Source organism: Salinivibrio sp. YCSC6 (assembly GCF_004916735.1).
GTDB lineage: Bacteria > Pseudomonadota > Gammaproteobacteria > Enterobacterales > Vibrionaceae > Salinivibrio > Salinivibrio proteolyticus.
Genome location: NZ_CP039516.1, coordinates 1,556,783 through 1,612,783 on the forward strand (window position 1 = coordinate 1,556,783; position 56,001 = coordinate 1,612,783).

The following is a 56,001-nucleotide window of genomic DNA, read 5'->3' on the forward strand; positions in this document are numbered from 1 at the left end:
AGGGCGTGGGAGTGATGGCGGTGACCAGGACTAACTTTCCCGTTCGGTTGGGGGCAAGACGCTTTAAGCAATCGAGAGAGATTTTGGCTTTATAGCTACCTTGCGTTTTAAACTCTGAGTCAAGGAGGCCAGCTTGCTTGGCAATGGTAGATATGGGGGCGAGTGTGGTGTTACGACAGATCTCGACATCAGGTAGCATGAAACCCTCTCAATAGCGCACAATATGTTCAAAGCAAACGTTTGCGTGAGCATAATACCGCTAAAATGCATATTGTAAAGCGAAAGGACGCTTGCCGTAAGCGTCCTTTAACGTTTTTATCATGCCTTGCGCGTACGCTTTCGCGTGGGAGCGAATTAAGGGAGATTTAGGCGACTTTAAATTGCCCGACCAAGGTATCGAGATCTTGGCCAAGCGAGCTCAGCTCTTCCGCCGCATGTGACGATGCCTCACTGGAGGTCAACAAGCTAGCGACAATGTCGCGAATCGATACCAGATTGCGATGAATATCTTCTGTGACCGTGGTTTGTTCTGACGCCGCGCTAGCAATTTGCGAGGTCATATCGTTTACTTGCGAGAAAGCCGCGCTCACCGAGGTGATTCGCTCGCCAATTTCCGATGAAATCGTTGCCATGCTTTGGCACTCTTGATCACTGTCGGCAATGGTTTTGACGGCACTATCTACATGCACATGGAGACCATCAAGCATGTCACGGATCTCATGAGTGCTGGTTTGGGTACGACTGGCCAAGGTGCGCACTTCATCGGCCACCACCGCAAAGCCTCTGCCCTGCTCGCCCGCACGGGCGGCTTCAATCGCTGCATTTAGCGCCAGCAGATTGGTTTGTTCCGCAATTTCACCAATCACAGACAGTACCGAGGTAATTTTATCTGACTGGGCTTTAAGCTGATCCACTTGCTGACTCGACTCGCTCATTTTTGCCACCAACCGCTCAACCGACGCGATAGATTCATGCACTTGGGTTTGCGCGTTTTGCGCATCTTGGGTGGCAGACGTAGCGGCATCAGCAACCTGCGTGGTGTTTTGTGCTACTTCCTGCGCAGCAGAGCTCATCTCTGTCACCGCGGTTACCACTTGCTCGGTTTCGTTATCATGAGTTTGTAAGTGCTGGGCTACCGTCGCGGTCTGCCGCGCCATATCACTGGCAGTGCTATTCACTTGTGCGGTGACCTGAGCGACCCGTTGAATAGTTTGCTGCAGTTTGTCCACAAAGCGATTAAACGCATGACCAAGTTGGGCAATTTCATCATGGCTGTGCACATGCAAGCGCTGAGTGAGATCGCCCTCGCCACTGGCAATATCATTAAGCTTATCGAGCATATTTTTCACTGGTTCACCAATGCGCTGCGCAAACCAACTCACTAGCAGCACTGTGATAATCACCGTGCCCAACCCAAGCAAGGTTAAACGCCAGATCTGAGCATCCAATGCTTGCTCTGCTTCACTGCGATAAGCGGCTACCTCTCGCTCGATATCATCGGTATAGGCACCGGTACCAAGCAACCATCGACCATTATTGATCATCACCGCATAGCCAATTTTCTCAATCAGCTGGTCAGCGCCGGGCTTATCAAACATAAAATTGAAAAAGCCATCGCCTTGCTGTGCGGCCTCAAGCAGGCCTTGAATAACCTTGTTGCCTTTCGGATCGGTAAAATCAATCAGGTTTTTCCCTTCAAGGGCTGGTTTAACAGGGTGAAACATATTAATCCCCTGTTTGTTGTAGATAAAAAAGTAACCCGCTTCGCCAAATTTCACATCAGTAAGCGCCGTTTTCAGCGCCGCCAGACGTGCCTCACTGGTACCGGGATTGATGCGTTCTACAATGTTCTCGGCCACCTGAGTCACTTCTTCGAGTTGTTTTTTGCGCTCGTTGACTAATTTTTCCCGAAACGTGGCAATGTTCTCTTCTATTAGTGTCCGCTCGTTATGTGCCGTGATCGCACTCAAAATCAATATCGAGGCAATAAGCGGCACAATGGCAAGCAGCAGTATTTTTGTTTTAAACATCAGCTTCATTAGCATTTACCCTACAGACTAATTTTGTAAGCAAATGCTACTACTTAGCTAGACAGGATAAAACATAACCAGCTGTTTTCTATGAACTAAGCGACACTCAATTAGCGAAGCTGTGATACTGGTTGAAGTGTCATGTAACTGGTAGGAACCGTGTCATATCGTGGCGTGTATTTGACTCGTTCCCATGCGGGAACGAGCAAGACTAGTATTATTTAGACCATATTACTCTGTATCTGGGGAATCTCTTTCGTTGCGGAGCTTTAATCCAGCGCTTACTCGCCCACCGATCAAATTCTTTATGGCTCATACAGTGATATGGGCCGGTAGAAATGCAAGAGCGCTTTACCAACAGTCTATATTTTCGATTAACGCGATAACTTAGCCAGTCCTTGTTCGTCTGAATAACCTTTGGGTGCATGCCTGGCGAGATCTTGTGATCCAATATTTTTACCACCACCTCTTCAGCTTGATGGAGAAGTCGAGAAGAGGTTTTAGGCATAATGATTTGAACGCTAACACCATCACTTACAATTTCCTTTGTCATGCTCCCCTCCTTACTGATAACGTTGCGAAAATTTCTCGGCATCAAATCCGGTTTCCGCTAATGCAACATCAACAGGCGTGGTAAGCAATGAACGGCTTTTAAAGTAACCTTGCCCATCATTCCCATTTTGGAAAAATGCACCATCAGGACTGAGCATAAGGTACGAATTGGTCATTGAGTCGTTATCTTCAACCGACATGCAATGAGACATGGAACGATGTCGATCAACAAACGCCTGAAATTGTTGGTCCGTGATGGCTTGAACTGAATCAAACACAGGTAATACCCGCAGTACCTTCCATTTATGGGGCTGAATGCGTGCCATTAAAGTGGTGAAATCTTCTTCAATATTAAACGTATTGACGACGGTATTAACTTTGAGTTCGGTGTGAGGTGAGTAGTGTTTTACTTGGGTAAAAATTGATTCTAGTCGGTGGAAAGATAACGCATGACCCGCAGCTGTCTTGCGACCAATAATCTGCTGTCGCTCGAGGTCGCAAGCATCATAACTAATCCCCAGTAATTGGAGCTTGTGGCTATGCGCCTCAATAAATTGGTCTGTAATTAAATGGCCGTTCGTAATAATAGATGTATCAAAGCCTAACTCGATGGCATAATCCAATGCGTCAATAAAGCGTTGCTTTAAAAGCAAAGGCTCTCCACCTGCAAAATTTAATCTAACACGTTGATACTTCAACTCTTTCTTAATAGGATTTGGTGAAAAGAAGTACTGCGCTAGCTTGAAAAGCAGCGACCGCATATCGTCTATATTTCGGTGGATCTCATTAGGCTTTGCCCATTTTGCATAGCAGTAATGGCAGTCGTAATTGCACTTCTCAGTAATGTGGTAATTGATAACGAGTTGATTTGCTTTGTTCATAACACTACTCCTTCTGGGTGACAGAAGTAGTGTTGATTTGTGCAGTGCACAAAAAAGCTTTTTTTTACTCGGGTAAACTGTTTAGCAATGACGTAAAGCGCAGAGCCTCTTGATACTCTTGATTCACCCGACTCACCAGCGCAGCTAAACCGTGATCACGGTCCATCAAGGCACTATCGACTTGCTCGGCAAGTTGTGCCGCTTTTGTCAGATCTTGCTCGAACCAGTGAAAGAGAATTTGCTCTTTCAATGACAGTGACAACCGCTGATCTCTAAGCAATTGATAGAGCAGCCCTGAGTTATGCATCGCCATATCCGCATTGGGTAAGCGCTGATCGGGGAAGGGACTCGTTAAACGCTGTTCTCGCAATTTGAACCCACCATTTTGCATCTCACCGATAAACTGCTGCGCCGCCTGTGTTAAATGTGCAGTCGACTGAACAGATTGCGCGTTGAGCAAGATCTCTTCGCATAAGGTGGCGCTTTCGGTACGAGCGGAGGAATCATCAAATACTTTTTTGACGAATTTGGTGTCACTAAAAAAAGCATCTAACACCAGTGCGTTAAACAAGCAGTCTTGCCCTTGTGAGGTCAAATACGTTTTTCCGCGCTTGTTTATGCTTGCGTCACTAAACTCTTCTTTTCGCACCCACTCAGGCGTAGGCGGGATGACTTGGTTGCGCACGTAGCTGTTCGCTTTTAAGCGAAGGAGCTGGCTTCCTTCAACACCGAATAGACTTTTCACTGCTTCATTGGTATTCATTAACGACATACAGCATGCTCCAACAACCGCGTTTCAGAATAGGCATCATCAAGCGTCACAGAGGCGATTATCTCTGCGGCTCTATACACAGACTGTGTGCCATAACTGGTACACATATTGTCGGCATTCATGAGTGCTCCTAAGCAATATCCTGCACGAAAGCTTTCTTCCTTCGAAGTGGTGAGAAAGGCACCAAAATAGGGAGCATCTTTCTTGTCATAGATTTCGATATATTCTTGACAAGCGGAGATCAAAAAATCAGCACTGCCTGCTTTAGCATCCGAATGTATTAACGCGTAGCTGGGCTTAGCAACGCATAAAAGGCATAATACTAAATACCAAACGACTCTCATTCTGCAACTCCTTCGCGGTTGATTTCGCTCGTTTGGTATTTAGTTCTAGCAAGCGTGTTGATTCGATAATAGCTATAAAGGAAGGTAACTGCCATCGACAGATAAGACAATAAATCAACCAAAGGTAATCTAGCGTAGCGTTCCCAGTTAAAATGAAAGTATTGCTTATTTACTACAAACACAGCAATCACTAGTAAAAGCACACAAGCCTGATGCACCCACGGCGTGATAATTTTTCTTACGATTGGTACATCTATCTGCCAGCAACGCTTTATGTAATGATAAAAAAATACCACTAAGAAAACTAAAAACAGTGTCTCGATTAGATCGATCTCTGTGAAAGAAAAGGCGTATTCAAAAACCTCGAAAGGTGTCAACGCATAGGCGAATAGGCCTAATAAAAATAGCGTTAAGAGCCAAGCCCATTTCAAAAAGAATGCAATGCCGAACAGCAATCTGCCGATGATACTTGTGTTTTTCTTAACCATATTAATAAACATTCCTGTTTTTTATGCCTTCTTTCGTACCTGTGCGGAAACGAGAAATCAGCCGGCTTCGTACACAATAGCGACTGTATTGTTCGAGGCATCTTTTATGTTGCGGCTAAGTGTATATGTAGGCAATTTCCTACACCAGTTGTTAGATCACACTACAAATCGGATGATGGTATATTGAACAACCCGGGAACCTTATACCTTACTGGGTGGAAGCGTAAGAACAAACAATGTTGGAATGGCCAACCCCCCCCCCCCAACCAAACCATTCCTCGGTTTATACCGTACATTTATTGGCTGATAAGGAGACGGTGATGAAAAGTAGCAAGGTTCCTCATGGGCGGTATTCTCGGTTAGGAGCGCTGGCTTCCCTAGCGGGGCGTGTGGCGTCGAATGTGGCGTGGGAAGGTGCGAAGCAGTTTGCACAAGGCAATCGGCCGAGCCGTAAAGATTTGGTGATGTCGCCGGCTAATATTGCTTATGTAGCGGATAAACTGGCGGATTTGCGCGGCGCGGCAATGAAGGTCGGTCAGTTACTGTCAATGGATGCGGGAGATTTGATCCCACCCGAGCTCAGTGATTTATTGGCTCGATTACGCAATCATGCCACGCCTATGCCATCAACCCAACTTAACCAAGTACTCACCGAGCAGTGGGGGCCCGAATGGAAGCAAGCTTTTACCCACTTTCGTTTTTCGCCCATCGCGTCAGCGTCGATAGGTCAAGTGCACGAAGCCTATACTGATGCTGGTGACAAAGTGGCGGTGAAGGTTCAGTACCCGCGGATTAAAGACAGCATCGATAGCGACGTCGATAATGTGATTACCTTATTGCGCTTGAGTGGCCTGATCCCCAAAGAAGCGAATTACCAAGCCTTACTCGATGAAGCGAAGCAACAGCTGCATGATGAAGCCGATTATCGTAAAGAAGCGAATGCAATGATGCGCTTTAACGAGCGGCTGAATGCCCATACGGATTTAGTGGTGCCTAATATCCATTCAACCTTAACCACAGATCGCGTGTTGACCATGGATTTTATGGCGGGTGAACCGATTGAAACCCTAACAAAAGCCGAACCTGCCGTGCGTCATCGCGCGGTGAGTCAACTCTTTACCCTACTCTTTGAAGAGGTGTTTGTGTTTGGGGAAGTCCAAACAGATCCTAACTTCGCCAATTATTTATACCAACCAGAAAGTGGCCGTATCGTCTTGCTCGATTTTGGTGCCACCCGTCAGTACACCTCACGATTTACTGAGGGCTATCGCAAGTTGTTCTTAGCTGCCATTGAAAAAGATAACCCCGGCATTGACGCAGCGCTGACCCAAATTGGCTTTTTTGCCGAGGCGATCTTACCGGAGCAAAAAGCCAGTGTGCTTGAGCTTGTGAACACCGCCTGTGAGCCAATAGCGACGGACGCGCCCTTTAATTTTGGTCAAGCCGATTTAGCCACCCGTTTACGCAACCGTGGGATGGCGCTGAGTATGGAGCAAGGCTATTGGCATACGCCGCCGGCGGATGCGCTATTTTTGCATCGTAAAATTGCGGGGCTGTATTTGCTGGCCGCCAAATTGGATGTCACCTTAAATGTGCGAGCCTTGTTGATGCCTTACCTCACGGCAGAACGCGTAAAAACAGCGTAATCGTGTAAGCGAAATTAACCATTGTCTCGCAGCGCTTCACAGTAGGCGACTAAGTCTTCGGCCACCCAATGAGAGGCCACACTGCGTGCAGTGATAGCGGCATCTATCCGGCCCGTGTTGACGACCTCAAACCAGTGGGTCAGCATGGCTTCAAACCCTTTGCTGGCCTGCATGCCCGTCCAATCAGGGAGAGACAATTGCGCGACTTGATTGTCTTGCATGCGCTCACCGCGCGTAAATCCATCAAAGAAGTAACACTCGTTACGGTAGGCTGCGGCTATGGTTTCCTTGGTGGCGCCATATTGGCGATTCATGCTGGCTTCAAATAAGCTATTGTCGCGATGCCAACGAATGTCTAAACGCGCGAGCAGTCCTTCATCAAACTGGGCAAACACATCCAAATCATCAATGTTCATGTCACCGTGCAGGTTAATACTGTCAAGCGGGTGAATAAAGTCATCGAAAATGAATCGACGGGGCGCATCTGGCAGCGCATGACGATGCTTTTCCCATCGCAACGACAACAGGGGCGAGCCGAGTTCATCTTCTGGGCGCTGGCCGTTTAAATGGGCGTTTAACAACGGCAAATAACGGCGATTAAATCCTGCAAACAAAGGCGTATTATGCTTTTCAGCAAGGTTAAAGAGAGCTTCAACATCCGCCCCCGATTGGGCCACCGGTTTGTCGACAAACACGGGAATACCTGCGGCTAAGAACGGACGCACCAACGCCGGATGAGCATGAGTGGCAGCATGAATCATCACCCCATCCACGTTCAACGCCAATACTTCTTCGACATTGGCTGCTGTGTGCGCCACCCGATACTGCTGCGCCAATTCCGCTAGTGTATCGGCTTGGCGGCTGCACATGACCCAGTCAAGTTCGGGCCAACTTGCAAGCAGTGGCAGGTATGCTTTTTGGGCGATGTCACCCAATCCTATCGAGGCAATTCTCATGTTTTCTCCTTACCGCGCGACTTACGCTGAGGCTGGAAGTCGCTAGTAGAAATCAGTAACCTAGCAGCATTCTACAGAGTGTGACGAACTATGAATATTATTATCTCTTGGCTTGCCCAAGGCGGGGCTTGGCTAACCCCTTGGTTAAACGAGATCGCCATTGCGGTCACCGCATCTTTATTGGTGGTGTTTGGTAACGACATTAATCGTACCCTGCGTCGTTTACTGACCGGCCACAACTTTTTTGTCCGCACCTTGGTGTTTATTGGCATCAATGCATTTGGCTATGGCGCATTTATTGTGGCCGTCTCCCCTTGGCTCGCCGCGAAAATGCGCGCATGGCCTGATCAATGGCTGATGTGCGCTGTGGTAGGCGTCTTTGTGTTTGTTGGCTATTGGGCGCAACGTCAACGACAGATCTAATCCTAGACCCAATTCGCTGTTTAAAACATCGGCATCCATACTTACTGATCAATCTGGATGTCGATTCTCGGCGTATTGGCGAGAAAAAGGAGATCAACATGCAACGCGGACTGATGTGGTTTCGCCACGACCTTCGAATTCATGACAACCCTGCTCTCGCCAATCTTGCTTCGAGCTGTGACGAACTCACCTGTTTGTTCGTCATTGATCCACGCTGGTCACGCGCCGATCACTTCCAAAGTAAACATCTCGGCCCTCAGCGCGAAGCCTTTTTATGGCAAAGCCTTATCGAACTTCATCGTGCGCTCGACGTCATGGGACAAAAGCTCATTATTAGAACAGGCGCACCTTTGGAAGTGCTCGCCGACCTGTGTACTCAACATCAGATTGATGTTATTGGTGTCACCGATCACCCAGGCCCCTTTGAGCGCCAGCAAATAGATACCCTTGTTAGCCGGTTTCCACAACGTGTGGTGGTGTCTGATGCACATACGCTGTTTAGTCAGCATCAGTTACCCTTTGATTTACCGGATATTCCAGCCACCTTTACGCAATTTAGAAAAGCGGTCGAAAAGCGCGACATTCCGCCACGTCTACCGCTTGCCGTGCCAGAGTCCTTACCGCGTCCTATCGATGGCATAGTTACCGAGCCCGCACCTTTATCGGATCGCCGTATTGCACCATATCAAGGTGGAGAGATTGCTGGCCGCGCGCAACTGAATCATTACTTATGGGATACCCATCGTATTCAGCGCTACAAAGAGACGCGAAATGGTTTGGATGGTTGGGATTTTTCATCCCGTTTATCCGCATGGCTAGCCAATGGTTGTTTGTCTGTGCGTTGGGTCGCTGCAGAGCTGGACCGTTATGAGCGTAATGTGGAAAAAAATGAGTCTACCTATTGGCTCTATTTTGAGCTCCTGTGGCGGGAGTATTTCCAGTGGATGTTGTATCACTACGGAGCGCGCTTTTTCCGTTTTAAAGGCATTGCCGATAAACGTCCGCTCACCACGTTTTACGCCGAAGCCTTTATGGCATGGCGTGAAGGCAACACCGATTTCCCGATCGTCAACGCCGCCATGCGCCAGCTAAAACACACGGGATGGATGTCGAATCGGAGTCGTCAATTAGTCGCGAGCTGCTTGGTACATGAGCTCGGTGTGGACTGGCGTTACGGCGCAGCTTACTTTGAGCAGCAACTGATTGATTTCGATGTCGCCGCTAACTATGGTAATTGGCAATACCTCGCCGGTGTCGGTGCAGACCCGCGCGGCAGTCGTCGGTTTAATCTCGACAAGCAAACTGCACAATACGATCCTGAGGGGACGTTTATTGCTCGCTGGCTCGCCGATGAGGTTCCGTCACATTAGCGTTAGGGTTCAACTTGTGCGGCTTGGTCGGAAGCAGGCTGGTAGCTGTCGATAATGGCGATCACTTTATCGCTCACCCGACGAGAAAACAGCAATGCAATATGGGTGAGCGGAAAGACATCATGGCTGCTCATGCCTTCGATTTTGGTTTCTTCGACCAGCACAGTACCGTCGCAAACTTGGTTCTTTATCAGCAGCGATGCTGGGCCCCACGGGCAATTTCCAGCAATACTGTGCAAAGGCGGTAATCCCTGCCAGGGAATCACCTGATCGGGCAACAAAATAGATTGGCTCCGTTGGAACAGCCAGCCGCCCCACCCTAAATCATCAAACACCTTGGCGAGTGTTGCTCCTTGATGGGGGGTGCCGAGGGTAATCACCGCATGCACCGCATCAGCAGGGTTATCGTCTAATTGCGCACTCTGCTCTAAATAGCGACGAATAATCAGCCCGCCCATCGAGTGGCCGATTAAAATCGTGGGCTGATGATCAATAAACGCATTGATGCGACGAGCAATTTGCTCAAAGTCCGGATCTAGGGTGTTATAAGAAAGGTTGAGCACCTCATGTCCTTGCTTTTCTAGGCGTTCACTTAGCGGGATCAAAAAAACACCGTGCATGTACAGCCCATGAAGTGTCACTATTTTCATCCCATCTCCTTATTAAACCCTTACCGCTCATCATGTCGTGATAGACGAGTGGTGACATGCGAGATAATCCGCGTGCATTTACCATACCAAGCATAACGTGCTACTGCATGGATTCGTGACCCAAAAAAAACGCCCCACGTTGAAAACGCGAGGCGGTTAACAGACTGTTCTTGGCCTATCGGCTTAGAAAATCAAATGTGCAACACCAGCGATCACCGGTAAGGTCACCAAGGTACGCAAAATAAAGATCACAAACAGTTCCCAGATTTTGACTGGAATTTTACTGCCTAGCAGCAAAGCGCCAACTTCGGACATGTAAATCAGCTGCGTGACCGACATCGCTGCAATCACAAAGCGAGTCATTTCGCTATCAATTTCCGCGGCAAGAATGGCTGGGATGAACATATCCGCAAAACCAATCACCATGGTTTCTGATGCTTTCACCGCCTCAGGAATATGCAGTAGCTCAAGCAAAGGAACAAACGGTGCACCTAGTACGTTAAAGATACTGGTGTACTCAGCCACCATCAATGCCGCTGTACCAATCGCCATCACGACAGGGAGTACGCCCAGTACCATGTCAACTGCGTTTTGAGCTCCTTCTTTGAGTACGCTGTTCACCGAGCGAATTTTTTCAGCACGGTTAAGCGCGCACTGTAAGCCGTAGCTCAGCGTAGTATGACCTTCAGGCAACACTTCTTCGTTCGATTCGCGGGTTGAGCCGTCAATCAACTCGTCTTTTTTCCAGCAAAGTGGCGGAAGACGAGGAACAATAATCGCTGCAGCAATCCCCGCCAGACACACCGCCAAGTAGAACCAAGTAAACATGTGCATCAAGTCAACTTGGGCGATCACAACCAAGCTAAAGCTGATCGATACCGCTGAGAAGGTGGTACCGACAACCGCGGCTTCACGCTGCGTGTAAAAACCTTGCTCGTATTGCTTGCTCGTCATCAAAATACCGACACTGCCGTCGCCTAACCAAGATGCCGCACAGTCAACCGCTGAGCGGCCAGGCAAGCCAAATAATGGACGCATCACTTTGGTGAAAACGGCGCCTAACATCTCCAGCAGGCCAAAACTGGTCAGCAATGGCAACAGCAATCCAGCAAAAATAAACACAGACAGCAGGATAGGCAGCAGATCGTTAAGCACAAACGCGCCAGTAAGCTCACCCATGATCAGTTCAGAGCCGTAACCGAAGAAGGTCATGGCAACAAATACACCACCAATCACACGGGTGGCTAGCCAAATCGGTGAAACATTGAATAGGCCGTTGAGGAAACCGTGACGAGTAATAAAGCGGGGTTTTGTTAGCGTGACAATCAATGAGGTGACCGCACTGAAAACCACCAATGCGGTGACCACAGCGGTTGCCGAGCCGCCCAATAGATCAAGAACACTTCCGGCCATGACCGCAATGGGGATGGTGACACCGTCGCCGAAATTCACCGGCGTCATAAAGAGGAGTAAGCCAAGAAGCGATGGGATGGCGAACATCAGAATATTTCTCATCGAAGGCACCGTCGTCGAGAGAGAGTCAGTTTTTTGCATACGTCTGAATCCTGAATTTTTATTTGTGTCACAGTGATAAAACGACAAATTGTCGATTAATTATTCACTCACGGTGACTATCTGCAATCGAGATTACCGAATCATGCATGCGATGTAAATGTTTATTTAGTCATAAATACTGAATAAATACATCCATAGAGCACAACTGCTACGGCTCAATTGCGTTTTATAGTTCATCAAACCTTCATTTGTGAAAAGTTTGTTACACTATTTTATTGACCAAGATCAGATTCCGTTAGCAACTTGTAGGGTATAAGGTGGGCCAGCTCACAGATTATCGTAACCACGTTTTTGGATAACGGGTTGATATACACTGCGTATTGGTCCTGCTAACCGATTTTAAAGTCAATACGTGCATATTCTTTGATCAACCAGTCACCAAAGTCATTGAGGAGCATCATAACAGCACGTTTTTTTACAGGTTTGCGATCTAGCAGGATAAAAAGTCGCTCAATTGCTTGTTGTTTAGCAGGATAATGCCTAATAAACAATTCTGCACACTCAGGTAGAGATTCCGTCCACGTTCCTTCTTTATGCAATACCAAACCAAACGCACCACGAATTAAGGTATCGGCAATGCGCTGAGCTGCAGTCAGTTGCGTGTTCCATGTCGTGGCCGCTTGAATTTTATGCTTGGCACGTGCCAATTTACCGCTCAAATCAGGATTCATCGCTTTCGCTACTTCCCAACTCGCCTCGAAATGGCCAAAACTCTCGGAAAGATCTTGACCATACAGGCACATTGCACGATGTTTGAAAAAGAAGCCCCAGTGAAAGATTTCGGCCAAATCACGAACTTGTGACACTGTCACAGTGTCGATATGACAGCCATCGATGACTTTGCTATGGCTGGCTTTAATTCGCCATAACAAGGTATTCATGGCACTGGATTGGTCAAGCGTTAGTGGTTGGTGGCATACCACGGTTAAATGCAGGACAGACTCCCCCACTGTCGCACGACGCCAGACAATATCGCCGCTCACGTAGACACTGTGAAGCCGCTTACCGATCAAAGCACGAAGCTGTTTGATCGCTTTGACCATGACAGGGATAAATTCAGATTGTAGCGGCGAGCGCCGATCCGGCTCTGGTAAATAAGCCGTTTGAGATTGCAACTGAGTCACGACTTTCACACAAGGTTGAATGCGTGCGCTATTGTTGGTCATCTGCATGGACAAATCAACGCTCTACCACCGAATCTCACGCTGTATCAACGCGCTTGCTTAAATTGAATACAGGGCTCTGCGTAAAGTTAAGCATAATCCTTGCCAGCTGTCGCGTTGGATAATTGACGGGCTGAGAATTCGTAACCACCGTGGTATAGTCTGAGCACGCCCAGAACGAATAGAGAGCACCCAATGACGCAATCAGCGCTAATGAGCTTGGATGAAATCCTCGAAACCGCCTTTGAGATCTTCGCGGAGATGGCACCGGATAATTTGGAGTATGACGATTTGGCGGCATACGAATCCCATTTTGAGGAAGACGGCGGCGCCATCGTGGTTGAAGTCGGCAGCGATTGGCCTGAGCATGTCGGGCCCGACATCAACCTCGCCCACTGTGCGGAAGTACAAATTGGGATGGCAAAAGAAGGCGCCTTGGCCGATGTGTTTGTGCGTATGCTACTCAGCCGCGATCCGGAAGAAAAATTCTGCCACTTATTGTGGAAACGCAGCCCCACACAACTGCACTGATGGCAGACCTCACGTCTACGATTGACGTGACAGCTCGCCTTTCTCGACCGCTATGGTCTGGATGAGAAGTTAAAAACGGCAGCCCATGCTGCCGTTTGCATTTGTATCCTTAGTGGACCGGTGCCGAGGTAGGATCGTCCCCGTGTTGGTCCGCACGATAACTCATCATCAAGCCAATGCTCGCCAGTATGCCGAGAGCAAGCATCATTGAGCCCAGAGAAAGCTGACTCGCGACACCTAATCGACTGGCCGCTAGCGTCACAAGACCTGCAAGCAGGTTTTGAGCGCCCCCCAAGATAGCACCGGCTGTGCCCGCATGATAAGGAAATGGGCTCAGTGCCCCCGTACTGGCTGCAGGGAATAACACGCCTGCACCGGCAAAATAAACACAACCGCCGCCAATCAAGCTATACACCGAAACCTCGCCCATCAATCCTGATACAACAAGGATCCCTGCCCCCATTAATGCCATTACGCTACCCAGCGTCAATGTCGCGTAGTAGCCTATGGTATCGGCAAACCGACTAGATAGGCCCGAGCCCACTAAATAGGCAGGCAGTGGCGCTACAAAAAGGACACTGATCAGCGTCGGTGATAAATGTAATCCGTCAGACATAATCACCCCAGCGGCCGCTTCAAAGACCGACACGCCCGAGAAAACCGTGATCAAACACAGCAGGTAACCTCGAAAACGTCGCGAGCTCATGACATGGCGGTAACGACCGATAAAATTACCAGGCTGACGTGCCTCTTGCGGTAACGTTTCGGTAAAACGCAGCGCCATCACTGCATAGACCACGATCGCTAGCAGCAGCAAGAAAAAGTAACTCGCCCGCCAGTGCAATACCTCGGTAAGGTATCCTCCTAATAAAGGCGCCATTAATGGTGAGAAAATAAGCCCCATACTCACCAAACTGTTGGCACGGTGCAACTTCGCGCCAGAGAAACAATCTCGGGTTAAGGTTCGCGCCATGGCGCCACCACAGCCAATCCCAGCGCCTTGCACCACACTGCCCACTAAAAACCACGAATAGGAGTGCGCCAACAGCGTGATCCCTGTCCCGACCAAGAATATGGCAAGGCCGGCCAAAATAACGGGCTTACGCCCAATGCGGTCGGAGATGGGGCCATAAATAAACTGAGACAGCCCGTACGGGATCAAGTAGCACGCCATCACCGCCTGCAATAGCGTTGGTGATACCGAGAAATCTGCGGCCATCGCTGCAATCGATGGAACATACATGGTTTGAGTCATTTGACCCACCGCAGCCAGCATTACAATGAGCAGCAACAACTTACCCATAGGCATTGCCGAAGACATTCCTACACTCCTAAAAATGAATTATGCGAAATAATGATTTGATAAGTGGATGTTGCAAAGTTCTACGCTAGGCACACGAAAAACATCACAACCAAAGACAGCGCGATAATAGGCCTGAGCAGTGGGGAAAGCAATGGGCGTTTAGTCGCCGCAACACGATTCTTTATCATGATTGAGATTAGTTTTTCTAATCTCAAATCCAGCGTCTGACTTGTGCCCGATATTCAGCAAAAGCGTCGGGCCAATGCGCAGCGAGTCGCTGCTCTTCAGAGAAGATAAAGGTCATTGACAGGTAGGTCATATAGGCGGGAACCAAGCCCCAACACCAAAGAGAATTAAAGTAGAATCCAGCACTAACGATGATCAGTACCAACGCAAGATACATCGGATTGCGCGTATAGGCATAAATGCCGGTTGTGACTAAGGCTGATGGCTCTTTGATTGGATCAACGGTGGTGTGATGACGATGAAATGCCCACTTCGCCGCCACCAGCAGCCCGATGGCCAGAGCAAGCGGAAACCCAGCCCAATATGGCGAACCTAATCTGAACGGAAAAGAAAAATAGTGGTTGAGCAACACACCGAAACCCACGGTGAGTAACATCGCAATGGGTGGCAAAGGTGGGAAAATATACTGCCAAAATTGCGTTTTCATGACTCGTCCTTGAGTGAAAGCTTATATATCGCGCCGCACTGTATCGAAAAAGGGCAGTGACTGTCACTGCCCTTGCGTAAAGTTTGCGACTAAGCACAACTCACTACCGCTTAATCTTGCTCGATATTCAGACGATGTTTGCCATGCTCAATTTTGGCTTTTAAATAATTGCGATTGCCTTCTTTGAGGTGCGCTTTGGTGCCAATCACTTCTTTGAGATCAATACCGGCAGCTTGGAGTTCTTCGATCTTTTTCGGGTTGTTGGTCACTAACCGAATGCGATGAATATCCAAGGCTTTCAGCATTTGTGCGGCTTCAGTAAAGTCACGTAAATCGTCTGCAAAGCCAAGATGGTTATTGGCTTCGTAAGTGGTCATGCCTTGGCTTTGTAACTCATAAGCATCAAGCTTATTGTACAGGCCAATTCCACGCCCTTCTTGACGAAGATAGAGGATAATCCCGCCATCTTCCCCCATCTTTTGGATCGTTTCTTCGAGCTGCTCACCACAATCACACCGTGATGAATGGAATACATCGCCCGTTAGGCACTCAGAATGCATTCGCACTAGGGGAGTTGGATCGGTCACGTCCGCTTGTTTAAAAATAAGCGCAACGTGCTCCTGTCCAGACGCTAGTCCTTCAAAAGATAGAATTTCGGCAGGGATGTGGCTCCCTACTCCAACGTTCAGAGGCACCCGAGCCCTTACTTTTACCATTAGAATTTGTCTCTTACTACTGACACCCGAATCAGGGCGTTAACATTACTACAGCGTTACCAGTATGCCAATTAGAAAATGTTATATTATAACATTTTCCACCCAAGTAATGGCTACCTCTATTGTAAACGCCGGACAACCTCGGCTGGATTACCTGCCACAATGGAAAAAGGTTCGATATCTGTATCCACCACTGATCCCGCCTCAATCACCACACCCTCACCAATCGCAACACCTGCTTTGATCACAGTGTTTCCCTCGATAATGACGTTATTGCCGACAATCACGCTTTGTGAGGTTTCACACTCTCCACGAGCAATGTCGAGCGGCAGTACGCGATGGCGCGTGGTATAGATACCCACATTGGGACCGATGCTGACATTATGCCCAATCCGAACATGGGCCCCATCAAGCATGGTGCAATTAGGTCCAATACTGACGTTATCGCCGATTTCGATATTCATCCCGTAGTGACAAAAAAACGGCGCATCAATGTCCACATTGGACCCGATCCCTGCAAATAGCTTGGTCGTTACTATCGCAAGGTTATCGGCGTCTTCGGGATCGATACGATTAAACTGTTGGCATAAGCGGCGCGCAGCATAGCGAAATAAGGTTAATTCCTCATCGGCTGGGGAATACGGCAACCCCCGCTGCATTTTTTCAAACTCCGTCATCGCCTATCCTTGGTGTGGTAACGCTACTGAGGTGGGCTCAAAAGCCTCACTTTTAACGGTTGATATGGTATTGAGAGCATCGCCGTATTGCGCCATAAACTGATTGCCAAGCGATAAGCCCAGTTGATAGTCCGCATCGAGTTGTTCAGGCTTACTCAATAATGCACTGCTTTGTAGCGGTGCGCTCGGCGCAATTTGTAACACCTGTACCCGAGGTGGTGGCTCGGCTAAAAACTGCAATTCGTTTTGATAGCTTTGATAGTGCGTAGTGAGCATTTTGAGCATCTCGCTGCTCAGCGGTTTACCCGATAACGACTGCAACCGGTAAATCGTGTCGCCGCCAAAGAGCCAGCGTCCACCGTTTTGCATCGCTTTTTCTCTCATTCCATCGCGAACACGGCTCACCCATTGCTCACGGCTGGACTTGTAGCGTTCGGAGAGTTCGGCCAACTGCTTGTTCAACTCCTTCTGGAAGGTCTCAAACCGGGTTAAACGGTACTTAAATTCAAAATTAGAGAGATAGTCAGAGAGCTTAAACTGCGGCTTTTTGGCTTCAAACTTGGTCCGTAATGTATCCAAGAAGTGGCTTTGATCTTCTGAGCTGCCTTTGTCTTGCTCCAACGTCGGCTCGGTGCGAATCACCACAATAATATCCGCCCCACGAGCGAAGGCTTCTTTCGCTGGAACAGCGGCACTCACGCCACCGTCAACATAGCGCTTACCATTAATGCAAACCGGGTGCGGATAAAGCAAAGGGATGGCACAGGTTGCTTTGAGTGCATCTGGCCAAGTGTCATCGGTAATCGAGAAAAAGGCCGGTTTCAGGGTATCAACCTCAGTCACGCACGCGTAGGCCTCTCTTCCGTTCAAGTGTAGCTTCGCTGTTTCAATGTCCAGCGCAGCCTCATGACCCGGCAATGCCGTACTAAGCGCCCAATCTAAATCCATATGGTGTTGGCGACGCACATACTTCATCAGGTGGAAAAAGCGCTCTTGCGTGGTGAGCTCAGTGATAAACCGATACCCATAACGGTGCTGCTGGCATACATATGCCGTCAAGTTGAGTGCGCCGGCAGACGTCCCCAAATAAAGTTGAAACGGATCAAAGTGGGCACTAAGAAATGCATCAAGCACGCCTGCGGTAAAAATCCCGCGTTGCCCGCCTCCCTGCAGTACCAGCGCGATACGCTGTGGCCGGGTAAAATGGCGCGGTGCAATTGGCATTGCCGTACCGGGAGAGTTGTCTGTCAAAGCTTGCTTACTTCTTAACACTTTCGCCCCTTATTCATCGTGCATAACGCTTTATACGAGCATAGCTATTTATCAGCGTGTAGCTTTTGATTAGCGTATCGCTTTCAGTGTATTCGATCACTTCCTGCTCGCTCGCCGCTATGCATGGTAACGCTTACCGCGCAACGTCGCTACTCACAATGAGGGCGCAAGTGTCCATTCTCGTTAACAGCGAACCGATGATAATTAAGACAACACAGCGACAGCAGCAAAAGTGAAAATCATACCCAGCGCGCAAACAGCGGTTGTCAGTGCGTATGCAAGTGTTTTATCCATGCTGATACTCCTTGTTGACATAATAATTAACCCCAAAAGACGCCGCGGATCAGGTGCAATACCTATTAATCCAAGTATATACCCTCTCCTGTCAAAGCTGCACCGACGTCGATTAGGTTGGCTCTTACAAAGCTAAACTACTGATTAAAAGATGAAAAACATCGCTATTATGTAGCGAATAAAATGGCGAATCTGAGGCGATCATCATGTTTTCCCTATCCTCATCGTGAGGATCCGCGAGTAAAGATACCTGTGTAAACTTCAATTCAAGGGGGCATTTTGCTGTTTTTTTCGTCACCCAGACAGCAAATCAAAATAACGATCATTCGCCTCTATTGATAACTTTGACAGCTCAATCGTCTACCTAAAAAGTAAAAGCCCAGCATGAAACACCACTTATAATTATTTACACCAAGTTAACAAAAATTTTTGTGCTAACTGCTTGGTTTTGCGGCTATTGATTTAGGCCTGACCAGTGCTTAATCTGCCATCAATGCCCGTCCTAGATAAAAATTTCAACATACGGGCAACAGGAAGTTAAAACTTATAATTGTGGGAATGTGCTATTTCTTTCATATAAGCCATAAAACGATCTGCAGCCTCACAACACTGCGATACCTATATGGTGAAAGATGGTAGCGATTCGCAAAGGAGTAGATATGAAACGAGAACAATGGGGCTCGCGCGCTGGCTTTATTTTAGCCGCTGTCGGGTCAGCGATTGGCTTAGGGAACATTTGGCGATTCCCTTATATGGCCTACGAAAACGGTGGCGGCGCCTTTTTTATTCCATACCTTTTCGCCATGCTCACCGCCGGTATCCCCTTTATGATCATGGAGTTTGGGTTAGGCAAAAAACTCCGCGGCTCGTCGCCTGTGGTCTTTTCTAAACTCAATACCAAGTTTGAATGGTTAGGCTGGTTCCAAGTTCTGATCGCCGCAACCATCGGTATTTACTATGTTGCCGTTATTGGTTGGGCCATCTCTTATTTTGGCTTCTCGTTTGGCCAAGATTGGGGCACAGATACCAATGCGTTCTTTTTCTCTGACTATTTAAAACTGGGAGAAAACTCACCTACCAACTTAGGCGATTGGCAATGGCATATTGCAATTCCGATGATCATCGCATGGGCAATCACTTATGCAGCTGTCTATCGTGGCGTCAAAGGTGGGATTGAAAAAGCCAGCAAGATTATGATGCCGCTGCTATTTATCATGGTGATCTTACTGATTGGCCGCGTGGTGATGCTGCCAGGTGCCCTTGATGGCTTGAACTACTTATTTGCGCCTGACTTTAGCAAGTTGTTGGATGCAAAAGTCTGGTCGGCCGCTTACGGACAGATTTTCTTCACCTTATCCGTTGGGTTTGCCATCATGCTGGCCTACTCCAGCTACCTGCCTGAAAAATCGGACGTAAACAACAACGCCTTGATGACAGTGCTGATCAACTGCGGCTTCTCCATTGTGGCAGGGGTATTGATCTTTTCCATTCTGGGCTACATGGCAGCAGAGCAAAGTAAAGGCATTACTGATGTCGTCAGTGGTGGTGTAGGGCTTGCCTTTGTCACACTACCAGCGGCGATCAACTTACTGCCGATCCCCTATATTCTCGGGCCATTGTTCTTCCTGGCGCTCGTCGTCGCGGGGCTGAGCTCACACATTTCGATTATCGAAGCAGTGACTGCATCGATCATGGATAAGCTGAACCTTGCTCGTGAAAAGGCAGCGACAGCCGTCTGCGGCGTTGGCTTCGTGGTTTCGATGGCCTTTGCAACCAATGGCGGCCTGTTGCTTCTCGATTTGGTGGACTACTTCGTCAACAACGTAGCGCTGCTAGCAAGCTGTTTGATTGAACTCATTGTCGTCGGCTGGTTGGTGAAACTTTCCGATATTCGCCAATACGTTAACCGCGTGTCTGAGTTTAGTGTTGGCCAGTGGATGGAAGTGTGTATCCGCTTTGTCAGCCCAATTATGTTGGCCGTGATCATCACCAAAAACTTGATCAACACGGTTAATGAAGGATACGGCGGCTATGCACAATTCGAACTCATCACCCTAGGTTGGGGGCTCGTTGCAGCCATGGTTGTCGTTGGCATCATCGTGAACTCAACCACCACGCCCGCACGCGATATGGAGACAGAATCATGACCACAGGCGCAATTGTAATGATGATCATTGGTTTCGCGGTCACATGGGGTGGCGCGGCACTGTGTATTCACAAAGCAATGCACAGCGATAGCGAGTAATCCTGTCGAGCATCTCGCTAAGATTTCTAAAGCCCTCTTCGGAGGGCTTTTTCGATTTCGGCTATTTTATTCTTTGTTTGCCTGCATTCTCGTTCGTTCTGTCTAAAGGATGTGGTCTGACCTTGATCAAGTCGCTGATTAATTATGCAAAGTGCGTCATTGTCAGTAGCATCACAGGCCCAAACCACCGATAATGGCGCTCATTGATGTTGGTAAAAAAGGGTATCGGCGCTATGGCTGCAGCCAAACGCATTTTAGTGGTTGATGACGATGTAGAAATTCGCGAGCTTTTGCAGGCCTATCTGTCCAAAGCAGGATATGAAGTGACCACCGCGCAAAATGGTCATGAAATGCGCTCGAAGCTTGCGGTCCAATACCCGGACCTTATCTTACTTGACGTGATGCTTCCCGGTGATGATGGCTTTACCTTATGTAAAGCCATTCGCAAAGACTCCAGCGTGCCAATCATTATGCTCACCGCGGTGTCTGATGAAACCGATCAAATCGTTGGCCTAGAACTGGGCGCAGATGATTATATTGCCAAACCCTTTAGTCCTCGCCAGCTCATTGCGCGTATTCGTGCTTTGCTTCGCCGCACCCAACAGTTGCAAGAAACGACCTTGTCACGGCCGAAAGCGATTCGGTTTGGGCAATGGCGCTTGGAGCCGGCGACACAACAGCTACATCAAGTGGTCACCGGCATGGAGATTGAACTCTCGGCATCGGATTATGCGCTACTGATGTTGTTTATAGACAATCCCCACCAATTGTTAGATCGCAACGCCATTAGCCAAGCCACCCGAGGCCGCGACGCTCAGCCACAAGAACGAGGCATAGACGTCCAAGTGAGTCGCCTACGACAGCGCCTGCGTGATAATGGTAAAGCAAACCTAATCAAAACCGTCCGCGGTGCGGGCTATATGTTTGTCGCTGAGATCCAATATGAATCATGAGTGGTTACAACGGCTCGTGCCGCGCTCGCTCCTCTCGCGTACGCTGCTCCTGACCCTATTGTCCGTCGTGCTCGCACAGGTGATCGCGACATCAATTTGGTACACTCAATCCAAACGCACGCAGCTGGCGGGGTTAGAGTCCGCGTCAGCCAGCTTGGCGAATATGTTCGCATCGACAACCACCTTTTTTCAATCCTTGCCCGTCGCGTACCGCCATATCGCATTAAATCAGCTACGCAATATGGGCGGAACCCGTTTTTTTGTCTCTTTCAACAAAGAAAAAATCAACATCACCCCTATAGAAGAGACCCAAGCGAAACAGGTAGCGGTCAATACCGTCTCGCAAGTGCTAGAGGCGCAACTGCCCGCGCTGAGCACCATTGACGTGGAGTTTTCGCGCCCCGAGACGCTGCGCGTCTTAAACAACGACATATTACTCCGCGACCTACCCAAATCATGGGCGCATCATACTCTGAGCCTTGAGCCGCTTAATCCCCCTATTTTGGTGGTGCAAATGGAGCTCAAAAGCAATGAGTGGATTTACATCGCAGCCTTGCTCCCCGCGCCGTATGTCACCTTAGACGATACGTTGATCACGGCGGATCAGGTGGTCTTTATTGTGGTGATCACCGCATTACTTTTGCTGTTTACTTACAGTTTAATTCGTCAACAAGCGCGGCCACTCAAACGCTTAGCGAAAGCGGCGAACCTGTTTAGTACAGACATTGAACAACCACCACTCAAAGAAGAAGGCGCTGCAGAGATCGCGATTGTGACGCGCGCATTCAACCGTATGCAGCGTCGATTACAACGGCATTTGCGAGAGCGTGAAACCCTATTTCGCTCGATGTCACATGATTTAAAAACCCCGATAACCCGATTACGTCTGCGGGCCGAATTGATTGATGATGATATCCAAGCCGCCAAAATGAACAAAGACTTGGATGAGCTCGAAATCATGGTAAAAGGTGCCGTTCAAACCGTGCGTGATACCGACATTCACGAAAACATGGCCGAGATTGATGTGATTGATTTCTTGGCGGTGATCGCCGAGCCCCACAATCAAGATCGGGTGCGTGTCACCATCGAATGTGAGGCGGTAAAAGGCTTTACCTGTAAACCTCTGGCGTTTAAACGCTGTTTATCTAATTTGATTGATAACGGGGTTAAATACGGCGAACAAGTCACCATCTATGTGATGGATGCCGAACACACGCTGGATATCACCCTCATCGACCAAGGGCCAGGGATCCCAGAAGAAGAGCTCGACTCAGTCTTTGACCCCTACGTGCGCCTTCATACCGATAACGAGGGCTCAGGGTTAGGGCTTGGCATTGCGCGTGATATTATTCATGCCCATGGCGGTGACATGGTACTCAGCAACCGCAATGAAGGTGGCCTGCAAGTCGATATTAGTTTTCCACGGGTAGAAGAATAATGCGATTGACTCTCAAAGCACTATGCGCCAGCGTCATTCAATCGACACTGCTGTGTGTTACGCCTGCCGCCCATGCCAGCGAGGTGGAAGTTCTCCATTGGTGGACGTCGGCAGGAGAAGCCAAAGCGGCCTCTGTTTTACGCGCGGGGATCGAGCAACGCGGTCATCAGTGGCGTGATTTTGCGGTCGGCGGACAAGCGGGGATCAGCGCGATGAATACCTTAAGGATCCGCGCAATCAGTGGTAATCCTCCCCTTGCCGCACAGATTAAAGGACCAGAGATTACCGAATGGGCGCGTTTAGGCTTTTTACGCAACCTCAATGACATTGCGGAAGCAGAACACTGGGAAGACAAAATCCCTGCCCCGCTTCGTGACGTGATGCAATACCAAGGGGATTATGTCGCAGCCCCGATTAATATTCACCGCGTGAACTGGCTTTGGATCAATCTGCGTGCCTTTGAGGACGCGGGGGCTGCCATTCCCCATGATTTTGAGAGCTTTTTTACCGCTGCTGACAAGCTACAGCAGGCTGGCTATATCCCACTGGCATTAGGCGGAGAACCTTGGCAGGTGGCGACCTTGTTTGACACACTCGCCTTATCCGTAATGGGACCTGAACATTATCAGCAAGCCTTTCTCGACTTTGATCGCGAGGCGCTATTAAGTGACGGTGTCACAAAGTCATTTTCTCTATTAGCCAAAATTCGCCCCTACACCGACTCCGACAATCTCGGCCGGAATTGGAGTGATACCACACGACTATTGATCGATAACCAAGCGGGCATGCAAGTGATGGGTGATTGGGCGAAAGGCGAATTTCTTGCTGCGGATCAGCAAGAGGGAAAAAGCTTTACCTGTGTCGCGGTCCCCGGTACAGAGCAAGCGTTTAGCTATAACATAGATAGCTTTGTCTTTTTTAAGCCAAACAACGCCGAAGAGCGACAAAGCCAAACAGATATGGCCGAATACTTGCTAACACCCCAGTTTCAACGCGATTTCAATCGCTATAAAGGCTCACTGCCTATTCGCTTTGATATCCCACTCCCGAACGGGGACACCTGTGCCGAAAAATCGCGTCAGGCCTTTCTCTATGCCGAGCAGCACAACACGCTGAGCCCAAGTATGTCGCATGGGTTATCGACCACCCGTTACGTCCAAAGCGCGATTTTTGATGTGATTAATGAATTCTTTTATAACCCTAAGCAAACACCCGAGGAGGCGACCCAAGCCCTCTATCGCGCTATTTTATCTGCACAGGCCTAATTCAACAGATTAGGCCTCATCCGTTGGCACATCATGCTGACACAGTACGCGGGGAATGGTGTCATCCAATCCGGTGTAATTGGTAAAGACACAATCAAACGTCGCAAGCGATGTCACACGAACCGGCGCTTGGCGTTGCCATTTTGAGCGGTCCGCCACCAACCATCGCGCGGTTGCATTGGCTAAAATCGTTTCGCTCACCGCCGCTTCATCGGGAGTAAACTCGCACGCCCACCCTTGTTCACTGACAGCCGCACAACCAATAATGGCAATATCAGGCTGAAAACGAGACAAAAATTGGATCACCGAATGGCCGACCATATCTTGATCATTGGCGCGTAGTTTTCCCCCAGCTAACCATACATCAATATGCGGATTCGCCCCCAACCGATGCGCCACCTTAAGGTTATTAGTCACCACTCGCAGGTCTTTGCGAGAAAGTAACTGATCCGCAATCGCCGACGCCGTAGTACCGATACCTAGCATCACGGTGACACCATCAGGGATACGCGCAGCAACCGCCTGCGCAATTGCTTCTTTTTCTCGTGAGTGGCTTTGTAAGCGTCGCTGATAGTCGGTATTGGCCAACGCTGCCGGCACACTGATCCCGCCATGATGGCGTCGCGCTAACCCGAGTGCACACAGTTGATTGATATCGCGACGGATAGTTTGGGTAGTCACCGAAAACTGGGCCGCCAAGGTATCCGTTTCTAGGTGTTCTACCTCATTGAGCTGGCGCATAATCGCCTGCTGACGTCGATTTAAATCAGCCACGTCTGTCAACGTATTCCTCTCCTAGATTCGCTCATTCCGTTGGCTCAGAACCTAAATAGTTAGATGGCGCGTCGGTGATCATCATATCGACCCCCCATTCCCAAAGGTGCGCAACCTCTTCAGGGTGATTAGGGGTGTAACATTTAATCTTTAAACCGCTCGCTTTAATCGCTTTGGCTTGTACCTCTGTTATGCCGCGATAGTGACAATGGATACTGTAGGTTGCGAGATCTTGATAACGTTGCCAGTCTTCGGGCACCACATCCCATAAAATCGCTCTTGCCACGCTCGACATCGTCGTTTGACAGTAGGCAAGCGCCTCGAGAGAGAATGAAGAAAGCAGTACCCGCTCGAGTGGGAATTCGGTTTCACTCAGTGTGGCGGCAACTGCATCACACAAACGTGGAATATCTGTTTCAGGGTAGGTTTTTATTTCGATATTGATGTGCAATTCATCGGCAGCCACTTGGGCTAGCACGGCGGCCAAGGTGGGAACGCGCTCGCCTTGATATTGCGTATCAAAATATCCGCCAGCATCGAGCTGCGCAAGCTGGGCATAAGGTGTTTCCCCTAGCCGACCCACACCATTGGTGCAACGACTCAGTGTGTCATCATGAAACACAACGGGTACCCCGTCTTGTGTCAGTTGGACATCGATTTCAACCCATTCCATTCCCCATAAGCGCACTTGGCGAATCGAAGCCAAGGTATTTTCAGGAGCATCCGCGGCGACACCTCGGTGGCCACAGAGTTGTTTGGGGCTAATTTTCATTTGAACATTTCTCTTTAGTCAGTAATGGCAGCGTCAATTTGGCGATCCTTAGACGCATTGTCGCCGAATTAGCTTACAGTTTTGTTACTTACAGGTGTCAGATATTTCAGTATTTTCATGCACAAAGTCTGCACTCGTTAACAGAGATTTAACCTTAAGTGCGACGCCAGTCAAAAGTCATCAAATCGTCATCTCCCTTTTCGTATCTGTTCATATTATGTTCATTTTTGTTCATTAAGTTGCGTCATGTTCACACCCACTCAAAAGGAGTTATGCATGAAAACCCAACGCTTAACCGCGATCTCTTCGGCCCTTCTGTTGGCCTCTTTTTCTGCCAACGCAGCAACCGAAATTGAATGGTGGCACGCGATGGGCGGGAACTTAGGCGAAAAAGTGAATGAAATCGCTGAAAAGTTCAATGCCAGTCAGGATGACTATATTGTTAAACCGGTATACAAAGGCAACTATACCGAAACCATGACCGGCGCCGTCTCTGCGTTCCGCGCCAACAAGCAACCTCATATTGTGCAGGTGTTTGAAGTTGGCACCGCGACCATGATGTCAGCAAAAGGCGCCGTCTATCCGGTGTACAAGCTGATGAAAGATGCCAACGAGCCCTTCGATCAATCTGATTATCTCTCGTCTGTCACCGGCTATTATTCGGATGAAGACGGCAACATGCTGTCAATGCCTTTCAATAGCTCAACGCCCGTCCTGTATTACAACAAAGACTTGTTCAAACAAGCCGGTGTTCAGCCTCCTAAAACCTGGGAAGACGTTGAAACCGCATCGAAAAAGCTCCTCGCGAACGGCGCGAAATGTGGCTTTACCACAGGTTGGCAATCGTGGGTACAAATTGAAAACCTTGGCGCCCGTCACAACGCCCCCATTGCGACCAATGACAATGGCTTTGCTGGTATCGACAACAAAATGTTGATCAACAAAGCACCTTTTGTCGATCACATTCAGAAGATGGCCGATTGGCAGCAAGCTGGCATTTTCGAATACGGTGGCCGCCGCTCTGACAGTGCACCACTGTTTTACAGCGGTGAGTGTGCCATGTACATGAATTCATCGGCCTCTTATGCCGGTGTGAAAGAAAGCGTCAAGGACTTCGAGTTTGGCGTTGCAAAACTGCCGTACTGGAACAAAGCGGTCGAGCAGCCACGCAATACCATTATCGGTGGTGCCACCCTATGGGTTCTGCAAGGTCACGAGTCTGAAGAATACAAAGGTGTCGCCCAGTTCTTCTCTTTCCTCTCAAAACCTGAGATCCAAGCTGATTGGCACCAGTTTACTGGCTACTTACCCATCACCCATGCAGCGTACGAGCTGAGCAAGAAACAAGGCTTCTATGCGCAGAACCCAGGGACTGACATTGCTATCAAGCAAATGACAGAAGTCGAGCCAACCCCTGCATCGAAAGGGATTCGCTTGGGCAACTTCGTACAGATCCGCGATGTGATCAACGAAGAGCTTGAAACGGTTTGGTCTGGCGACAAATCGGCACAAGAAGCACTCGACGAAGCGGTTGAGCGTGCCAATGGTCTGCTGTCTAAATTCGCAAAAGCGAACAAATAAGTTAGTTGTTGTATGAAGGAGCGGTGCCTTAGGCCCGCTCCTGTTATTGAGAAAGCCTATGTCCAATAAACCCACATTTAACCATTGTGCGTTTCCAATACTGCTCCTCACGCCTCAGTTATTGATTACGTTTGTCTTCTTTTTATGGCCCGCCGCACAGGCCATTTGGCAATCAACCTTATTAGAGGATCCATTCGGCCTGAGCACCGAATTTGTCGGGGTGGAAAACTTTATCGAACTGCTCGGTGATTCAAGCTACTACGGCTCCTTTTTTACCACGCTATTTTTTAGTTTTGCCGTCGCAGGCACCGCGTTGATCTCTGCCCTTATCCTCGCAGTCATGGCCGACCGTGTGATTAAAGGCGCCACAGGCTACAAAACATTATTAGTATGGCCCTATGCCGTCGCACCAGCTGTCGCTGGGGTACTGTGGCTCTTTATGTTTAACCCGACCGTCGGTGTATTGGCACATGCGCTGAAAGCGCTGGGGCTAGACTGGAACCCGTTTACCCACTCGGGAGACGCAATGACCATGGTGATCATTGCCGCAACATGGAAGCAGATCAGCTACAACTTTCTGTTTTTCCTCGCAGGGTTGCAGTCTATTCCTCGCTCCTTGATTGAAGCGGCTGCCATTGATGGCGCCGGCCCGGGTAAACGGTTTTTTACCATTATCTTCCCGCTGCTCTCGCCCACCTCTTTCTTCTTACTGGTGGTCAACTTGGTGTATGCCTTTTTCGAAACCTTTGGCGTGATCCATGCCATGACACAAGGTGGCCCGGGACAGTCCACCACCACCTTGGTTTACAAAGTCTACGCCGATGGGTTTGTCGGTCTAAATCTGGGCTCATCAGCAGCGCAATCTGTGGTGCTCATGCTATTGGTCGGTGCGCTGACCGTTATCCAATTTAAATACGTTGAAAAGAAGGTGGCTTACTGATGGTTGAACGTCGCCCTTGGTTAACTTTTTTCTCGCACTTGGTATTGATGCTGGGTGTTGCGTCAGTGGCCTTGCCAGTATGGCTTGCACTTACTGCCGCTACGCACGATAGCAGTGCGTTTGTGAGTGGCATGACGCCGCTGTGGTTTGGGGATAAAGGTTTGTCGGTGTTTCAAGAGGTCCTCACAGAAGGCACCTCACGCGAACTGAAGATCTCGGTCGCAGGCATGTTGTGGAATTCTTTTTTAATGGCAATGGGAATTTCACTAGGTAAGCTGGTCATTTCTATTTTATCGGCCTATGCGGTGGTGTACTTCCGTTTTCCCGGTCGCATGCTGGCTTTTTGGGTGATCTTTATGACCCTGATGCTGCCTGTTGAAGTCCGCATTATGCCTACGTTTCAAGTGATTGCTGATCTCAATATGCTCAACTCAATGCCGGGATTAACCATTCCGTTAATTGCCAGTGCCACCGCCACTTTCTTATTCCGTCAGTTTTTTATGACGGTCCCCGGAGAAATGCTGGAAGCGGCACGCATTGATGGTGCAGGCCCCTTTAAGTTTTTCAAAGACATTTTATTGCCGCTTTCTCGAACAAATATCGCGGCTTTGTTTGTAATTACCTTTATCTATGGATGGAACCAATACCTTTGGCCCATTTTGATCACCACCGACGATCAGTACTACACCATTGTGATGAGTATTCAACGTATGCTCTCAGTCGGTGATGGTGAAGTGGAATGGAACCGCGTAATGGCGACCACATTGATGGCCATGCTTCCCCCGGTTTTAGTCGTGTTGGGGATGCAAAAGTTGTTTGTAAAAGGTTTGGTGGAGACGGAGAAGTAAATGGCGACGGTAACCCTTAATCACATTGAGAAAACGTACCCAAACGGGTTTAAAGCAATTCATGGCATTGATTTAGCCATAGACGATGGCGAAATGATCGTACTCGTCGGTCCCAGTGGGTGCGGTAAATCGACCTTGCTACGAATGATTGCCGGTCTGGAAGGGATCTCTAAAGGCGATCTGATTATCGACCAGAAAAAGGTCAACGACTTGGAGCCCGGCGAACGTGATATCGCGATGGTGTTTCAAAACTACGCGCTCTACCCGCATATGAGTGTGTTCGATAATATGGCCTATGGCTTGCGTAACCGCGGAACGCCAAAGGACAAAATCCAGCAATTGGTCCAAGAAGTCGCGACCATGCTTGAACTCGACCACTTACTAGACAGACGCCCAAATCAACTCTCTGGCGGACAACGCCAACGTGTTGCCATGGGCCGCGCCATTGTGCGTCGACCAAAAGTCTTCTTGTTCGATGAGCCGCTATCAAACCTGGATGCAAAACTGCGGGTACAAATGCGGCTCGAGATAAAAAGCCTACAACGCAAACTGAATACCACGGCGGTGTATGTCACCCACGATCAAGTCGAAGCCATGACGTTAGCCGACCGCTTGGTGGTTCTTAATGGTGGCAACGTCGAGCAAATTGGCACACCACTCGAGGTTTATGACGCACCGGCAAGCTTGTTTGTCGCGACCTTTATTGGCTCACCCGCCATGAACATTGTTACCGGAAGCCTCGAGCACGGTAAGCTCAACATCGGTGCACACACACTGGCAACCTGTGATGTGGTAGGTCATCAATCCGTCTCTGTTGGGTTACGACCAGAGCATTTGAAAGTGGTTGATACGAGTAAAGCGTTGTTCACCATGACGGTAACCCTCACCGAGTCACTCGGTGCAGATTTGCTGGTTTATGGACACATACGTGACACCGATAGCTTGCTGACGCTCCGCCTTGAAGGCCATACCAAAGTGAAAGAAGGCGATCAGTTGCCGCTGACGATCGCTGCTCATAACCTGCACGTATTCGACGGTGAACATGGCAAACGACTGGATGTCACGCTACAACAACCAGAACGCCAGATTGAGACGGTATCCTAACATCGGAGTATCCCTATGACCGCCCCTTTGCCGATTGCTCAATTGTCACAGTCTGCTGCAGACTGGCGTGAGCTGCGTTGGTTGCTAACAGACGTGGACGACACGCTCACTTGGCAGGGGGCGCTGCCTTGGCAAACGTTACAGGCACTTAGCCAACTTCGCGATGCGGGAATCCGCGTGGTACCGGTAACGGGGGCGTGTGCAGGTTGGTGTGATCATATTGCAAATGCATGGCCCGTTGACGCCGTGATTGGAGAAAATGGTGCATTCGTGATGCAGCGTCAAAACGGAACCTTAAACTCCACCATCAATCACACTGCCCAGCAAGCACAAGCAGCATTACTCGCTTTCGTGCAAACGCTTTTATCTCAGTATCCAGCACGGCGCATTGCCAGCGATCAAGCTTACCGTGTCGCAGAAGTGGCGATTGATATCGGTCAGCACACTCCGGCTGCGCCAAAGGATGAAATCCGAGCCCTTCTTGATGCGCTCCACGCCTATGGTGCCAGTGCGACAGCAAGCTCCATTCATATCAATGCCTGGGTGGGCGATCACAGTAAGAAGGTATCGAGTTTTCGCTATTTAGCCGAGCAAGGGTTATCCGGCAAACAATACAGTGAACAAGTTGCGTTTATTGGCGACTCGCTAAATGACAGCCAAATGTTCGCTTCGTTTCCCTTGAGCGTAGGCGTCGCGAATATCGCGCACCATTTACCCTCACTGCCCCATCCCCCACAGTGGATCACCACCCAACCGGGCGGTTTTGGCTTCGCGGAATTTGCGCACCAACTTCTCACTCTCAAGCGTCAATAACCGGCTAACCGAAGGCGCGCTATGTCGGGATAATAGGACGCAATTTGATATCGTTCGGACGAAAAATCACCACAAAATCTGCGACCTGCCTCATACCTAGCTAGACAGATGGCTTTTTATATCAATGTTTTATTTAACTTTAACAAAGGCTCGTTCTACAATGTCGCCCGTTAACGTTTAAACTAACGCCCAAAACCTCACGTATCGCTCGCGGTTATGTCGCCCTGTCACCACCAACTGTGGCAGTGAAACGCATAGAGCGATGATAATAACGATAAGGATAATGTTATGAAACGCTATGCCCTAGCGCTGTTAGCAGCGGTAATGCCAGCGATGTCACAGGCGGCTCCCGTCGAGAATGCGGATTGTTATACCGCCAAATACCACGATTACGTTGACGCCTCGATCAACTGGTACCAAGATTTAGTATCCTTGACCGTCAGTAAAGACGAGTCGTTAAAAGACGTTGCCGATTGGTTCTTACGTGGCCGAGAAAACCATTTTAAGCTCAACGCACAAGCCTTTGACTATTATCTCAGCAACGATACCGCCAAGCTAAGCCTCGATGCCCCAGTTGAATCTTGGCTGCAACTCACGCAAGAAGACGTCAAAGCCCTTTCACAATCGTCATTGCCACCAGCTAAGCTCGCCAAAGAAGTCTTTGAGTTTCGCCAAGGCGAAGCCATGGAAGGGAACTATGCGCTGCGCAGTGCACTTGCTGACTTGCTCAGCCATCCCAAAGAAATTGATACCGCGCTTAATCAGTACAACAATCAAATGGCCGCGATTAATCAGCGCCAGTGTAAATAGGCTGTACGCTTAAACGCCACCTAGTTTTGAATGGTTGCAGGTAGAGCCGGTTCACCCCGGCTCTTTGTCCATCTACCGGTGAACAAAGCACGACGTCATTTCGCTTTCACTCCCCTACGCGTTGGGGATAACACCTTGCTGACTGATAAAAAAAGCCTGATGCTAGCCGGTTTTTTTGCTATGTTGTGGCCATTTCTCAGCAAGTGCTCTCGTGACCATCAGTGACCCTGTCACTTTATGATGGACAATCTTGAACTGCGAAGCAGATACAAAAGAAGAATTCCATGGCAACACAAAACAAAGCTGCGGACGCCACACCGGAAACGCTGCACCGGATTTTTACTGTTCCAGAAGCGCCCGATTCAACACTGAGCAAAATCGAGCAAGAGATCTCGCAAAACCTCAATCGATTTTTGCAAAACCATATTGCCGCCAGCGATCGCTCTTTGGCAGATATTGAAAGTGACTTTAGTGATCCGATGATCCCTGAAGATCCTGCGTTTGTGTCCGACCATACCCAGTTTTTGCTCGATAAATTGGTCGCTCAGTCTGTACATACTTCCTCGCCGCGATTTATCGGTCACATGACATCGGCGCTGCCGTACTTTTTGATGCCGCTATCTAAAATTATGATCGGGCTAAATCAAAATACGGTGAAAATCGAGACATCGAAGGCCTTTACGCCATTGGAGCGTCAAGTCTTGGGCATGTTACATAACTTGATTTACGGCCAAGACGATGCCTTCTACCAAAGCTGGATGCACAGTGCTAACCACTCTTTAGGGGCATTTTGTTCGGGAGGCACCATTGCCAATATGACCGCCCTTTGGGTCGCTCGTAACAATGTATTGAAACCAGACGGTGATTTTCCCGGCATTCATAAAGCGGGACTATTCAGTGCCATGCGCCATTATGGCTACCAAGATCTAGCCATATTAGTGTCTGAGCGCGGTCATTATTCACTCGGCAAAGCCGCCGATGTATTAGGCATCGGTCGAGACCAGCTGATTTCTATTCCTGCTGATGGCAATAACCGTATTTGCATTGATGCACTGGAAGAGAAAATTGTTGAGCTTAACCAAGCCAATATCAAGCCAATTGCGATTGTCGGTGTCGCAGGGACCACAGAAACAGGCAACATTGATCCGCTTAATGCTCTCGCAGACATTGCCGAGCGTGAAGGGATCCACTTCCACGTCGATGCGGCTTGGGGTGGTGCGACCTTGATGTCGAATAATCAGCGACATAAGCTGGCGGGCATTGAACGGGCCGACTCTGTCACCATTGATGCGCATAAGCAACTCTATGCGCCTATGGGTGCCGGTATGGTGCTGTTTAAAGACCCGTCTCTCGTCGCATCGATTGAGCATCACGCTGAATACATTTTGCGTAAGGGTTCAAAAGATTTGGGCAGCCACACGCTTGAGGGCTCACGGAGTGGAATGGCGATGCTAGTGTTCGCGTGTATGAACATTATCTCGCGACGCGGTTATGAGTTGTTGATCGATCAGAGCATCGATAAAGCCTCTCATTTTGCACGCATGATTGACGCTCACTCTGACTATGAGCTGATTTCTGAGCCCGAGTTATGCCTACTCACCTATCGCTTTGTGCCTCAACGTGTTCAAGCGGCGCTTGCGATTGCCAGTGATGAACAGGTCGATTTGATGCACGATCTGCTCAACGATTTGACCCAATTTATTCAAAAACGTCAGCGAGAGTGCGGCAACACCTTTGTGTCACGGACGCGTCTCACCCCTGAGCAGTGGCAACGTCGCACCACCACGGTTTTCCGCGTGGTATTGGCCAACCCACTTACGACCCATGACATTCTCCATGAGGTGTTAGAAGAGCAAGCCCGCATTGCACAGCAGAGCGAGTTTGCCTATCCGCGCCTGATGACACTGGCCGAAAGCATTCTCAAAGCGTGTTAACCCATTGCTATGATGCAGGGTAAGAGACAAAAGGCAGTCATCGACTGCCTTTTGTTATTTGAGCGGTCCCGTTTTCGGGGGATCGGTCGATTGTAAACAGTGTGTTTGGCCCAAGGCCAACTCCCGCTCATGTTCAATTTGCAGTCTCGCTTGCCGCCATTGCATCAGCACTTGCGATTCGTTCATGGCCTTGCCGGGCTCAGAGAACAAAAAGCGCTGCAGGGTGTGATTGAACTCATGCGTGTTTTCCTGTTCATCATAGGTCACCCCCATTAGCTCAAATGCACGCGCTTTCTCTCTGTCTGTGCCGACCACAGTATACCGCTGAGCAATATCTAATGTGTTGTCGTATCGACAATGGACCAGCGCTTGTTGCGCACCACGCAATTCTTCATTAAGGCCAATGGTGCTGTAATTACGCCATAAGTCAGAAAACTGTGGTACCGCGCAGCCGGTTACGGCCAGCGATACACTTAAAATAACCACCTTTTTAATCATGACCTGTCCCTGATTGCCCCTGACTTCACTGATGACCTAAAACAATGCAATTTAAATGCCGACTAAGACTGGCGCGTTCCGATAACCACCTCACCCGATTGCTCAAACATGGCCACCTCTTTACGGCGGCGGCCAAGCAAGATGGGTTTATCATCATAGAATAGAAAGTTCTTCCAATATTTTTTAAAGATTCCCCAGCGAGACTCCACGACATTGTGTTTGTCGTAACAAAAATAGATCACAATGTTGTCCTCCCAGGGGAAATGCGCCAAGAACTCATCAGGAAGATCCTCATCATTATCCCATGCGCTCTGCCATACCAAGCGGTTTTTCCATACGCTTTGGTGAGTTGGCCAATCTTGTTTGCCAAAATGATCGGGCGTAGGACTGTCTTTGCTGACAAATTCTTGCCATAGCTGTCCAGCACGGGCCTCCGTCATGGGTTTAATTTCGGCGAGATCGCTCTCCGCAATCGGTAATGATTGATGGGTGAAGATCCACTTGCGCTTATAGTCGGATAAAGGGATATAGTTCATGGTGTTGTTCGTTATCACATTGGCGTAAGACGCCACTTTACCATATCCACAGATCGGTTGTTACTGAGGCGCGCGCATACAAAAACGGCAATGCGCGAGGCATTGCCGTGAATGACTAAATGGCCGTGGTTAATATTAACTGTTTACCGCAATCTCGTCGGTCGATTTAATGTCTTCGTCGCTACCCACTTTGCGGTGGCCTTGATCAAGGTGAACCATTTCCACCAAATCATCATTGCCTACTTGGAACGCTTGACCAAACCCTTTTACGTACAAGCCATTTTCTGGCACCAAGCGGAATAAACGGAAGTCTTCCAACCCACTTAAGTTACCAATAATGTCACCAAAGCGTGCTTTCAATGCCTCAATACCAGCATGCCACGCCTCAGTATTGCGGGCCACCATCTCGGCTTGAGCGTCAAAGCTGAGTCGTTGACGGGCAAAAATCTGCTTCGCACTGCCCTCATCTTCGATCATCATCAAAGACAGGTTGGGGTTTTCTTGCAAGTTACGTGCATGGCGAGCAATTTCACTGATCAAGATATAAAAGCCATCTTCACGCTGAGCAAAAGGGGCATAACTGACATTGGGTTTGCCTTGCGCGTCGAGTGTTGCAAGCTGCAAGGTGCGGCAGTTTGCACGAAATTCTTTAATTTCAGGGCCAAGACGATTTTGTAGACGTTCTTGTTTAGTAGCTTGATCCATGATTATTGCTCCGATTCTGTCAATTGAGAGGTTGCCAACTGCGTTTTTAGTTGATTGAAGGCTTCAATCTGATGTTCAAGAAGCTGACGCTTTTCGTCACGCCCCAAGTAAATTTTAAAAATTGAGTCACCTTGTTCGGTGAAAAAGCCGATGTAATGGGTGACTTTGCCGCGAAAAGGCTTACTAACAAATGCAATACCCGCCATGCGCTCTAGTTTTAGGTGGCCATGCATTTCGCCCGGCTTTCCCATCAAGTTGTAGTAGCCATAAGCGATCTTACCTTTAGGAAAAGGGGCCTTCACTTCAAATATCGAGCCGCCAGAATGCACGATCGCGGTCACCGGACCGCCCCACTCGGCTACCTGACTTAACACCGTTTCGGCGTGTTGCCCATCCACCCAAGTTTGATATTCGGATGGCATCGCGCGTACCACCTCACCCTCACTGACACCCAGCGTATTCGCCATATCGGCGGGCAGCATGGAGGCGTTCTCGGTGAGAAAGGCATTGACTTGCTCGGTCAATGTAGTTGTCATGGTTTACTCCCAGCCTATTGTTATCGTTTTCTGTTGGGCAGGGACAACCCTGCCCATGTTTAGTGATTGATTAAAATTGATAGCGAACGTTGAGTTTAATATCACGACCCGGTGAGGCGACTTGAGACCACGCCGTGGTGTAATACTCATCGGTGAGGTTTTCGATCGCGAGATCAAACTTCACACCATCCCAAGCACCTTTAGGGCTATAGCTTGCATACAGGTCCCACAATGTATAACCGTCATAGGTCTTCTGATCGGGGTTCTCGTTTTGATCTGCATAATGAGACACTCGCGCACCCAAGTTCACCGGTAACGTCGCTAAACGATAATCCGTTTCCGCGACCAGTTTATGTGCGGGAATTTGCTCTAAGTAACGACCATCTGCTTTATCCTTGCCTTCCATTTGGCTATAGCTCAAATCGTTTTTAAACTGTCCATATTCATGATGGAAGCTCAGCTCTACCCCCTCCAATTTGGCATTGCTTACATTCTGGCGGGTGGTTGTCGCTCCCATAAAATCGACGTTCATTTCGATGAAATCTTCGACATCATTGCGGAAAACACGCGCATCGATATAGCCACTATCCAGATAAGCCATCGGAGCAAACTGATAGGTCAGCGCTAATTCTTTGTTTGCACTCTGTTCAGGCTTAAGGTTTGGATTAGGGACAAAACGGTTAATCAGTTTTGAAGGTCCCCTCGGCACCACAAAATGGGTTCCACTGGCATACATTTCCTCTAAACTTGGCGCGCGAAAAGCTTCCTGATAGCTTGCTGTCAACGCCAACCGTTCGGTCACATTCCACGTCAGTGCAGTCGATGGTGACCATTGGCTGTCACTGGCATCCTCAATGGTTGATGTTGCTCGCGTGTCTTCATTTTTGTAATCGTCGAATCGCAGACCGGCAGTCCATTGCCAAGATTCTGCAAGCGGAATCTCTAGCTGGCCAAACACGCCAATGCTTCTCGCTTTCGCATCTTGTCCCTCAGGACGCTCTCCCGGCGCACTTTTATCGTCACGCTGAGTTTGGTAGTGATCGAGATAACCATCAAATCCTGCGATAAATTCAATATCGTTGAAATGAGCACGATTGGTGAGTGACAATCCTAAGGTTTGCATTTGGTTGTCATCATGCTCATCGGTTACTAAACGATATTCTTTCATTTGCGTATCGTTCCAATACACTCGAGATGAGAGGTCAATCCAATCATTCATTGGTGTGTATTGATAGGCTACAGCAAGGCTTTGGTCTTGAGTTTGGCGATACACCAATGGATAGTTACTTGACGGGTCTTGAACCGAGGGATTCGACGGTGACATGGCATCACGGTCGCCTTGGCGCGCCGAGAAAGTCCACTGGTGCACGAGAGACGGGGTATAGGTGACCTTAGCAAGTCCTCCTTTCTCACGACTCGCGGAGTAGGATAAAGCTTTTCCATTGCCCAGTTGATTGTCATCAGCGTCGTGATAATAGCTCTGCACTAGCCAATCAATCGTATCCGTACGCCCAAATACAGCGCCACTCGTACGCGACGCATTGTCGTTACTGTGGAAACCCTGCTTTAGGTAGCCACCAATGTCTTGGTCAGCATCTAAAAAGTCATAGGCAGACTTGGTGCTTTGCGCCACCACGCCACCAATCGCCCCCGATCCCCACACGGTACTCGCAGGGCCACGAACAACATCAACAGTCTTGAGTAACTCTGGATCGATAAACAGGCTTGAGCGATGTCCCAGAGAGAAATTCTGGCGTACACCATCGATCAGTTGAATCACGCGCCCGTTATCACTACTGAGCCCACGAATCACAATCGCTTGTGATTCATCACGCCCACCACCGGCAATAGACACATTGGGTAAATGGCTAATTAGATCCGCTACGCTGGTCCCCTGCCGTTTTTCAATTTCTTCGAGTGATACCGTGCTGACCGCAGCGGCACCGTTCGCTTTTTGTGCGTCAATGCGGCTTGCATACACCGCGATAACGTCTGATGACGAATCCGCCGTGTTTTGCGTCTCCGCCAACGCTGAAGGAATAAATGCCAATGTGCCAAGGGCAGCACCGATAGCAAGCTTGATCGTAGAAGGAGTCAATACTTCCGAGACGTCCGTTTTTAACAGCATGGGTCTTCCTATTGAGCCAATCAAAAATGAGAATCATGAACAATTTGGCAGGATTGTATTGATCATTAACGGCAATGTAAACGATAATTGCTCGTAATTAGGTTTGTAACTCATAATTACATTTCCGTTCGCTAACAGTGTGTAATGGACTGACGTCGAGCATTGCACTCACATTGACTGGTTTAATAAATAAAGGAATTCATCATGGCAACTGCCGCGGTTAGACTGCTTGCCCTCGCCTCAGCACTACTCTCACTCTCTGTCACAGCATCACCACGCATTGTCAGCGCGGGGGCCGGTGTAACAGACTTACTGGTTGAATTAGGTGCAACAGAACAGATAGTTGGCATTGATGTCACCAGCCATCTACCGAATAAAGAAGTGCCGAATGTCGGCTATCATCGCCAGCTCGCCGTCGAAGGTGTGCTGTCTTTATCACCGACTCTAGTCGTAGGCTCAGATGAAATGGGCCCTACCCCGGTTTTGGAGAAAATCGAAGCGTCAGGGGTAACCGTGGCTCGACTGTCTAGTGAACCCAGCGTCGAGACACTCAAAACACGGATTAAAAAAGTCGCGAGTCTCACCCACACAGAGTCCAAAGCCGCAGAGTTACTGACCGACATAGACACCAAGATTGCGACATTAAAAGCGCATGCCCCCAAAACCACGCTCAAAGGCGTGTTTCTTCTGGTTCACCAAGGACGTCCTGCCAGTGTCGCGGGGGCCAATACCTCACCGGATACCTTGTTGTCGCTGATGGGTGCGACTAACCCTGCCGCCACGGCGCTCAGTAGCTATAAACCACTGTCGTCAGAAGCGTTACTGGGCTTTGATCCGGACTTTATCTTGGTCATGCAACGTTCTCTCGATCAGCTAGGCGGTGTTGAAGGACTCGCTGATGCCGTGCCTTTACTCAATGCCACGCGCGCATTCCAACAGCAGCGTATTATTCCAATTGACGGCAGTGTGTTAGTGGGAGGGCTTAGCCTGAAATCACTGGATGAAGCCATTCGTATTCAGCGCACCGTCGTTGGAGAGAACGACTAATGCAAGCGTCTTTTCGATCCTCACAGTCGCATGTTTTTCCAGCGCTCATCATCGCACTTGTCGTCGTAGGGATAACGTCTATCGCGGTGGGACAATGGCAACTTGGCTGGCTGACCAGTTTACAGAGCTTAACCCCTTGGCATGACAATGTTGAGCCGCATGTACTCGCCATCGTTCAACAAGTTCGATTACCTCGAACCTTGCTGTGTATTTTTATCGGTGCATTGCTCGCCGTTTGCGGCACGTTGATGCAGGGGCTTTTCCGCAACCCTCTCGCTGACCCGGGTATTATCGGTGTCTCCGGCGGCGCATCATTAGGAGGCGCACTGGGCTTGCTATTGCTCTCTTGGGGCAGTATCGAGGCCAGCTTTGTGTTTTCGGTGCCTGCCTTTGCGTTTATCGGTGCACTACTGGCAACCCTATTTGTATACAGAATTGGCACAACGTCCATGGGCAGTTCGGTGACCATCATGTTGCTAGCGGGCATTGCGATCAGTGCTTTGTCCGGCGCTGCATTAGGCTTAATTAACTATGTGGCGGATAATCAAACGTTACGAGACATCGCCCTTTGGTCGATGGGGTCACTGACCGGTGCGACTTGGGGACAAATTGTTCTCACTGGCATCGCTGCATGCTTACTCACGGTATTTGCCTACCAGCGCGCACGCCACTTAAATGCCCTTTTGCTTGGTGAAAACGAAGCGGCGTATTTGGGCATTGATGTACACCATTTAAAACGCCTACTCATTGTTGTGACCGCGGCGGGAATGGGCATTGCGGTAAGTGCTGCCGGTCTTATCGGCTTTGTGGGTCTAGTGATCCCACACATTGGACGTTTAATTGCCGGCCCGGATCATCGCACACTGGTGCCCTTATCAGCCATTCTTGGTGCCCTGTTACTGACCTTGGCCGATATTGTTGCCCGTGTCATTGTCGCCCCCGCCGAATTGCCTGTTGGCATTATTACCGCCCTAATGGGGGCTCCTTTCTTTCTATGGCTTCTTATTCAACAACGAAAAGCAGTGGTTCACGAATGACAGATTCTGCCCTTCAAATCTCCAAGCTCAGCTATGCGCTTAACGGCCGTCAACTGCTAAGCGAGATTGATCTCGCCTTTACTGCTGGCCAGTTACACGTTTTACTCGGGCCCAATGGTGCGGGGAAAAGTACACTGTTAAAGCAATTGATTAGCGACAAACATCAGCATGGCAGTGTGCAGTTTTGGCAACAGCCAAAAAGCCAGTGGCAAGGCGAAGAATTTGCCCGACGAGTGGCCTTCCTTCCCCAACATAGCGGGCTCACGTTTGCATTCTCCGCGCAAGAAGTGGTCGAGATGGGAGCAACACCACTACAGGCAAACCGAGAACAGATCGCGGCCCTTGCTAACGAGCAGCTAACGGCATGGGATATTAGCCATCTTGCTCATCGACCGTATCCGATTTTATCTGGCGGTGAAAAACAACGCGTACACATGGCACGCGTGTCATTACAGCTAGCACAAACCGCACCGGACCAAGCGATACTGATGCTGGATGAACCCACTTCGGCCTTAGATATTACCCATCAGCATTACACCCTCAAGCGCTGTCGAGCACTCGCAGACCAAGGAATGACAGTGCTATTGGTGTTGCACGACCTGAATTTGGCGGCGCAATACGCCGACCAACTGCATTTTTTAAAAGCGGGTCGAATCGTCCTATCCGGCAACCCGTGGCAGTGTTTTAGTAGTGATAGAGTGGCAGACATCTACCAATACCCGCTGACCGTTCTGACTCATCCGGAGCATGACTGCCCACTGATCGTGTCTTAATTGATAAATACATCATAGCTGGCTCACAAAACCGTCTGTTGGTCCATTTTCGCTGATCAGACCAATTGCGAGTGTGCGCCAACCTAAGTAAACTGAGAGCGCAACCGATTAGCTATGAGAATGGATGAAATCGGATTCGTTACCTTCGCAACCGTCTGATGTGCCGGGATTGTGAAAGACATCGCCGCTGACGAACAGCGGCGTTTTTCTGTAAGGTCGCGAGTAACGATCCCTACGCATTACTACAAAGAAGAATCAAGATGGCAACGATTAAAGATGTCGCGCGTCTCGCCGGTGTATCGACCACGACGGTGTCACACGTGATAAACAAAACCCGCTTTGTCGCAGAGAAGACGACTGAGAAAGTATGGCAAGCGGTTGAAGAGTTAAACTACGCCCCAAGTGCTGTGGCGCGAAGCTTGAAATGCAACACAACACGTACACTGGGTATGCTGGTGACTAAATCCACCAACCCCTTTTTCGCCGAGCTTGTTCACGGTGTGGAAGACTATTGCTACAAGCAAGGCTACACACTGATTCTCTGCAATACCGAGGGAAACCTTGAAAAGCAACGCGACTACCTGCGTATGTTGTCAGAAAAGCGCGTCGATGGACTCATTGTGGTGTGCTCTGATCTCAACGAAGATTTGATGCTGTTATTAGAAAAAAAACGCGATCTGCCTATGGTCGTGATGGATTGGGGCAGTCACCATATCGATACAGACCGCATAGAAGATAACGCTGAATTAGGCGGTTACCTTGCCACCAAACACTTTATTGATAATGGGCATACTAAAATTGGCTGTATTTCGGGCCAAATGGATAAAAATACCTGTAAGCATCGCTTAAACGGTTATTTCCGTGCGTTAAAAGAAGCCAACATTACAGTGAATGAAAACTGGCTGATTGAGGCGGATTTCGAAGCCGATCAAGCACAAATTGCCGCGAAGCAATTAGCGACAATGTCAGACCGCCCGACCGCTGTCTTTTGTTTTAATGACATTATGGCATTAGCGGCGATTAGTACGTTTAACGAGTACGGCTTGAAAGTGCCAGAAGATATATCGGTGATTGGTTACGATAATATTGACCTCACCGAGTATTTCTCGCCACCATTGACAACGATTCACCAGCCCAAACGCCGTCTAGGCAAAACGGCGGTCAAACTCTTGCTCGCGCGAATTGCCAACAACGAGACTCAGCAGCAAGTGTTCGAAATGCAACCTGCACTAGTGAGTCGACAGTCAGTTAAAACACTATCTTAATGTTTTAATGAAACTTTTATGAAGAGCACCGTCAATGTCTTGGCGGTGCTTTTTTACGCGACGACTCTTCCGGTAGTGCTTTTACTCTAGTTCATCAATTACACCCACCCTGAACCAAGATCACATTTTGTGTGATGGGAGAGGACGACATCGGTGTCTAATTATTATATGCTTAATAGCGTTTGAACAAGGCAAACCATGGCGAAAGCATGGGACGCAAAGCCTCCGGCCTAACGGTAATTTGACATGATGTCAAAATATCAACGGTAGCGGGGTTGCCAACATATCAAAGCTGACAAATTTGATGGCTCGTTGACAATTCTGCGATCTTGCCTTGTTACATTATGACGTCTTTTTTAGGCATTAGTAATTCATCGAGATTTTAATCAAATGGATAAACCAGCTTTAAAGAACGCAATGAAGTTATTTGCCAAATTTGGCAGCATAAAGTCCCGTTCAATGTTCGGTGGATTTGGTATCTTTTGTGAAGACACCATGTTCGCGCTTGTCGTTAACAACACTCTCCATTTACGTGCTGGAAAAGAAAACGAAGCACTATTAAAAAAACAAGGCTTGGCACCCTACGTGTATAAAAAGCGCGGCTTTCCTGTCGTGACGAAATATTTTGCGATCCCTGAATACTGGTGGGATGACCAAGATAAGCTGCTCACAGAAGCTAAAGAGGCGCTGGATGTCGCGACCCGTGATCGTGATTTGAAAAAACAAGCCACACCGTCTCGTCTAAAAGACTTACCTAATTTACGGCTCGCGACCGAGCGCATGCTGAAAAAAGCAGGTATTGAGACGCCTGAAAGCTTACAGCAACAAGGTGCCGTCAATGCCTATAAAGCGCTCCTTTCTGCGCATGAAAAAGAGCTAAGCTTGGAATTACTGTGGTCACTAGAAGGTGCAATTACTGGCAAGCATTGGTCTGTGGTTCCACCCCAACGTCGCCAAGAATTATTACAACATTTAGAAAATTAATTCCTCACACCCCCCATACCTCTCTACCTTTTTTGTGAGCAATGTTCGCGTCCAACACCGCCTTTAAGGCGGTGTCGCTTTTTCTGAACGAGCTAAACGCTCAATAATCCATCATTCAAACTGATTTCTGACAAAATACGAAAGTTTCTTGCGATCGGTCGGGTCTGGTTAAAGGTACGATTAAGGACACAGTTCCTCAATGTAACCGACAAATCAGCCAGTTAATTCAGCTACAGTACCTAAAGTAATAACTGGGACCCATTTACTATCGGACGAGACACAGTATGCCAGTAAAAAAGATATTGCTTGGTTTAGTGGTGGTGGCGCTTGTAACACTTTGGTTCAGTTTAGATCTCAGCCAGTGGCTCACGCTTGAAAACGCCAAAGCACAACAAGTGGCATTGAATGATTACATTATCGAAAACGCGACCACCGCAAGCCTGGTGTTTTTTGTCGGCTATGTAGTGATGACCGCCCTGTCCTTACCGGGTGCGGCAGTAGCGAGTTTATTGGGCGCGGCACTCTTTGGCTTTTGGTGGGCATTGGTGTTGGTCTCCTTTGCTAGCTCGATTGGCGCCACCCTCGCCTTCTTGGTGAGTCGCTTTATGTTGCGCGACTGGGTCCAAGCCAAATTTGGCAATAAGCTCGATACCATTAATCGCGGTATAGAGAAAGACGGTAGCTTGTATCTGTTAACCCTACGCCTGATCCCGATTTTCCCGTTTTTTCTGATTAACCTCGTGATGGGGCTAACCCCGTTCAAAACCCGCACCTTCTATTGGGTCAGTCAGCTCGGTATGTTGCCGGGTACCGCAGTCTACGTGAATGCAGGGACCCAACTGGCCCAAATCGACGCACTCGGCGACGTGGTGTCATCCTCGGTGCTTGGCTCACTCGCCTTACTGGGTATCTTCCCACTGCTGGCAAAGTGGGTCATGGCTTGGATCACACGTCGTAAACGCTATCAAGGTTGGAACAAGCCCCATCAGTTTGACCGCAATATGGTAGTGATTGGTGCCGGTGCAGGCGGCTTGGTATCAAGTTATATCGCGGCGGTAGTGAAAGCGAAGGTTACGCTGGTCGAAAAAGGTTCGATGGGAGGAGACTGCCTAAACACCGGATGTGTTCCCTCAAAAGCGCTGATCCGTGCGGCGAAAACCATGCGAGAAATTGGCCAGGCTAAGGCCTTTGGCATTCATACCCAAGCGCCAGCGGTTGATTTTCCGGCGGTCATGGCGCGGGTTAAGCAAGTCATTACCCAAATTGAGCCTCACGATTCGGTCGAGCGTTACACCAAACTCGGCGTGGAGTGTGTGCAAGGCGATGCGCAAATCGTTTCGCCATGGGAAGTCGAGGTGAATGGCGAACGCCTCACTACCCGCAACATCGTGATTGCGACCGGCGCACGCCCTATGTTGCCCCCGATTCCCGGTTTGGCTCAGGTCACGCATTACACCTCAGATACGATTTGGTCTCTGAATGACCTGCCGCCGCGGTTGTTGGTTTTGGGCGGGGGGCCCATTGGCGCAGAATTGGCACAAAGTTTTGCGTGTTTAGGCAGCCAAGTCACGCTCGCGGAAATGGCCGACCAACTTCTCAGCCGCGAAGATCAAGATGCCGCCCAGTTGGTTGAGCAGGCGTTAGAGCGTGACGGCGTCACGGTTTTAACACAGCACAAAGTCAAAGCATTTGAGCACAGTGATAATGAGCAAATCGCCTTACTCGATGGCCCTGACGGTGAGAAGTCTGTCTCATTTGATGCGGTGCTGGTCGCGTTAGGGCGCAGTGCCAACACCAAAGGCTTTGGTCTCGAAAAGCTCGATATTCCAGTGACCGAGCGTGGCACGATTCAAGTCAACGAGTACCTGCAAACCGCCTATCCAAATATCTATGCGGTAGGTGATGTAGCGGGTCCCTTTCAGCTCACCCACGCCAGTGCTCATCAAGCATGGTATGCCGCGGTGAATGCACTATTCGGGCAATTTAAACGCTTTCGTGCTGATTATTCAGTAATGCCTGCCGCGACCTATACATCGCCAGAAGTCGCGCGCGTGGGTATCAATGAAAAGGAAGCCAAAGCCAATCAGCAAGAGGTGGAAGTAACCTACTACGGCATTGATGATTTGGATCGCGCGATTGCTGACGGCAATGACCACGGTTTTATTAAGGTGCTGACACCAAAAGGAAAAGATACCATTCTGGGGGTGACTATTGTTGGCGAGCATGCGGGCGACTTGCTCGCAGAGTTTACTCTCGCCATGCGGCACGGGTTAGGACTAAATAAAATTTTGGGCACCGTCCATCCGTATCCCACTATGAGTGAAGCGGTGAAGTATACCGCTGGGATGTGGAAACAAGCCCATGCGCCCGAGAAGCTGCTTAACTGGGTCGAAAAATATCATCGTTGGATGCGTCACTAATTGAAAAGGAAGATGACAATGAAACACTGGATAGCGGCGTTAACATTGGCAATTGTAAGTACCGCCAGTTTTACTGCCTCTGCGAGCACGGAAAACGACCGTTGGGAAAGTATTGAACAACAAGCCAAAGGCCAGACTGTTTACTTTAACGCATGGGGCGGTAATCAAGAGATCAATGCTTACCTGCGCTGGGCGAGTCGCGAGTTACAACGCGATTATGGTGTCACACTGAAACATGTCAAAGTGACGGATATCGCTGAAACCGTCAATCGCCTGCTTGCCGAAAAGACCGCCGGTAAGGATAGCGGCGGCAGTGTCGATATGGTTTGGATTAACGGCGAAAACTTCAAATCAATGAAGGAAAATGATTTGCTGTACGGCCCTTTTGTCAGCACGCTCCCCAATTGGCAGATTGTCGATAAAAGTTTACCGGTTGAAGAAGACTTCACTGAGCCAACAGACGGCCTCGAAGCACCTTGGGGGGTGGGACAGCTGGTGTTTATCCATGATCAGAAAACCTTGGCCAACCCACCTCGCTCTTTCGCCGAACTGTTAAGTTTGGCTAAAGCATTCCCTGGCCGTATCAGTTACCCCAAACCACCCGAGTTTCATGGCACCAGTTTTTTGAAAGCCGCTCTGCTGGAACTTACCGATGTGCGCGAGGCACTTTACCTGCCGGTTGATGAGGTAGACTTTGACGCCGTGACCGCCCCACTGTGGCGCTATCTAGACCAACTACATCAAGTGGCATGGCGCGAAGGCGCTCAGTTCCCGTCAGGCAGTGCCGAAACTATCCAACTGTTGGACGATGGTGAGCTTCTCGTGGCGATTGCGTTTAACCCCAATGCGGCAAAAGCAGCGGTAGCCTCTGGAAAACTCGCCCCGTCAGCGCGTGCGTTTGCCTTTGACCAAGGCGCGCTATCTAACATTCACTTTATGGCGATTCCATACAACGCCAACGCTAAAGCCGGCGCTATGGTCGCTATCAATTTCTTGATGAGTGAAAAGGCACAACTGCGTAAAGCCGACACCCAAGTATGGGGCGATCCACCCGTGGTTAAGTTATCCGACACCGCCGAGGTCAGTCGCTTTAATACCCAGCCCGAGCCACATCCAAGCTGGCAAACCGCGCTTGAGAATGCGTGGCTGAAACGCTACGGCCAATAGTAAAGAGGCTAATATGGCACGTTTGCTGTTTGCCATCACCCTAACGGTGTGCTGCCTACCCTTGTTGCCAGGGGTGGGCGGCTTATTCGCGACCGCCTTTGCATTCTTACCCACACTAGGGCTGACGGAGGCTAACTTTAGCGGCTGGCAAGCTGTCATGGCATGGCCGGGGCTATCACAATCTATTCAGCTAACGCTCATCTCGGGATTAGGCAGTAGCCTGCTCGCGGTGGCACTTAGCTTTATGATTTTACAGGCCACTTGGCAAACGCCCATTTGGCAGAAGATCAGTGCGCGCTTGCCTGCGTTACTTGCGTTACCACACGTCGCCTTTGCCATTGGTCTGGTTTTACTGCTTTCCCCCTCGGGTTGGCTGTTTCGCCTACTAAGTCCCCTTCTCGGTGATAACCCCGTGACTTGGGCGCTGGTACAAGACCCTTATGTTATTGGGCTCACATTGGCGCTGACGCTAAAAGAAACCCCCTTTTTATTGTTGATGAGTCTGTCGGTGCTGCGTCAAATTGATGTCTCTCGGCTGACGATGGTATCAACCAGCCTCGGGTATAACCGCACCGCAACTTGGCTAAAAGTCATTCTTCCGCTTTGGCTGGCCAAAATGCGTTTCCCGATTTTTGCCGTCATCGCCTACAGCCTGTCAGTAGTTGATGTAGCGATGATCCTCGGGCCGAATACGCCGCCTACCTATGCGGTATTGGTATGGCAGTGGTTTAATGACCCGGATTTAGCACTATTGCCCAGAGCGTCAGCCGGTGCCCTGCTGTTATTTGCTCTGTGTGGCTTGGCCTTATTGCTATTTCGCTTTTTGGCATGGCTTGGTTGCCAATGTCTCAATCGCTGGCAATACACGGGGCGCCGCCACGCATGGTTACCCGGCAAATCACTCTGGTGGCCGGTGTTTATCACTCCCCTTGCGATTATACCTGTGTTGCTGATGTGGTCATTCGCGCTGCGCTGGTCATTTCCCGATTGGCTCCCGAGTCGATATAGCTTACGGTTCTGGGAGCAAGAGCTTAGCTATGTGTGGTCATTGGTGGGGAACAGCATCGTTCTAGCGGTGATCAGCGCCAGTGTCGCCTTGCTGTTTGCCATCGGGTGTCTGGAGCGTTCGGTCAATCAGCGACGCTCGGTGCCAAGAGCCGTCATCGCCATTCCGTTATTGGTTCCTCAACTCTCTATCTTGTTTGGCATTCAGGTGGCGGTGTATAGCCTCCCCGGCCAATGGCACGTGCCGGCAACCCTTTGGGCTCACATTTTTTTCGCGTTTCCTTATGTGTATCTCGCACTCGATGGGCCGTGGCAGCAGTTTGATATGCGGCTTATGCAGACCGCCAGAAGCCTCGGTGTGAGTGCCACCCTTGCATGGTGGCGGGTTAAACTGCCGCTCCTTTTGCCCGCCATTATCTTGGCATGGGCGGTTGGCGCGAGTGTCAGTTTGGCGCAATATCTGCCCACACAATTGCTGGGCGCGGGACGCATTAATACTCTCACTACCGAGGCAGTCAGCTTATCAAGCGGTCTCGATCGTCGTATCAGTGGCCTGTATGGACTGATGCAAGCGATGCTTCCCCTTGTTGTTTTCGCCTTGGCCACTGTGCTGAGCCGCGTGGCTGAACGCCGTCTTTTACCGACATCAACACCAACTTTCTCAGGAGCTCAACACCATGACACTGTGTGTCAACCAACTCACCATAAACGCGCCTGATCAATGCTTGGTGCGTGATTTGTCATTTTCGGTCGCCCCAGGAGAAATACTTACTGTGATGGGACCCAGTGGCTGCGGAAAATCGAGCCTGCTGAGCGTATTGGCCGGGCATATCCAACCGCCCATGCATTACAGCGGTCAACTGAAGTTAAATGGTGAGCCTTTTGATCACTTACCGCCTGAGCAGCGCCGTATCGGGATTTTGTTTCAAGATGACTTACTCTTCCCGCATTTAAATGTATGGCAAAACTTAGCGTTTGCCTTGCCCTCCTCGATGCGCAAAGCGCAAAAACGCGATCAGGCCATCGCAACATTAAGCAATGTTAAATTAGCAGAGTTTGCCGATTATGCCCCCAGCCAGCTTTCGGGCGGCCAGCGCGCGCGGATCAGTGTGTTGCGTGCATTACTCGCCGCCCCCGATGCTATCTTGCTTGATGAACCCTTTAGTAAGCTGGATAAGCAGCTGCGGCGGGATTTTCGGACCTTTGTTTTTGAACAAATCGCGCAGCGAAACATCCCTGCGTTGATTGTGACGCATGATGCTGAGGATATTGCGGACCCGAGCCTCTGTTTAAATTGGCCTAAACGCCCAGCTGACTCAGCAGTGCAAGAGGAGATACAGAATGCTTGATCGTTACGCCATCGCGGTGATCCGCTGGCCATTGAAGCAAGCAGCGGTGCAGCTTACAAAATGGAGGGTAAAACCCGATACCGTCACGCTCTCAGGCTTTTTGATTGGCTTGCTAGCGGTGCCCGCTCTCGCGCTGCAAATGTATTGGCTAGCACTTGTGTTTATTATCATTAATCGACTTTTCGATGGCCTCGATGGTGCGCTCGCCCGCGAGCAAGGACTCACGGACGCTGGGGGGTTTTTAGATATTACCCTCGATTTTATCTTCTACGCGGCCATCCCTTTTGGTTTTGCCCTGGCCGATCCGTCCAGCAACGCCATTGCTGCCAGTTTTTTGCTGTTTTGCTTTATGGGGACAGGCGCAAGCTTTTTAGCGTTTGCGATCATGGCCAGCAAACACCAGATTGATAACCCGGTTTACGCCAACAAGTCGATGTATTATATCGGCGGGATCACCGAAGGGACGGAGACCATCGCCAGTTTTGTGTTGATGTGCCTTTTCCCAACATACATGGCGTGGATTGCCGGCGTTTTTGGCACAGCCTGTTTAATCACCGCCGCCTCACGAGTTTGGGCGGGCTATCATACCTTGCGCACACTCGATACGCCGTCCTCCTAGTCTATAACCACTGGTGTTGCAGCTGCTCTTTATCGCCTAAGTAATCGAGCAGCCAACGCACCGGTGGTGATTCTTTATCCGAGCGCCATGCAATACAGCACGGACTGCTTAATAAAGGCTCTTCAAGGGCAAGCTCCACCAACTCCCCTCGCGCAATCGCGTCTTCTGCCATGTGTGACGGCATCACACCAATGCCCAGCCCGGCCTTAAAACATTGCATGGCACTGTGCCAATTAGGGACGGTAAGACGGCGCTGATTATCCAGTAGCCATGTCGTACGACGCGGCAAGCGGCGCGAAGTGTCTTCCAAACAAATAGCCGGATACGGCGCAAGCTGCTCATTAGCCAGTGGCTGAACACACTGGACGAGTGGATGCGACGGGCTCACCACAAACCGCCAGCGCAGGGTGCCCATTTCCCGATAGCGAAACGCGCCGCTCACTGGGACAGCAGCCGTGGCACCAATCGCAATATCGGCTCGATCATCAGCCAACGCATCCCATACGCCGTTAAACACTTCCATGGTTAGCAACAACTCGACATCAGGAAACGCATCGTAAAAATCCCGCACCAACGTATTGACGCTATCTTCGCGCACGACGTTATCCAGTGCTAACGAGACACTTTGTGTCCAACCGTTGGCAACACGTTGTGTTTGCTGGCGAATGGTTTCCATATTCTTAATCATCTCACGTGATTGAGAGACAAAGTATTCACCCGCCGGCGTCAACCGCACTTGGCGATGGAGTCGCTCAAACAGAGTAACGGCCAGTTTGTCTTCAATCTGTCGTACCGTGTAGCTCACCGCACTCGGCACCTTGTGCAATTCATCGGCCGCCGCAGAGAAACTTCCTCGCCGCGCAACCACATCGATCACATGAAAATCTTGGTAAGAAAACATTCAAATCAAATTTTTTGAAAGCAATGTTCAAATCATAGCGTTTCACAGCCAGCTTTGTCAGCCATAAACTATCTCTATGTCGATTTTTCTATCAAGAGACAAAAAATGAACAAGCAAGTGCCGTTTATGACGCTACTGTGGCTAGCAGGGCTCAGTATGCTGGGCTTTTTAGCCACTGATATGTATTTACCTGCCTTTGAGGCGATGCGACTCGATTTGGCGACCTCTCCCGCCAATATTGGCCTCACCTTAAGTATCTTTTTGCTAGGGATGGCCTGTGGACAGCTGGTTTATGGTCCGCTATCTGATCGCATCGGCCGCAAGCCCGCGCTACTGATTGGCCTGAGCCTTTATTTAGTCGCGACTGTGGTGTGTATTTTTGCTAATAACATTTATTTATTACTTGGCGCACGTCTAGTTCAAGCCTTAGGAGCATGTAGCGCTGCGGTAATTTGGCAAGCCGTGGTTATTGACCGCTATGAAGGCAAGCTGGGCCAAAAGGTGTTCGCGACCATCATGCCGCTCGTCGCTTTATCGCCAGCATTAGCGCCACTTATCGGCTCACACCTGCTCACCCTATATGATTGGCGCAGTATTTTTGTGGTTTTATTCGCGTTAGGGGTTGGTTTTGTTGCGTTTACCTTACGAGAAAAGGAAAGCCTTTCCAAACCCACAAAAGATACTAAAATTATTGATAAACTTGTAATTGACTATCAGCAAGTTTTTAAATCAAAAAAATTCATCGGTAACATGCTTATTTTCGCAGGTTGTTCCGCGGCATTTTTTGCCTACCTGACGGGATCACCGTTCGTGATGTCAGCCATGGGTTATACCGAAGCGGATATTGGTCTGAGCTATATTCCACAAACCATTGCTTTTGTCGTCGGTGGCTACGCCTGTCGTCATGCCCTCAACAAACTCAAAGATCACAGTATCTTGCCTTGGCTGCTTAAGCTGTTTGTTATCAGTGTCGTGGTTATCTTTTTGATCAGCTGGCGAACCGATGTCACCAACATCTGGGTAATTTTAGGTCCGTTCTGTTTCCTCGCGGCAGCGAACGGTGCCATCTATCCACTGGTCGTCAATCGCGCCTTGGAAAATTTCAAATCCTGTAGTGCGACCGCTGCGGGGCTATTGAACTTCTTGCAAATGATGGTCTGCTTCGTAGCGAGCGCTGTGGTATCTGCGTTTGCAGCCGCCGGCTTGATCGCCGTCACCACCGTCATGCTGTCAACCTGCGCGGTGGTCATTATTGGCTTTGGCTTGGTCTGGCATGCAAACCGCCAAGCTCAAACGCTAGCAGCCGCGTAATACCACTGAGTTTAGAGACTAAAAAGGCGTCTTTCGGGACGCCTTTTTTATCCTGCCAACTTTCAATCACGCAAATAGGCAACAAGCTCACCTTTCCCAATGGGAAGTACACCCACATCGAGTTCAGGCTGTTGCTCAAGCCATCGCTTAAAAGGAGCAACATCATCAGCGTGGGATAATGCATTATCGACTACCAGCACACCCTGAGGCTTGAGGAGTTGGAACAAGCGTGGCGCTAGGGACAGGTACTGACTTCGGTCGGCATCAAGAAAAATGAGTTCAAACTGTCCCTCAAGGCGAGTCATCCAGTCACTCGCGTCGCCCAATTTCGCATCTATCCGGTTATCCATGCCGGCTTGCCTAAAGTGCTGCTGCGCTTGTTGGTGTTTTGCTTCATCGCGCTCAATCGTTACCACCTGCACGCTATTGCCGCCTGCGCGCGCGAGCCATAACGTTGAATAGCCCATTGATGTACCGACTTCTAAAATACGGGTAGGCTGAATTTCATCCACTAACAGCGCCAAGAATTTTCCGGTTCTAGGTGTGATATTCAGCCATTTTTTACTTTTATCCTGTTGCAGGGCATCATTCTCTGTCCCCTGCATTTGCAGCTGTTCCAGTAAGGCGTTCATGGTTATTAATCCAAGACCAGGCTGCCGTTATCATCAAATTGCCAACAATCGCCATAAGCCACTTCCCAAAGATAGTCATCCGGATCGGCAAAGTAGCCGCTGTAGCCTCCCCAAAAAACGTCTTGTGCAGGTTTAACAATCCGACCACCACAACGCTCTGCCAGCGCCAGTACCTCGTCGACCTCTTCTTTAGATCGCGTGTTATGCGCCAATGTGATACCACCAAACCCAGTCTCGTTAACGGTGAGTCCGGGTTTAATATCATCGGCTAACGCGTCAGCGGGATATAACGCTAATCGCGTACCTGCGGTACTAAAAAACACGATGCCTTCTTCAGGGTGATTGTGCGTGGGAAAGCCCAACTGGCGATAAAATTCATACGACCGTGATAAGTCAGCGACACCCAACGTGATAATGCTTATTCGTGCTTCCATACCGCTGCTCCTTCGCTTAATGAGTGGGGGCATTGAGCCGCTTTTCACCTAGCCATGAAAATGCGCGCAATAAATGAGGGACAGCCGCTTCTACAATTTCGCCATGTGCCATGACAAGACGCTGCGGTGCCCAATTAATCAAGGTACGAATATGTGTTGCTAATTCGTCTTTGTGAAACCAAAAGCTTAGTCGCCAATCGAGTGGTGTTTTACCATTGGGTGCTGTCACGCCTGCCCACTCGGCCATTTTGCGTTTAAAAGGTGAAAAAGCCTCAGGGCGAAAATTTTCAATCAAATCAGTGACAATCAGCGTTTGACTTTGTCGATGGAAAAACACGCATTCTGTCATCACTGGCGAGCCGGTAATCAAACATTGCGCAATCTCATCGTGCCAAGCTGGCTCCGACACGTCCTCAAAACAGTGGTCAAAACAAAGATCATCTCGTTTTTTCGCCACTTGTTGAGTACCCATTAGTTGTGCGTCAGGAAACGCCTCAACCCATTCGGATAAAAAGAGGTGATGCAATTGGTTAGGAGCGATTAAATAACGCACTCGCCCTAACGACGCTAGCTCAGTGCGTAATGCATCGGTAAGCTTTATCGGGCTGTGAATCCATAGGGAGTGATCGGCAAGCCTCACCACCACCATGCGCGTGGTATAGGGTAAGGTAAAGAAAGGGACCGCTTCACCATCAGCGATCCAAATTGACGTATCGAGTTGATACACAGCATCCTCCTCATGGCCGACTTTACACTGTAGCTTGTCAGCCATAAGGTAAGTGTGCGAGTAGTCACAGCCTTACAGTGTATCTAACTCAATATGTTGATTGATGTTTTTCAGTGTGACCCCTGCAGCAGTGAGGCGAGTTTGTATATCATTCAGAACGGCTTGGTAGTCATCACTCCGTTTAAAGCTGGCTAGCGTCTGCTGGTCTTTAAACATCAACCGCACGATTAAGCTTTGTGGAAAACGCTGATAATTCACCTCATGCGTCAGCCACTCGAACCCCTCGATATTTTCCATCGTGAGCTCACAAACCTCTGTCAGTGTCTCTCGAATCGCTTTGTCATACTTCTTGTCTGTTTTTCGCATGGTACTTCTCTTTTACTGCTCATTGCTCTTATGTTTGGGAGCCGTGCGGGTGTGATCGACAAATATCAGCCCTTCAGTGGCAAAACCTCGCTGTTTCGCCGCTGCAATAAACTGTTCCTTTACCGACTCCGAGACGGTTGGCGTGCGCGATAGCAGCCATAGGTAATCGTGGTCAGGCCCCGAGATAAAGGCATATTGGTAATCATCATCCAGCTCAAACACCACATACGACCCATAGAAAGGCCCAAAGAATGAAACTTTCAGGTACCCCGTTTTATCATTTTCAACGAAGTACGCCTTGCCTTCCGCTTCTTGCCATTTTACCTCTTCACGGCTGTAGCCACGATTAATCACTTTCACGCCACCGTCTTCACGCAACGAATAGGTCGCGGTCACATCCGACAATCCTCGTTCAAACGAGTGATCCAGTCGCGCCACTTCATACCAAGTGCCTAAATAGCGGCTAAGCTCAAAGTTTGTTACTGGCGTGACTTGTTTTGGCATGCCTAAACACCCGGTCAACATTAAGGACAACAACCCAATCATCCAGCCTCTTTTCATCATTATTCCCTCTTTAAATCCAACATGATAAGTCTTACTCCGCAACAGGTTTGATCGTTTACATACTTTGTCAATTTTTGGTCAACTCGCTGTTTTTCTGCTTGCCAAGGCAACAAACCGATGCTTATATAAGCGCTCTTTAGTCACAGAGGTAATCACAATCCATGGACAGCGACCGATGTCGTTTTATGCCCTCCCCCGCTTCCTTTAACGAGGAGGTAATCGTATGTTAACACTCTTTATGGAACCCCAAACCTGGGTGGTCTTTTTTACCCTTCTGACCCTTGAAGTGGTATTGGGTGTTGATAACTTAGTCTTTATTTCCGTATTGTGTGAGCGTCTCCCCAAAGAGAAACGCCGCTTCGCGCGTACCTTGGGTATTGGTCTCGCCGTGATGAGCCGGATTGGCTTGCTGCTCTCCATTGCATGGGTCATGTCATTGACTGCGCCACTGTTTACGATTGGTACGGAACCGGTTACCGGTAAAGACCTTATCATGCTGTTTGGTGGTGGCTTTTTGCTGCTAAAAAGTGCCAAAGAGCTGTGGGCATGGTTGGGTCATGGCGAGCCCGTGAGTCATTCGACACAAGTTCGCACCGGCATGGCAGTAATTTTGCTGCAAATCGTTGCGGTAGATGCGGTGTTCTCAATGGACTCAGTGATCACTGCGGTCGGTCTCACCCAAGATGTACCCGTGATGGTCGCCGCCATTATTACCGCCGCCATCATTATGATGATCGCGGCCGAACCCGTGAATAATCTGGTCAGCCGTTATCCTGGGTTTAAAACCTTGGCCTTGCTGTTCTTGGTGCTATTGGGCTTGCTGCTGATGGCCGAAGGTGCTGGTATTCATATCAACAAAGGCTACGTATACGTTGCGATGGCATTTGGTTTGATACTTGAGCTCTGCCACATTCGATTGCGTAACAAGCAGCGCTTGAACATCAAGCGTATTCGTCCGCACTTCTCGTTAAAAGTGTCACGTCGGATTGCTGACAGCCGTTAATTCTCAGGGGCCATCGCCACACTTTTGATGGCGGCGGCCCTATCTTTAAACTGGATTTTTCCCACACAGCATTGACCCAGCTGCGCATAATGCGCTTGGACACGCGCCACGAGCTGCTCAAGTGGCATGACTTGCCCGCTTGGCTGCCAGTGCTGCCCCCCATCTTGGCTCAGCCAGCATACGCCTTGGCTATCCACCAGC

The 56,001-nt window shown here is 49.4% G+C and carries 58 protein-coding genes and 1 riboswitch (2 of these 59 only partly in view); of the genes, 28 read left to right on the forward strand and 30 right to left on the reverse strand.

The features are described from left to right. The 7 genes from E8E00_RS07075 to E8E00_RS07105 form a co-directional block, all read right to left on the reverse strand. Positions 1-199: the 5' portion of a formate--tetrahydrofolate ligase gene (locus tag E8E00_RS07075; RefSeq protein ID WP_096628273.1), read on the reverse strand. The gene continues 1,550 nt to the left of window position 1, outside the view; only the first 199 of its 1,749 coding nucleotides appear in the window; its start codon is at positions 197-199; its stop codon lies off the left edge, out of view. A 166-nt stretch (positions 200-365) separates the two neighbouring features. Next, on the reverse strand, positions 366-2,039 hold the full coding sequence (locus E8E00_RS07080) for a methyl-accepting chemotaxis protein (RefSeq protein WP_096628270.1): 1,674 nt from the start codon (positions 2,037-2,039) through the stop codon (positions 366-368). A gap of 208 nt (positions 2,040-2,247) precedes the next feature. Continuing rightward, positions 2,248-2,583 (reverse strand): hypothetical protein, encoded by a 336-nt coding sequence (locus E8E00_RS07085; protein WP_096628267.1) that lies wholly within the window; start codon positions 2,581-2,583, stop codon positions 2,248-2,250. Positions 2,584-2,593: 10 nt separating this feature from the next. After that, positions 2,594-3,463 carry a viperin family antiviral radical SAM protein gene (locus E8E00_RS07090; RefSeq protein ID WP_096628264.1) on the reverse strand — a complete coding sequence of 290 codons (870 nt, stop codon included), beginning with the start codon at positions 3,461-3,463 and terminating at the stop codon, positions 2,594-2,596. 64 nt (positions 3,464-3,527) lie between these two features. Beyond that, complete coding sequence (locus E8E00_RS07095) at positions 3,528-4,235, reverse strand: hypothetical protein (RefSeq protein ID WP_096628261.1); 708 nt, start codon at positions 4,233-4,235, stop codon at positions 3,528-3,530. Further along, positions 4,226-4,579: a hypothetical protein gene (locus E8E00_RS07100; protein WP_069587611.1), complete on the reverse strand. Its 354-nt coding sequence runs from the start codon at positions 4,577-4,579 to the stop codon at positions 4,226-4,228. Before E8E00_RS07100 ends, E8E00_RS07095 begins: the two co-directional genes overlap by 10 nt. After that, positions 4,576-5,067 carry a hypothetical protein gene (locus tag E8E00_RS07105; RefSeq protein WP_136588375.1) on the reverse strand — a complete coding sequence of 164 codons (492 nt, stop codon included), beginning with the start codon at positions 5,065-5,067 and terminating at the stop codon, positions 4,576-4,578. Before E8E00_RS07105 ends, E8E00_RS07100 begins: the two co-directional genes overlap by 4 nt. 320 nt (positions 5,068-5,387) lie before the next feature. Here E8E00_RS07105 and E8E00_RS07110 point away from each other — a divergent pair, with 320 nt between their 5' ends. Next, positions 5,388-6,713, forward strand: coding sequence for an AarF/ABC1/UbiB kinase family protein (locus E8E00_RS07110; protein WP_096628256.1), 1,326 nt, complete (start codon positions 5,388-5,390; stop codon positions 6,711-6,713). 14 nt (positions 6,714-6,727) lie between these two features. Here the strand turns inward: E8E00_RS07110 and E8E00_RS07115 are convergent, their stop codons facing one another. Beyond that, complete coding sequence (locus tag E8E00_RS07115) at positions 6,728-7,669, reverse strand: Gfo/Idh/MocA family protein (protein WP_077640329.1); 942 nt, start codon at positions 7,667-7,669, stop codon at positions 6,728-6,730. 90 nt (positions 7,670-7,759) lie between these two features. Here E8E00_RS07115 and E8E00_RS07120 point away from each other — a divergent pair, with 90 nt between their 5' ends. Both E8E00_RS07120 and E8E00_RS07125 read left to right on the forward strand, forming a co-directional pair. Next, on the forward strand, positions 7,760-8,092 hold the full coding sequence (locus E8E00_RS07120) for a DUF3392 domain-containing protein (RefSeq protein WP_077640328.1): 333 nt from the start codon (positions 7,760-7,762) through the stop codon (positions 8,090-8,092). Positions 8,093-8,190: 98 nt separating this feature from the next. Further along, positions 8,191-9,462 carry a DASH family cryptochrome gene (locus E8E00_RS07125; RefSeq protein ID WP_096628254.1) on the forward strand — a complete coding sequence of 424 codons (1,272 nt, stop codon included), beginning with the start codon at positions 8,191-8,193 and terminating at the stop codon, positions 9,460-9,462. A 2-nt stretch (positions 9,463-9,464) separates the two neighbouring features. On the opposite strand, the gene E8E00_RS07130 is transcribed toward E8E00_RS07125, so the two are convergent. The 3 genes from E8E00_RS07130 to E8E00_RS07140 all read right to left on the reverse strand — a co-directional run bounded on the left by E8E00_RS07130 (position 9,465) and on the right by E8E00_RS07140 (position 12,859). Continuing rightward, positions 9,465-10,112 (reverse strand): triacylglycerol lipase, encoded by a 648-nt coding sequence (locus E8E00_RS07130; protein ID WP_096628252.1) that lies wholly within the window; start codon positions 10,110-10,112, stop codon positions 9,465-9,467. A 183-nt stretch (positions 10,113-10,295) separates the two neighbouring features. Next, complete coding sequence (locus tag E8E00_RS07135) at positions 10,296-11,612, reverse strand: YjiH family protein (RefSeq protein WP_096631380.1); 1,317 nt, start codon at positions 11,610-11,612, stop codon at positions 10,296-10,298. Positions 11,613-12,016: 404 nt separating this feature from the next. Beyond that, positions 12,017-12,859: a hypothetical protein gene (locus tag E8E00_RS07140; protein WP_096628249.1), complete on the reverse strand. Its 843-nt coding sequence runs from the start codon at positions 12,857-12,859 to the stop codon at positions 12,017-12,019. Positions 12,860-13,045: 186 nt separating this feature from the next. On the opposite strand from E8E00_RS07140, the gene E8E00_RS07145 reads away from it, so the two are divergent. Then, on the forward strand, positions 13,046-13,381 hold the full coding sequence (locus E8E00_RS07145) for a DUF440 family protein (protein ID WP_077479363.1): 336 nt from the start codon (positions 13,046-13,048) through the stop codon (positions 13,379-13,381). 109 nt (positions 13,382-13,490) lie between these two features. Here the strand turns inward: E8E00_RS07145 and emrD are convergent, their stop codons facing one another. From emrD to E8E00_RS07170, 5 genes are all read right to left on the reverse strand, one after another. Continuing rightward, complete coding sequence (gene emrD / locus E8E00_RS07150) at positions 13,491-14,702, reverse strand: multidrug efflux MFS transporter EmrD (RefSeq protein WP_096628247.1); 1,212 nt, start codon at positions 14,700-14,702, stop codon at positions 13,491-13,493. A gap of 193 nt (positions 14,703-14,895) precedes the next feature. Then, on the reverse strand, positions 14,896-15,357 hold the full coding sequence (locus tag E8E00_RS07155) for an isoprenylcysteine carboxylmethyltransferase family protein (RefSeq protein ID WP_096628245.1): 462 nt from the start codon (positions 15,355-15,357) through the stop codon (positions 14,896-14,898). A 110-nt stretch (positions 15,358-15,467) separates the two neighbouring features. Beyond that, positions 15,468-16,073 (reverse strand): GTP cyclohydrolase II, encoded by a 606-nt coding sequence (gene ribA / locus E8E00_RS07160; RefSeq protein WP_077456088.1) that lies wholly within the window; start codon positions 16,071-16,073, stop codon positions 15,468-15,470. Positions 16,074-16,192: 119 nt separating this feature from the next. Beyond that, positions 16,193-16,750 carry a sugar O-acetyltransferase gene (locus E8E00_RS07165; protein WP_077456087.1) on the reverse strand — a complete coding sequence of 186 codons (558 nt, stop codon included), beginning with the start codon at positions 16,748-16,750 and terminating at the stop codon, positions 16,193-16,195. Between the two features lie 3 nt (positions 16,751-16,753). After that, a complete protein-coding gene (locus tag E8E00_RS07170) occupies positions 16,754-18,022 on the reverse strand; it encodes a patatin family protein (protein ID WP_240531881.1) in 1,269 nt (422 codons plus the stop codon). A 953-nt stretch (positions 18,023-18,975) separates the two neighbouring features. Here E8E00_RS07170 and E8E00_RS07175 point away from each other — a divergent pair. The 5 genes from E8E00_RS07175 to E8E00_RS07195 all read left to right on the forward strand — a co-directional run bounded on the left by E8E00_RS07175 (position 18,976) and on the right by E8E00_RS07195 (position 24,217). Further along, positions 18,976-20,463: a sodium-dependent transporter gene (locus tag E8E00_RS07175; RefSeq protein WP_069587598.1), complete on the forward strand. Its 1,488-nt coding sequence runs from the start codon at positions 18,976-18,978 to the stop codon at positions 20,461-20,463. Next, on the forward strand, positions 20,460-20,561 hold the full coding sequence (locus E8E00_RS07180; RefSeq protein WP_096628241.1) for a MetS family NSS transporter small subunit: 102 nt from the start codon (positions 20,460-20,462) through the stop codon (positions 20,559-20,561). Before E8E00_RS07175 ends, E8E00_RS07180 begins: the two co-directional genes overlap by 4 nt. A gap of 233 nt (positions 20,562-20,794) precedes the next feature. Continuing rightward, on the forward strand, positions 20,795-21,514 hold the full coding sequence (locus E8E00_RS07185) for a response regulator (protein WP_069587752.1): 720 nt from the start codon (positions 20,795-20,797) through the stop codon (positions 21,512-21,514). Beyond that, entirely contained in the window at positions 21,504-22,952 is a 1,449-nt protein-coding gene (locus E8E00_RS07190) for an ATP-binding protein (protein WP_077456085.1), read from the forward strand. Before E8E00_RS07185 ends, E8E00_RS07190 begins: the two co-directional genes overlap by 11 nt. Next, positions 22,952-24,217 (forward strand): ABC transporter substrate-binding protein, encoded by a 1,266-nt coding sequence (locus E8E00_RS07195; RefSeq protein WP_096628239.1) that lies wholly within the window; start codon positions 22,952-22,954, stop codon positions 24,215-24,217. Before E8E00_RS07190 ends, E8E00_RS07195 begins: the two co-directional genes overlap by 1 nt. 9 nt (positions 24,218-24,226) lie before the next feature. On the opposite strand, the gene E8E00_RS07200 is transcribed toward E8E00_RS07195, so the two are convergent. Together E8E00_RS07200 and E8E00_RS07205 are read right to left on the reverse strand one after the other, a co-directional pair. Then, on the reverse strand, positions 24,227-24,991 hold the full coding sequence (locus tag E8E00_RS07200; protein ID WP_256369725.1) for a DeoR/GlpR family DNA-binding transcription regulator: 765 nt from the start codon (positions 24,989-24,991) through the stop codon (positions 24,227-24,229). Positions 24,992-25,022: 31 nt separating this feature from the next. After that, a complete protein-coding gene (locus tag E8E00_RS07205) occupies positions 25,023-25,763 on the reverse strand; it encodes a glycerophosphodiester phosphodiesterase family protein (protein WP_096628237.1) in 741 nt (246 codons plus the stop codon). A 276-nt stretch (positions 25,764-26,039) separates the two neighbouring features. Between E8E00_RS07205 and ugpB the strand changes: the two genes are divergently transcribed. The 7 genes from ugpB (at position 26,040) to panP (ending at position 33,793) form a co-directional block, all read left to right on the forward strand. Continuing rightward, entirely contained in the window at positions 26,040-27,344 is a 1,305-nt protein-coding gene (gene ugpB / locus E8E00_RS07210; protein ID WP_077640317.1) for a sn-glycerol-3-phosphate ABC transporter substrate-binding protein UgpB, read from the forward strand. 58 nt (positions 27,345-27,402) lie between these two features. After that, positions 27,403-28,284: a sn-glycerol-3-phosphate ABC transporter permease UgpA gene (gene ugpA, locus E8E00_RS07215; protein ID WP_077456081.1), complete on the forward strand. Its 882-nt coding sequence runs from the start codon at positions 27,403-27,405 to the stop codon at positions 28,282-28,284. Then, on the forward strand, positions 28,284-29,132 hold the full coding sequence (ugpE, locus tag E8E00_RS07220; RefSeq protein WP_069587592.1) for a sn-glycerol-3-phosphate ABC transporter permease UgpE: 849 nt from the start codon (positions 28,284-28,286) through the stop codon (positions 29,130-29,132). The genes ugpA and ugpE overlap by 1 nt, the downstream gene beginning before the upstream one ends. Continuing rightward, complete coding sequence (gene ugpC / locus E8E00_RS07225) at positions 29,133-30,236, forward strand: sn-glycerol-3-phosphate ABC transporter ATP-binding protein UgpC (RefSeq protein WP_096628234.1); 1,104 nt, start codon at positions 29,133-29,135, stop codon at positions 30,234-30,236. 15 nt (positions 30,237-30,251) lie between these two features. Then, the gene (locus E8E00_RS07230) at positions 30,252-31,049 is read left to right on the forward strand and encodes an HAD family hydrolase (protein WP_096628232.1); all 798 of its coding nucleotides are present in this window, start codon (positions 30,252-30,254) and stop codon (positions 31,047-31,049) included. Positions 31,050-31,337: 288 nt separating this feature from the next. After that, positions 31,338-31,859, forward strand: a complete 522-nt coding sequence (locus E8E00_RS07235) for a hypothetical protein (RefSeq protein WP_069587589.1) — start codon at positions 31,338-31,340, stop codon at positions 31,857-31,859. A 284-nt stretch (positions 31,860-32,143) separates the two neighbouring features. Next, positions 32,144-33,793, forward strand: a complete 1,650-nt coding sequence (gene panP / locus E8E00_RS07240; protein WP_096628230.1) for a pyridoxal-dependent aspartate 1-decarboxylase PanP — start codon at positions 32,144-32,146, stop codon at positions 33,791-33,793. Between the two features lie 54 nt (positions 33,794-33,847). Here panP and E8E00_RS07245 read toward each other — a convergent pair whose 3' ends face one another. The 5 genes from E8E00_RS07245 to E8E00_RS07265 all read right to left on the reverse strand — a co-directional run bounded on the left by E8E00_RS07245 (position 33,848) and on the right by E8E00_RS07265 (position 38,196). Beyond that, positions 33,848-34,291, reverse strand: a complete 444-nt coding sequence (locus E8E00_RS07245) for a hypothetical protein (protein WP_077458162.1) — start codon at positions 34,289-34,291, stop codon at positions 33,848-33,850. Positions 34,292-34,353: 62 nt separating this feature from the next. Then, entirely contained in the window at positions 34,354-34,827 is a 474-nt protein-coding gene (locus E8E00_RS07250; protein WP_077479347.1) for a DUF2947 domain-containing protein, read from the reverse strand. A 135-nt stretch (positions 34,828-34,962) separates the two neighbouring features. After that, positions 34,963-35,532, reverse strand: coding sequence for a heme utilization protein HutZ (hutZ, locus tag E8E00_RS07255; RefSeq protein WP_096628228.1), 570 nt, complete (start codon positions 35,530-35,532; stop codon positions 34,963-34,965). 2 nt (positions 35,533-35,534) lie between these two features. Continuing rightward, positions 35,535-36,068 carry a heme utilization cystosolic carrier protein HutX gene (gene hutX / locus E8E00_RS07260; protein WP_096628225.1) on the reverse strand — a complete coding sequence of 178 codons (534 nt, stop codon included), beginning with the start codon at positions 36,066-36,068 and terminating at the stop codon, positions 35,535-35,537. A 70-nt stretch (positions 36,069-36,138) separates the two neighbouring features. Beyond that, the gene (locus tag E8E00_RS07265) at positions 36,139-38,196 is read right to left on the reverse strand and encodes a TonB-dependent hemoglobin/transferrin/lactoferrin family receptor (RefSeq protein ID WP_096628222.1); all 2,058 of its coding nucleotides are present in this window, start codon (positions 38,194-38,196) and stop codon (positions 36,139-36,141) included. A gap of 204 nt (positions 38,197-38,400) precedes the next feature. On the opposite strand from E8E00_RS07265, the gene E8E00_RS07270 reads away from it, so the two are divergent. The 10 genes from E8E00_RS07270 to E8E00_RS07315 all read left to right on the forward strand — a co-directional run bounded on the left by E8E00_RS07270 (position 38,401) and on the right by E8E00_RS07315 (position 49,862). Then, the gene (locus tag E8E00_RS07270; protein ID WP_096628220.1) at positions 38,401-39,243 is read left to right on the forward strand and encodes a hemin ABC transporter substrate-binding protein; all 843 of its coding nucleotides are present in this window, start codon (positions 38,401-38,403) and stop codon (positions 39,241-39,243) included. Beyond that, positions 39,243-40,280: an iron ABC transporter permease gene (locus tag E8E00_RS07275; protein WP_096628218.1), complete on the forward strand. Its 1,038-nt coding sequence runs from the start codon at positions 39,243-39,245 to the stop codon at positions 40,278-40,280. Before E8E00_RS07270 ends, E8E00_RS07275 begins: the two co-directional genes overlap by 1 nt. After that, positions 40,277-41,053 (forward strand): heme ABC transporter ATP-binding protein, encoded by a 777-nt coding sequence (locus tag E8E00_RS07280; protein WP_096628215.1) that lies wholly within the window; start codon positions 40,277-40,279, stop codon positions 41,051-41,053. The genes E8E00_RS07275 and E8E00_RS07280 overlap by 4 nt, the downstream gene beginning before the upstream one ends. A gap of 260 nt (positions 41,054-41,313) precedes the next feature. Then, positions 41,314-42,318 carry an HTH-type transcriptional repressor PurR gene (purR, locus tag E8E00_RS07285; RefSeq protein WP_096628213.1) on the forward strand — a complete coding sequence of 335 codons (1,005 nt, stop codon included), beginning with the start codon at positions 41,314-41,316 and terminating at the stop codon, positions 42,316-42,318. Between the two features lie 180 nt (positions 42,319-42,498). Continuing rightward, a riboswitch (cyclic di-GMP riboswitch) is annotated at positions 42,499-42,601 on the forward strand. A 107-nt stretch (positions 42,602-42,708) separates the two neighbouring features. Continuing rightward, on the forward strand, positions 42,709-43,302 hold the full coding sequence (locus tag E8E00_RS07290) for a TfoX/Sxy family DNA transformation protein (protein ID WP_096628211.1): 594 nt from the start codon (positions 42,709-42,711) through the stop codon (positions 43,300-43,302). Positions 43,303-43,586: 284 nt separating this feature from the next. After that, the gene (gene lpdA, locus E8E00_RS07295) at positions 43,587-45,722 is read left to right on the forward strand and encodes a dihydrolipoyl dehydrogenase (RefSeq protein ID WP_096628208.1); all 2,136 of its coding nucleotides are present in this window, start codon (positions 43,587-43,589) and stop codon (positions 45,720-45,722) included. 12 nt (positions 45,723-45,734) lie between these two features. Then, the gene (locus E8E00_RS07300) at positions 45,735-46,889 is read left to right on the forward strand and encodes an ABC transporter substrate-binding protein (RefSeq protein ID WP_096628205.1); all 1,155 of its coding nucleotides are present in this window, start codon (positions 45,735-45,737) and stop codon (positions 46,887-46,889) included. A gap of 13 nt (positions 46,890-46,902) precedes the next feature. Further along, complete coding sequence (locus tag E8E00_RS07305) at positions 46,903-48,612, forward strand: ABC transporter permease (protein WP_240531880.1); 1,710 nt, start codon at positions 46,903-46,905, stop codon at positions 48,610-48,612. Further along, the gene (locus tag E8E00_RS07310; RefSeq protein WP_096628202.1) at positions 48,572-49,243 is read left to right on the forward strand and encodes an ATP-binding cassette domain-containing protein; all 672 of its coding nucleotides are present in this window, start codon (positions 48,572-48,574) and stop codon (positions 49,241-49,243) included. The genes E8E00_RS07305 and E8E00_RS07310 overlap by 41 nt, the downstream gene beginning before the upstream one ends. Beyond that, entirely contained in the window at positions 49,236-49,862 is a 627-nt protein-coding gene (locus E8E00_RS07315; RefSeq protein ID WP_096628200.1) for a CDP-alcohol phosphatidyltransferase family protein, read from the forward strand. The genes E8E00_RS07310 and E8E00_RS07315 overlap by 8 nt, the downstream gene beginning before the upstream one ends. Position 49,863: 1 nt before the next feature. Here E8E00_RS07315 and punR read toward each other — a convergent pair whose 3' ends face one another. Continuing rightward, the gene (punR, locus tag E8E00_RS07320) at positions 49,864-50,763 is read right to left on the reverse strand and encodes a DNA-binding transcriptional activator PunR (RefSeq protein ID WP_096628197.1); all 900 of its coding nucleotides are present in this window, start codon (positions 50,761-50,763) and stop codon (positions 49,864-49,866) included. 105 nt (positions 50,764-50,868) lie between these two features. Between punR and punC the strand changes: the two genes are divergently transcribed. After that, positions 50,869-52,074 carry a purine nucleoside transporter PunC gene (gene punC / locus E8E00_RS07325; protein ID WP_096628194.1) on the forward strand — a complete coding sequence of 402 codons (1,206 nt, stop codon included), beginning with the start codon at positions 50,869-50,871 and terminating at the stop codon, positions 52,072-52,074. A gap of 62 nt (positions 52,075-52,136) precedes the next feature. Here the strand turns inward: punC and E8E00_RS07330 are convergent, their stop codons facing one another. Genes E8E00_RS07330 through E8E00_RS07350 form a run of 5 tightly spaced genes read right to left on the reverse strand, consistent with a single transcriptional unit; the run spans position 52,137 to position 54,794 of the window. After that, on the reverse strand, positions 52,137-52,706 hold the full coding sequence (locus E8E00_RS07330) for an O-methyltransferase (protein ID WP_096628191.1): 570 nt from the start codon (positions 52,704-52,706) through the stop codon (positions 52,137-52,139). Positions 52,707-52,711: 5 nt separating this feature from the next. Beyond that, on the reverse strand, positions 52,712-53,140 hold the full coding sequence (locus tag E8E00_RS07335; RefSeq protein WP_069587571.1) for a VOC family protein: 429 nt from the start codon (positions 53,138-53,140) through the stop codon (positions 52,712-52,714). Between the two features lie 16 nt (positions 53,141-53,156). Next, complete coding sequence (locus E8E00_RS07340) at positions 53,157-53,912, reverse strand: DUF4336 domain-containing protein (RefSeq protein ID WP_205907356.1); 756 nt, start codon at positions 53,910-53,912, stop codon at positions 53,157-53,159. Between the two features lie 27 nt (positions 53,913-53,939). Then, on the reverse strand, positions 53,940-54,233 hold the full coding sequence (locus E8E00_RS07345; RefSeq protein ID WP_096628188.1) for a Fis family transcriptional regulator: 294 nt from the start codon (positions 54,231-54,233) through the stop codon (positions 53,940-53,942). Between the two features lie 12 nt (positions 54,234-54,245). Further along, positions 54,246-54,794 (reverse strand): lipocalin family protein, encoded by a 549-nt coding sequence (locus E8E00_RS07350; RefSeq protein ID WP_096631373.1) that lies wholly within the window; start codon positions 54,792-54,794, stop codon positions 54,246-54,248. A 226-nt stretch (positions 54,795-55,020) separates the two neighbouring features. Between E8E00_RS07350 and E8E00_RS07355 the strand changes: the two genes are divergently transcribed. Continuing rightward, positions 55,021-55,800 (forward strand): TerC family protein, encoded by a 780-nt coding sequence (locus tag E8E00_RS07355; RefSeq protein WP_096628185.1) that lies wholly within the window; start codon positions 55,021-55,023, stop codon positions 55,798-55,800. Here the strand turns inward: E8E00_RS07355 and E8E00_RS07360 are convergent. Next, on the reverse strand, positions 55,797-56,001 hold the 3' portion of the coding sequence (locus tag E8E00_RS07360) for a DUF4144 family protein (RefSeq protein ID WP_096628183.1). Its footprint extends 122 nt past the window's final position; 205 of the gene's 327 nt are visible here — the last part of the coding sequence; its start codon lies off the right edge, out of view — the gene reads right to left on this strand; the stop codon is at positions 55,797-55,799. The genes E8E00_RS07355 and E8E00_RS07360 overlap by 4 nt on opposite strands.

Excerpts from the sequence above, each read along its gene's own strand:
- E8E00_RS07080 (WP_096628270.1), bottom strand. The coding sequence starts at position 2,039 with ATGAAGCTGATGTTTAAAACAAAAATACTGCTGCTTGCCATTGTGCCG.
- E8E00_RS07085 (WP_096628267.1), bottom strand. The coding sequence starts at position 2,583 with ATGACAAAGGAAATTGTAAGTGATGGTGTTAGCGTTCAAATCATTATG.
- E8E00_RS07090 (WP_096628264.1), bottom strand. The coding sequence starts at position 3,463 with ATGAACAAAGCAAATCAACTCGTTATCAATTACCACATTACTGAGAAG.
- E8E00_RS07095 (WP_096628261.1), bottom strand. The coding sequence starts at position 4,235 with ATGTCGTTAATGAATACCAATGAAGCAGTGAAAAGTCTATTCGGTGTT.
- E8E00_RS07100 (WP_069587611.1), bottom strand. The coding sequence starts at position 4,579 with ATGAGAGTCGTTTGGTATTTAGTATTATGCCTTTTATGCGTTGCTAAG.
- E8E00_RS07105 (WP_136588375.1), bottom strand. The coding sequence starts at position 5,067 with ATGGTTAAGAAAAACACAAGTATCATCGGCAGATTGCTGTTCGGCATT.
- E8E00_RS07110 (WP_096628256.1), top strand. The coding sequence starts at position 5,388 with ATGAAAAGTAGCAAGGTTCCTCATGGGCGGTATTCTCGGTTAGGAGCG.
- E8E00_RS07115 (WP_077640329.1), bottom strand. The coding sequence starts at position 7,669 with ATGAGAATTGCCTCGATAGGATTGGGTGACATCGCCCAAAAAGCATAC.
- E8E00_RS07120 (WP_077640328.1), top strand. The coding sequence starts at position 7,760 with ATGAATATTATTATCTCTTGGCTTGCCCAAGGCGGGGCTTGGCTAACC.
- E8E00_RS07125 (WP_096628254.1), top strand. The coding sequence starts at position 8,191 with ATGCAACGCGGACTGATGTGGTTTCGCCACGACCTTCGAATTCATGAC.
- E8E00_RS07130 (WP_096628252.1), bottom strand. The coding sequence starts at position 10,112 with ATGAAAATAGTGACACTTCATGGGCTGTACATGCACGGTGTTTTTTTG.
- E8E00_RS07135 (WP_096631380.1), bottom strand. The coding sequence starts at position 11,612 with ATGTTCGCCATCCCATCGCTTCTTGGCTTACTCCTCTTTATGACGCCG.
- E8E00_RS07140 (WP_096628249.1), bottom strand. The coding sequence starts at position 12,859 with ATGCAGATGACCAACAATAGCGCACGCATTCAACCTTGTGTGAAAGTC.
- E8E00_RS07145 (WP_077479363.1), top strand. The coding sequence starts at position 13,046 with ATGACGCAATCAGCGCTAATGAGCTTGGATGAAATCCTCGAAACCGCC.
- emrD (WP_096628247.1), bottom strand. The coding sequence starts at position 14,702 with ATGTCTTCGGCAATGCCTATGGGTAAGTTGTTGCTGCTCATTGTAATG.
- E8E00_RS07155 (WP_096628245.1), bottom strand. The coding sequence starts at position 15,357 with ATGAAAACGCAATTTTGGCAGTATATTTTCCCACCTTTGCCACCCATT.
- ribA (WP_077456088.1), bottom strand. The coding sequence starts at position 16,073 with ATGGTAAAAGTAAGGGCTCGGGTGCCTCTGAACGTTGGAGTAGGGAGC.
- E8E00_RS07165 (WP_077456087.1), bottom strand. The coding sequence starts at position 16,750 with ATGACGGAGTTTGAAAAAATGCAGCGGGGGTTGCCGTATTCCCCAGCC.
- E8E00_RS07175 (WP_069587598.1), top strand. The coding sequence starts at position 18,976 with ATGAAACGAGAACAATGGGGCTCGCGCGCTGGCTTTATTTTAGCCGCT.
- E8E00_RS07180 (WP_096628241.1), top strand. The coding sequence starts at position 20,460 with ATGACCACAGGCGCAATTGTAATGATGATCATTGGTTTCGCGGTCACA.
- E8E00_RS07185 (WP_069587752.1), top strand. The coding sequence starts at position 20,795 with ATGGCTGCAGCCAAACGCATTTTAGTGGTTGATGACGATGTAGAAATT.
- E8E00_RS07190 (WP_077456085.1), top strand. The coding sequence starts at position 21,504 with ATGAATCATGAGTGGTTACAACGGCTCGTGCCGCGCTCGCTCCTCTCG.
- E8E00_RS07195 (WP_096628239.1), top strand. The coding sequence starts at position 22,952 with ATGCGATTGACTCTCAAAGCACTATGCGCCAGCGTCATTCAATCGACA.
- E8E00_RS07205 (WP_096628237.1), bottom strand. The coding sequence starts at position 25,763 with ATGAAAATTAGCCCCAAACAACTCTGTGGCCACCGAGGTGTCGCCGCG.
- ugpB (WP_077640317.1), top strand. The coding sequence starts at position 26,040 with ATGAAAACCCAACGCTTAACCGCGATCTCTTCGGCCCTTCTGTTGGCC.
- ugpA (WP_077456081.1), top strand. The coding sequence starts at position 27,403 with ATGTCCAATAAACCCACATTTAACCATTGTGCGTTTCCAATACTGCTC.
- ugpE (WP_069587592.1), top strand. The coding sequence starts at position 28,284 with ATGGTTGAACGTCGCCCTTGGTTAACTTTTTTCTCGCACTTGGTATTG.
- ugpC (WP_096628234.1), top strand. The coding sequence starts at position 29,133 with ATGGCGACGGTAACCCTTAATCACATTGAGAAAACGTACCCAAACGGG.
- E8E00_RS07230 (WP_096628232.1), top strand. The coding sequence starts at position 30,252 with ATGACCGCCCCTTTGCCGATTGCTCAATTGTCACAGTCTGCTGCAGAC.
- E8E00_RS07235 (WP_069587589.1), top strand. The coding sequence starts at position 31,338 with ATGAAACGCTATGCCCTAGCGCTGTTAGCAGCGGTAATGCCAGCGATG.
- panP (WP_096628230.1), top strand. The coding sequence starts at position 32,144 with ATGGCAACACAAAACAAAGCTGCGGACGCCACACCGGAAACGCTGCAC.
- E8E00_RS07245 (WP_077458162.1), bottom strand. The coding sequence starts at position 34,291 with ATGATTAAAAAGGTGGTTATTTTAAGTGTATCGCTGGCCGTAACCGGC.
- E8E00_RS07250 (WP_077479347.1), bottom strand. The coding sequence starts at position 34,827 with ATGAACTATATCCCTTTATCCGACTATAAGCGCAAGTGGATCTTCACC.
- hutZ (WP_096628228.1), bottom strand. The coding sequence starts at position 35,532 with ATGGATCAAGCTACTAAACAAGAACGTCTACAAAATCGTCTTGGCCCT.
- hutX (WP_096628225.1), bottom strand. The coding sequence starts at position 36,068 with ATGACAACTACATTGACCGAGCAAGTCAATGCCTTTCTCACCGAGAAC.
- E8E00_RS07265 (WP_096628222.1), bottom strand. The coding sequence starts at position 38,196 with ATGCTGTTAAAAACGGACGTCTCGGAAGTATTGACTCCTTCTACGATC.
- E8E00_RS07270 (WP_096628220.1), top strand. The coding sequence starts at position 38,401 with ATGGCAACTGCCGCGGTTAGACTGCTTGCCCTCGCCTCAGCACTACTC.
- E8E00_RS07275 (WP_096628218.1), top strand. The coding sequence starts at position 39,243 with ATGCAAGCGTCTTTTCGATCCTCACAGTCGCATGTTTTTCCAGCGCTC.
- E8E00_RS07280 (WP_096628215.1), top strand. The coding sequence starts at position 40,277 with ATGACAGATTCTGCCCTTCAAATCTCCAAGCTCAGCTATGCGCTTAAC.
- purR (WP_096628213.1), top strand. The coding sequence starts at position 41,314 with ATGGCAACGATTAAAGATGTCGCGCGTCTCGCCGGTGTATCGACCACG.
- E8E00_RS07290 (WP_096628211.1), top strand. The coding sequence starts at position 42,709 with ATGGATAAACCAGCTTTAAAGAACGCAATGAAGTTATTTGCCAAATTT.
- lpdA (WP_096628208.1), top strand. The coding sequence starts at position 43,587 with ATGCCAGTAAAAAAGATATTGCTTGGTTTAGTGGTGGTGGCGCTTGTA.
- E8E00_RS07300 (WP_096628205.1), top strand. The coding sequence starts at position 45,735 with ATGACAATGAAACACTGGATAGCGGCGTTAACATTGGCAATTGTAAGT.
- E8E00_RS07305 (WP_240531880.1), top strand. The coding sequence starts at position 46,903 with ATGGCACGTTTGCTGTTTGCCATCACCCTAACGGTGTGCTGCCTACCC.
- E8E00_RS07310 (WP_096628202.1), top strand. The coding sequence starts at position 48,572 with ATGACACTGTGTGTCAACCAACTCACCATAAACGCGCCTGATCAATGC.
- E8E00_RS07315 (WP_096628200.1), top strand. The coding sequence starts at position 49,236 with ATGCTTGATCGTTACGCCATCGCGGTGATCCGCTGGCCATTGAAGCAA.
- punR (WP_096628197.1), bottom strand. The coding sequence starts at position 50,763 with ATGTTTTCTTACCAAGATTTTCATGTGATCGATGTGGTTGCGCGGCGA.
- punC (WP_096628194.1), top strand. The coding sequence starts at position 50,869 with ATGAACAAGCAAGTGCCGTTTATGACGCTACTGTGGCTAGCAGGGCTC.
- E8E00_RS07330 (WP_096628191.1), bottom strand. The coding sequence starts at position 52,706 with ATGAACGCCTTACTGGAACAGCTGCAAATGCAGGGGACAGAGAATGAT.
- E8E00_RS07335 (WP_069587571.1), bottom strand. The coding sequence starts at position 53,140 with ATGGAAGCACGAATAAGCATTATCACGTTGGGTGTCGCTGACTTATCA.
- E8E00_RS07340 (WP_205907356.1), bottom strand. The coding sequence starts at position 53,912 with ATGGCTGACAAGCTACAGTGTAAAGTCGGCCATGAGGAGGATGCTGTG.
- E8E00_RS07345 (WP_096628188.1), bottom strand. The coding sequence starts at position 54,233 with ATGCGAAAAACAGACAAGAAGTATGACAAAGCGATTCGAGAGACACTG.
- E8E00_RS07350 (WP_096631373.1), bottom strand. The coding sequence starts at position 54,794 with ATGAAAAGAGGCTGGATGATTGGGTTGTTGTCCTTAATGTTGACCGGG.
- E8E00_RS07355 (WP_096628185.1), top strand. The coding sequence starts at position 55,021 with ATGTTAACACTCTTTATGGAACCCCAAACCTGGGTGGTCTTTTTTACC.